The sequence below is a fragment of the Geminocystis sp. genome (assembly GCF_041753295.1).
Lineage (GTDB): Bacteria > Cyanobacteriota > Cyanobacteriia > Cyanobacteriales > Cyanobacteriaceae > Geminocystis.
On the sequence record NZ_JBGSUU010000083.1, the window covers coordinates 1 to 55,690 of the forward strand.

52 protein-coding genes and 1 tRNA gene are annotated in these 55,690 nt (G+C 33.5%); 30 read left to right on the plus strand and 23 right to left on the minus strand.

Translation table 11 applies throughout. The features are described 5' to 3' along the window. Nucleotides 1-122 precede the first annotated feature (122 nt). From ACEW8E_RS08655 to ACEW8E_RS08670, 4 genes are all read left to right on the plus strand, one after another. Nucleotides 123-788: an efflux RND transporter permease subunit gene (locus ACEW8E_RS08655; protein ID WP_373479938.1), complete on the plus strand. Its 666-nt coding sequence runs from the start codon at nucleotides 123-125 to the stop codon at nucleotides 786-788. Between the two features lie 105 nt (nucleotides 789-893). Then, nucleotides 894-1,664 (plus strand): DUF2092 domain-containing protein, encoded by a 771-nt coding sequence (locus tag ACEW8E_RS08660; RefSeq protein WP_373479939.1) that lies wholly within the window; start codon nucleotides 894-896, stop codon nucleotides 1,662-1,664. 93 nt (nucleotides 1,665-1,757) lie between these two features. Then, nucleotides 1,758-2,642, plus strand: a complete 885-nt coding sequence (locus ACEW8E_RS08665) for a DUF6515 family protein (protein WP_373479940.1) — start codon at nucleotides 1,758-1,760, stop codon at nucleotides 2,640-2,642. Between the two features lie 80 nt (nucleotides 2,643-2,722). Then, entirely contained in the window at nucleotides 2,723-3,787 is a 1,065-nt protein-coding gene (locus ACEW8E_RS08670; RefSeq protein ID WP_373479941.1) for an AI-2E family transporter, read from the plus strand. 10 nt (nucleotides 3,788-3,797) lie between these two features. Here the strand turns inward: ACEW8E_RS08670 and ACEW8E_RS08675 are convergent, their stop codons facing one another. From ACEW8E_RS08675 to rplS, 7 genes are all read right to left on the minus strand, one after another. Beyond that, nucleotides 3,798-4,505, minus strand: a complete 708-nt coding sequence (locus tag ACEW8E_RS08675) for an N-acetylmannosamine-6-phosphate 2-epimerase (RefSeq protein ID WP_373479942.1) — start codon at nucleotides 4,503-4,505, stop codon at nucleotides 3,798-3,800. Between the two features lie 95 nt (nucleotides 4,506-4,600). Further along, nucleotides 4,601-5,311, minus strand: coding sequence for a 50S ribosomal protein L1 (rplA, locus tag ACEW8E_RS08680; protein WP_373479943.1), 711 nt, complete (start codon nucleotides 5,309-5,311; stop codon nucleotides 4,601-4,603). Nucleotides 5,312-5,500: 189 nt separating this feature from the next. Next, entirely contained in the window at nucleotides 5,501-5,926 is a 426-nt protein-coding gene (gene rplK, locus ACEW8E_RS08685; RefSeq protein WP_373479944.1) for a 50S ribosomal protein L11, read from the minus strand. 15 nt (nucleotides 5,927-5,941) lie between these two features. Then, a complete protein-coding gene (gene nusG, locus ACEW8E_RS08690) occupies nucleotides 5,942-6,559 on the minus strand; it encodes a transcription termination/antitermination protein NusG (protein WP_373479945.1) in 618 nt (205 codons plus the stop codon). Further along, a complete protein-coding gene (gene secE, locus ACEW8E_RS08695) occupies nucleotides 6,559-6,798 on the minus strand; it encodes a preprotein translocase subunit SecE (RefSeq protein ID WP_373479946.1) in 240 nt (79 codons plus the stop codon). Before secE ends, nusG begins: the two co-directional genes overlap by 1 nt. Before the next feature lie 109 nt (nucleotides 6,799-6,907). Next, nucleotides 6,908-6,980: transfer RNA gene (locus ACEW8E_RS08700), tRNA-Trp, on the minus strand. A 164-nt stretch (nucleotides 6,981-7,144) separates the two neighbouring features. After that, nucleotides 7,145-7,537, minus strand: a complete 393-nt coding sequence (gene rplS, locus ACEW8E_RS08705) for a 50S ribosomal protein L19 (protein ID WP_373479988.1) — start codon at nucleotides 7,535-7,537, stop codon at nucleotides 7,145-7,147. A gap of 302 nt (nucleotides 7,538-7,839) precedes the next feature. Between rplS and ACEW8E_RS08710 the strand changes: the two genes are divergently transcribed. Further along, nucleotides 7,840-9,087 (plus strand): FIST N-terminal domain-containing protein, encoded by a 1,248-nt coding sequence (locus ACEW8E_RS08710; protein WP_373479947.1) that lies wholly within the window; start codon nucleotides 7,840-7,842, stop codon nucleotides 9,085-9,087. Between the two features lie 30 nt (nucleotides 9,088-9,117). On the opposite strand, the gene ACEW8E_RS08715 is transcribed toward ACEW8E_RS08710, so the two are convergent. From ACEW8E_RS08715 to ACEW8E_RS08725, 3 genes are all read right to left on the minus strand, one after another. Then, nucleotides 9,118-9,459 carry a histidine triad nucleotide-binding protein gene (locus ACEW8E_RS08715; protein WP_373479948.1) on the minus strand — a complete coding sequence of 114 codons (342 nt, stop codon included), beginning with the start codon at nucleotides 9,457-9,459 and terminating at the stop codon, nucleotides 9,118-9,120. Between the two features lie 9 nt (nucleotides 9,460-9,468). Continuing rightward, complete coding sequence (locus tag ACEW8E_RS08720; protein WP_373479949.1) at nucleotides 9,469-9,846, minus strand: DUF1823 family protein; 378 nt, start codon at nucleotides 9,844-9,846, stop codon at nucleotides 9,469-9,471. A 118-nt stretch (nucleotides 9,847-9,964) separates the two neighbouring features. Further along, nucleotides 9,965-10,810, minus strand: a complete 846-nt coding sequence (locus ACEW8E_RS08725; protein ID WP_373479950.1) for a prohibitin family protein — start codon at nucleotides 10,808-10,810, stop codon at nucleotides 9,965-9,967. A 206-nt stretch (nucleotides 10,811-11,016) separates the two neighbouring features. Here ACEW8E_RS08725 and pds point away from each other — a divergent pair, with 206 nt between their 5' ends. Both pds and crtB read left to right on the plus strand, forming a co-directional pair. Beyond that, nucleotides 11,017-12,426, plus strand: coding sequence for a 15-cis-phytoene desaturase (gene pds, locus ACEW8E_RS08730; RefSeq protein ID WP_373479951.1), 1,410 nt, complete (start codon nucleotides 11,017-11,019; stop codon nucleotides 12,424-12,426). A gap of 269 nt (nucleotides 12,427-12,695) precedes the next feature. After that, complete coding sequence (gene crtB, locus ACEW8E_RS08735) at nucleotides 12,696-13,625, plus strand: 15-cis-phytoene synthase CrtB (protein WP_373479952.1); 930 nt, start codon at nucleotides 12,696-12,698, stop codon at nucleotides 13,623-13,625. Nucleotides 13,626-13,783: 158 nt separating this feature from the next. Here crtB and lepB read toward each other — a convergent pair whose 3' ends face one another. The 5 genes from lepB to ACEW8E_RS08760 form a co-directional block, all read right to left on the minus strand. After that, nucleotides 13,784-14,356, minus strand: a complete 573-nt coding sequence (gene lepB / locus ACEW8E_RS08740; protein WP_373479953.1) for a signal peptidase I — start codon at nucleotides 14,354-14,356, stop codon at nucleotides 13,784-13,786. Nucleotides 14,357-14,591: 235 nt separating this feature from the next. Next, nucleotides 14,592-15,785 carry a Coenzyme F420 hydrogenase/dehydrogenase, beta subunit C-terminal domain gene (locus tag ACEW8E_RS08745; protein ID WP_373479954.1) on the minus strand — a complete coding sequence of 398 codons (1,194 nt, stop codon included), beginning with the start codon at nucleotides 15,783-15,785 and terminating at the stop codon, nucleotides 14,592-14,594. 80 nt (nucleotides 15,786-15,865) lie between these two features. After that, nucleotides 15,866-17,308 (minus strand): family 10 glycosylhydrolase, encoded by a 1,443-nt coding sequence (locus tag ACEW8E_RS08750; RefSeq protein WP_373479955.1) that lies wholly within the window; start codon nucleotides 17,306-17,308, stop codon nucleotides 15,866-15,868. 56 nt (nucleotides 17,309-17,364) lie between these two features. Further along, nucleotides 17,365-19,038, minus strand: a complete 1,674-nt coding sequence (locus ACEW8E_RS08755) for an ATP-binding protein (protein WP_373479956.1) — start codon at nucleotides 19,036-19,038, stop codon at nucleotides 17,365-17,367. Between the two features lie 96 nt (nucleotides 19,039-19,134). Continuing rightward, the gene (locus tag ACEW8E_RS08760; protein WP_373479957.1) at nucleotides 19,135-19,368 is read right to left on the minus strand and encodes a hypothetical protein; all 234 of its coding nucleotides are present in this window, start codon (nucleotides 19,366-19,368) and stop codon (nucleotides 19,135-19,137) included. A 273-nt stretch (nucleotides 19,369-19,641) separates the two neighbouring features. On the opposite strand from ACEW8E_RS08760, the gene lepA reads away from it, so the two are divergent. Genes lepA through ACEW8E_RS08775 form a run of 3 tightly spaced genes read left to right on the plus strand, consistent with a single transcriptional unit; the run spans nucleotide 19,642 to nucleotide 26,776 of the window. Next, complete coding sequence (gene lepA / locus ACEW8E_RS08765) at nucleotides 19,642-21,456, plus strand: translation elongation factor 4 (RefSeq protein ID WP_373479958.1); 1,815 nt, start codon at nucleotides 19,642-19,644, stop codon at nucleotides 21,454-21,456. A 37-nt stretch (nucleotides 21,457-21,493) separates the two neighbouring features. Further along, nucleotides 21,494-25,603 (plus strand): PAS domain S-box protein, encoded by a 4,110-nt coding sequence (locus ACEW8E_RS08770; protein ID WP_373479959.1) that lies wholly within the window; start codon nucleotides 21,494-21,496, stop codon nucleotides 25,601-25,603. Nucleotides 25,604-25,642: 39 nt separating this feature from the next. After that, complete coding sequence (locus ACEW8E_RS08775; RefSeq protein WP_373479960.1) at nucleotides 25,643-26,776, plus strand: ATP-binding protein; 1,134 nt, start codon at nucleotides 25,643-25,645, stop codon at nucleotides 26,774-26,776. Nucleotides 26,777-26,789: 13 nt separating this feature from the next. On the opposite strand, the gene ACEW8E_RS08780 is transcribed toward ACEW8E_RS08775, so the two are convergent. The 3 genes from ACEW8E_RS08780 to ACEW8E_RS08790 form a co-directional block, all read right to left on the minus strand. Further along, nucleotides 26,790-27,242, minus strand: a complete 453-nt coding sequence (locus ACEW8E_RS08780; protein WP_373479961.1) for a DUF5331 domain-containing protein — start codon at nucleotides 27,240-27,242, stop codon at nucleotides 26,790-26,792. A 67-nt stretch (nucleotides 27,243-27,309) separates the two neighbouring features. Next, complete coding sequence (locus ACEW8E_RS08785) at nucleotides 27,310-28,173, minus strand: ABC transporter permease (RefSeq protein ID WP_373479962.1); 864 nt, start codon at nucleotides 28,171-28,173, stop codon at nucleotides 27,310-27,312. Nucleotides 28,174-28,287: 114 nt separating this feature from the next. Continuing rightward, complete coding sequence (locus ACEW8E_RS08790; RefSeq protein ID WP_373479963.1) at nucleotides 28,288-29,628, minus strand: GTP-binding protein; 1,341 nt, start codon at nucleotides 29,626-29,628, stop codon at nucleotides 28,288-28,290. Between the two features lie 219 nt (nucleotides 29,629-29,847). Between ACEW8E_RS08790 and ACEW8E_RS08795 the strand changes: the two genes are divergently transcribed. The 3 genes from ACEW8E_RS08795 to ACEW8E_RS08805 all read left to right on the plus strand — a co-directional run bounded on the left by ACEW8E_RS08795 (nucleotide 29,848) and on the right by ACEW8E_RS08805 (nucleotide 33,265). Next, nucleotides 29,848-30,075, plus strand: coding sequence for a DNA-directed RNA polymerase subunit omega (locus ACEW8E_RS08795; protein ID WP_373479964.1), 228 nt, complete (start codon nucleotides 29,848-29,850; stop codon nucleotides 30,073-30,075). A 64-nt stretch (nucleotides 30,076-30,139) separates the two neighbouring features. Continuing rightward, nucleotides 30,140-30,745, plus strand: a complete 606-nt coding sequence (locus tag ACEW8E_RS08800) for a hypothetical protein (protein ID WP_373479965.1) — start codon at nucleotides 30,140-30,142, stop codon at nucleotides 30,743-30,745. A gap of 48 nt (nucleotides 30,746-30,793) precedes the next feature. Continuing rightward, nucleotides 30,794-33,265, plus strand: a complete 2,472-nt coding sequence (locus tag ACEW8E_RS08805) for a CHAT domain-containing protein (protein ID WP_373479966.1) — start codon at nucleotides 30,794-30,796, stop codon at nucleotides 33,263-33,265. Between the two features lie 3 nt (nucleotides 33,266-33,268). Here ACEW8E_RS08805 and ACEW8E_RS08810 read toward each other — a convergent pair whose 3' ends face one another. Both ACEW8E_RS08810 and crtA read right to left on the minus strand, forming a co-directional pair. Beyond that, the gene (locus tag ACEW8E_RS08810) at nucleotides 33,269-34,096 is read right to left on the minus strand and encodes an HpsJ family protein (protein ID WP_373479967.1); all 828 of its coding nucleotides are present in this window, start codon (nucleotides 34,094-34,096) and stop codon (nucleotides 33,269-33,271) included. Between the two features lie 136 nt (nucleotides 34,097-34,232). Beyond that, on the minus strand, nucleotides 34,233-35,162 hold the full coding sequence (crtA, locus tag ACEW8E_RS08815; RefSeq protein WP_373479968.1) for a cyanoexosortase A: 930 nt from the start codon (nucleotides 35,160-35,162) through the stop codon (nucleotides 34,233-34,235). A gap of 159 nt (nucleotides 35,163-35,321) precedes the next feature. Between crtA and ACEW8E_RS08820 the strand changes: the two genes are divergently transcribed. The 11 genes from ACEW8E_RS08820 to ACEW8E_RS08870 all read left to right on the plus strand — a co-directional run bounded on the left by ACEW8E_RS08820 (nucleotide 35,322) and on the right by ACEW8E_RS08870 (nucleotide 45,212). Then, entirely contained in the window at nucleotides 35,322-36,191 is an 870-nt protein-coding gene (locus ACEW8E_RS08820) for a Tab2/Atab2 family RNA-binding protein (protein ID WP_373479969.1), read from the plus strand. Between the two features lie 87 nt (nucleotides 36,192-36,278). Beyond that, nucleotides 36,279-36,869 carry a 3-isopropylmalate dehydratase small subunit gene (gene leuD, locus ACEW8E_RS08825; RefSeq protein WP_373479970.1) on the plus strand — a complete coding sequence of 197 codons (591 nt, stop codon included), beginning with the start codon at nucleotides 36,279-36,281 and terminating at the stop codon, nucleotides 36,867-36,869. Between the two features lie 114 nt (nucleotides 36,870-36,983). Then, on the plus strand, nucleotides 36,984-37,580 hold the full coding sequence (locus ACEW8E_RS08830) for a GUN4 domain-containing protein (protein WP_373479971.1): 597 nt from the start codon (nucleotides 36,984-36,986) through the stop codon (nucleotides 37,578-37,580). A 94-nt stretch (nucleotides 37,581-37,674) separates the two neighbouring features. Next, entirely contained in the window at nucleotides 37,675-39,084 is a 1,410-nt protein-coding gene (locus ACEW8E_RS08835) for an efflux RND transporter periplasmic adaptor subunit (protein ID WP_373479972.1), read from the plus strand. Nucleotides 39,085-39,153: 69 nt separating this feature from the next. Beyond that, nucleotides 39,154-39,999 carry a 23S rRNA (guanosine(2251)-2'-O)-methyltransferase RlmB gene (rlmB, locus tag ACEW8E_RS08840; protein ID WP_373479973.1) on the plus strand — a complete coding sequence of 282 codons (846 nt, stop codon included), beginning with the start codon at nucleotides 39,154-39,156 and terminating at the stop codon, nucleotides 39,997-39,999. 166 nt (nucleotides 40,000-40,165) lie between these two features. After that, entirely contained in the window at nucleotides 40,166-40,462 is a 297-nt protein-coding gene (locus ACEW8E_RS08845) for a DUF1816 domain-containing protein (protein ID WP_373479974.1), read from the plus strand. Between the two features lie 184 nt (nucleotides 40,463-40,646). Further along, nucleotides 40,647-41,399, plus strand: coding sequence for a 7-cyano-7-deazaguanine synthase QueC (gene queC / locus ACEW8E_RS08850; protein ID WP_373479975.1), 753 nt, complete (start codon nucleotides 40,647-40,649; stop codon nucleotides 41,397-41,399). 80 nt (nucleotides 41,400-41,479) lie between these two features. Next, nucleotides 41,480-41,929, plus strand: coding sequence for a photosystem II protein PsbQ (gene psbQ / locus ACEW8E_RS08855; protein WP_373479976.1), 450 nt, complete (start codon nucleotides 41,480-41,482; stop codon nucleotides 41,927-41,929). A 71-nt stretch (nucleotides 41,930-42,000) separates the two neighbouring features. Then, the gene (locus ACEW8E_RS08860; protein WP_373479977.1) at nucleotides 42,001-42,993 is read left to right on the plus strand and encodes a diguanylate cyclase domain-containing protein; all 993 of its coding nucleotides are present in this window, start codon (nucleotides 42,001-42,003) and stop codon (nucleotides 42,991-42,993) included. A gap of 47 nt (nucleotides 42,994-43,040) precedes the next feature. Next, nucleotides 43,041-44,378: a MurT ligase domain-containing protein gene (locus ACEW8E_RS08865; protein WP_373479978.1), complete on the plus strand. Its 1,338-nt coding sequence runs from the start codon at nucleotides 43,041-43,043 to the stop codon at nucleotides 44,376-44,378. Between the two features lie 72 nt (nucleotides 44,379-44,450). Next, nucleotides 44,451-45,212, plus strand: coding sequence for an MBL fold metallo-hydrolase (locus tag ACEW8E_RS08870; RefSeq protein WP_373479979.1), 762 nt, complete (start codon nucleotides 44,451-44,453; stop codon nucleotides 45,210-45,212). Between the two features lie 90 nt (nucleotides 45,213-45,302). On the opposite strand, the gene ACEW8E_RS08875 is transcribed toward ACEW8E_RS08870, so the two are convergent. Beyond that, complete coding sequence (locus ACEW8E_RS08875) at nucleotides 45,303-46,298, minus strand: pentapeptide repeat-containing protein (RefSeq protein ID WP_373479980.1); 996 nt, start codon at nucleotides 46,296-46,298, stop codon at nucleotides 45,303-45,305. Between the two features lie 32 nt (nucleotides 46,299-46,330). Then, nucleotides 46,331-47,503 (minus strand): hypothetical protein, encoded by a 1,173-nt coding sequence (locus ACEW8E_RS08880; RefSeq protein ID WP_373479981.1) that lies wholly within the window; start codon nucleotides 47,501-47,503, stop codon nucleotides 46,331-46,333. Between the two features lie 175 nt (nucleotides 47,504-47,678). On the opposite strand from ACEW8E_RS08880, the gene ACEW8E_RS08885 reads away from it, so the two are divergent. The 4 genes from ACEW8E_RS08885 (at nucleotide 47,679) to ACEW8E_RS08900 (ending at nucleotide 52,330) form a co-directional block, all read left to right on the plus strand. After that, nucleotides 47,679-48,764 (plus strand): glycosyltransferase family 4 protein, encoded by a 1,086-nt coding sequence (locus ACEW8E_RS08885; protein ID WP_373479982.1) that lies wholly within the window; start codon nucleotides 47,679-47,681, stop codon nucleotides 48,762-48,764. A gap of 71 nt (nucleotides 48,765-48,835) precedes the next feature. Next, the gene (sir, locus tag ACEW8E_RS08890) at nucleotides 48,836-50,767 is read left to right on the plus strand and encodes a sulfite reductase, ferredoxin dependent (RefSeq protein WP_373479989.1); all 1,932 of its coding nucleotides are present in this window, start codon (nucleotides 48,836-48,838) and stop codon (nucleotides 50,765-50,767) included. Nucleotides 50,768-50,857: 90 nt separating this feature from the next. Continuing rightward, on the plus strand, nucleotides 50,858-51,256 hold the full coding sequence (locus ACEW8E_RS08895; protein ID WP_373479983.1) for an acyl-CoA thioesterase: 399 nt from the start codon (nucleotides 50,858-50,860) through the stop codon (nucleotides 51,254-51,256). Nucleotides 51,257-51,334: 78 nt separating this feature from the next. Beyond that, entirely contained in the window at nucleotides 51,335-52,330 is a 996-nt protein-coding gene (locus tag ACEW8E_RS08900) for an L-lactate dehydrogenase (RefSeq protein WP_373479984.1), read from the plus strand. 39 nt (nucleotides 52,331-52,369) lie between these two features. Here the strand turns inward: ACEW8E_RS08900 and ACEW8E_RS08905 are convergent, their stop codons facing one another. Next, nucleotides 52,370-53,533 (minus strand): GuaB3 family IMP dehydrogenase-related protein, encoded by a 1,164-nt coding sequence (locus ACEW8E_RS08905; protein WP_373479985.1) that lies wholly within the window; start codon nucleotides 53,531-53,533, stop codon nucleotides 52,370-52,372. A 155-nt stretch (nucleotides 53,534-53,688) separates the two neighbouring features. Between ACEW8E_RS08905 and ACEW8E_RS08910 the strand changes: the two genes are divergently transcribed. Beyond that, nucleotides 53,689-54,075, plus strand: coding sequence for a hypothetical protein (locus ACEW8E_RS08910; protein ID WP_373479986.1), 387 nt, complete (start codon nucleotides 53,689-53,691; stop codon nucleotides 54,073-54,075). Nucleotides 54,076-54,240: 165 nt separating this feature from the next. Next, entirely contained in the window at nucleotides 54,241-55,539 is a 1,299-nt protein-coding gene (locus ACEW8E_RS08915) for a YifB family Mg chelatase-like AAA ATPase (RefSeq protein ID WP_373479987.1), read from the plus strand. Nucleotides 55,540-55,690 lie beyond the last annotated feature (151 nt).

A 55,690-nucleotide genomic window follows, 5' to 3' on the forward strand; every position in this document is an offset into this window, starting at 1 on the left:
ACTGGATCTATTTTTTGACACCAGCGATTAAAACATGGTGGCATTGATGAAGATGTTGTTTCTTTCATTTTGACCTAAAAACGTTATAATACAAAAATTATAACCTAATTTCTTTTATCGTTTTGTTTAAGTACCGTTATAGTTCAGGTCAAGCTATCAAAGTAATGGAAGAAGTGGCAAAAGAAACTTTACCTAATGGTTTCGGTTATGAGTGGACAGGTAGCGCTTTAGAAGAATTATCCGCAGGAGGTGCAACGGCGATCATTTTCGGCTTAGGTTTTGTGTTGGTATTCCTTGTTTTAGCGGCTCAATATGAAAGCTACATCGATCCTACCATTATCATGCTTACCGTGCCTTTGTCCACTTTAGGCGCATTATTAGCCATCTGGTTAAGGGCGAATCTTTTACAAGAGGGGGGATTTTGGCCTGTTATCAGTAACGACATTTACGCTCAAGTGGGGTTATTGATGTTAATTGGTATGGCATCGAAAAACGCTATTCTGATTGTGGAAAGTGCTAACGAATTTGTAGAGCAAGGTTTGGAATTTACCCAAGCTGCCATCGCAGCGTCTAAATCTCGTTTTCGCCCCATCATGATGACTTCTCTGTCTGGTATTGTAGGATATATACCCTTAATGACGGCAAGTGGTGCAGGGGCGTTGAGTCGTTGGTCGATCGGTACTGTAAGTTTTGGCGGTTATCTAGTGGCTACGATGTTAAGTCTAGCGATCGCACCTATTTTATATATTGTCATTAAAACCTTTGAAAAGAAAGTTTTAGATAGCTAAGCTGTTACTTATCTAATGATAGTTGCTCTGATTTAAAAAATTTGAAAAATAATTACTTTTCCAGATCTTTACCCATAAATAATTTTATTAACTACATATAAACCTATGAATTATTCTCGCCTTTTATTAACTGTTACTCTCTGTGTAACTTTTGGTTTAGATTTAGCACCGAAAATACAGGCTCAAAATATCCCAGTTACAGCTACGGAAACACCCCCCATGACGACAAAAGAATTACTAACTCAAGTCTGTGATTTTCTCAAAAGTCAAAAATCTTTGAGTGTGGAAATGGATATTACTTATGATAACGTCTTGGAAAAAGGGGCAAAAGTCCAATATAGCGGTTATAAACAAGTGTCTGTACAAAAGCCTAATATGCTCAGATCTGATACGGTGGGAGATCAAGGTAATAGAAGTTTTTATTATGATGGTAAAACTATTACCTTATTTTCTCCTAATCTCAATGTTTTTGCCACCAATGAAGCACCTGTTAATATTGATGAAATGCTGAACACTATTGAGGAAAAATTAGGTTTTACTATTCCCATGTCTAACTTATTTACCAGTAACCCTTGTACTATCCTAGATAATATAGCAGAAGAACCTTTATACATCGGTAGTAATTTAGTTAATCGAATTGAAACAGATCAATTACTGATTGTCACCGATGATTGGGATGGGCAACTATGGATAAGTCAAGATGAGCCTCCTTTAATTAAAAAAGCCATCGTCACCTATAAAAATTTACCCCATGCACCCCAATATACGGTGTTATTTTCTAATTGGAACTTTAAACCCTCATTTTCTGCCGACACTTTTACTTTTACCCCCTCTAAGGATGATTTCAAAGTGAAAATATTACCATCCTCACCTTAAAGATAACAGAAGTAAGACAGACCTTTTGCCTGTTTAAAAAATAACAACAAACTCAAAACCTAAATCAAATAATTAAATTTACAGAAGTTAATCATGAAAAACTTAGCAAAAAAACCCTTTATTTTTACCTTCGCTGTCTTATTCACTCTCCTAACTGTTTTATCCGATGTGGCATACGCTGGGCGTGGAGGCGGTGGCCGAGGTGGTGGGGGTGCTAGAACTAGCAGTGTACAAAGATCAAGCGGTTCGAGAAGTTCAGGTTCAAGAAATAATGCTTCAAGAGGTGGTGGTGCATCTCCACGAGTAGGTAGTAGTACCAGTTTACAAAATCGTGGTAATTTTAGTAATTCCCCCCAAAGTCGTCAAGGTAGTCGTCAAGGTAGTCGTCAAGCTAGTCAGGGCGATCGGCAAGGTACTCGAAGCGAAAATCAAGGTACTCGTCAAGCTAATCAAGGCGATCGTCAAAATAATCGTAGTGATGCTCAAGGTAATCGTCAAGATAACCGCAGTCAAAATCAAGGAAACCGTCAAGACAATGTTGGGAATCGTCAAGATAACCGTCAAAACAATGCCGGAAATCGTCAAGATAACCGCCAAGATTTTGTTAACAATAATTGGAATGGTGGCGGATGGTATGGCGGAGGCTACTATGCTCCTCCTGGATGGGGTGCTTGGGCTGGATTAGCAGGATTAACGGCTGGATTGGCCATCGGTGCAAGTGTAAACACTCCTCCCCCGTACTATGATACTGTTTATGTTGGCTCAACTTCCTATATCTATTCTGATGGAGTTTATATGCAACCCAGTGGCAGTAGCTATGTTATTACCTCTCCTCCTGTGGGTGTTGTCGTTAACTATCTCCCTGATGGATGTAACTTAATTCAAGATGGTGACTATCAGTATTATGACTGTGCTGGTATTTATTATGAAACTGTTTATCAAAATGGTGCAACGGTTTACAAAGTCATACAATATTAATTTTTACTCAGATCTTGGAAGGTAGGGGAAAGGGCAACGGGATTCAAATTGACTTAAACTATACTAAAATTGATTTTTCCATGGACAATAATTCTAAACTTATTAATACTATCATTCGATTTTTTGTCATCGGCTTCTTATTGGCTTGGTGCTTTATTCTCATTCGTCCGTTTATCATTATCATCCTTTGGGCAGTAGTCTTGGCGATCGCCCTGTTTCCTGTATTTGAGTGGCTAAAAAACCGTTTAGGAGGACGTAGAAAGTTATCCGCCATAATCCTTGCTTTAGTGGGTATTGGAATTATTTTAGGCCCTGTTAGTATAATTGCAACGGTTCTGTTTCATAATGCTCAAACCATTGTTGACGGCATTGAAGCTGGTACCTTAGTTATACCGCCTCCATCCCCAGAAATTGCGGATTTACCCGTCATTGGCAAACCTTTAAATGATATTTGGCAATTAGCATCGGTAAATTTGAAAGGATTAATTAGTCAATTCCACACACCAATCGTCAAGTTTTCTAAAACCCTTTTATTACAGGCAACCAATGTGGGTTTAATCTTACTGAAATTTATTATATCTATAATTATTGCAGTGATATTAACTCTGAAAGCCCAAAGTCTAAATCAAGAGGTAAAATTATTTATATTAAGGTTAGCACCAGTCAGAGGGGAAGAGTTTATGCAACTCGCAACCATTACTATTCGTAGTGTCACTCGTGGAGTAATCGGGGTTGCGGTTATCCAAACTCTTTTAGTCGCTTTTGGATTGATTTTAGCCAACATTCCTGCCGCAGGAATACTAACTTTACTGTGTTTATTCCTGAGTATTATTCAAATTGGTCCGGGGTTGATTGTTTTACCTGCGATTATATTTGCTTGGTCAACCATGAATCCTTTAGTGGCTTTACTTTTCACTATCTGGATGATTCCGGCTATGTTGATTGATAATTTACTTAAACCAATTTTAATGGGACAAGGACTACCCGTTCCGATCGTGATCATTTTACTAGGGGTAATTGGTGGAACACTTGCTCACGGCATTCTCGGTTTATTTGTAGGTCCTGTAATCTTAATTGTCGGTTATGAATTAGTAGTAGCGTGGATAAACGAAGATTCTGAAAAAAATATTAATGTCGTCGGATAAAATACTGATTTTAAAAAGTTTCCCATGATGTTTCATGAAGTATTACTTCTTGTGTTATTTTAATGAATTTTTGAGCCAATAAATCAATACCTGTAATTGCCGTACCTACTACCACAGAAAAACATCCTAAATCAAGGGCTTTTCTTGCTTCTTCAGGGGTTTTAATTCCTCCTTCACAAATAATTGGTTTATCGATAGTTTTCACTAATTTCTCGATAAATTCAAAGCTAGGGGGTATCAAATCTTGTGTTATTTCTGTATAACCATAAAGAGTTGTGCCAATAAAATCAGCACCAGCATCAGAAGCGGCCATGGCATTTTCGAGAGTATCAATATCAGCCATTACCAACTTCCCTAGTTTTTCCTTAATTTGAGTAATAATTTCTGCTAACGTCTCCCCATCAGGACGACTTCTTTGAGTGGCATCAATGGCGATAATATCCGCTCCTGCTTCACTTACTGCTAGGGCATCGATAAAACGAGGAGTAATATATACAGAAGAATTAAGTCCCATTTGTTTCCATAAACCGATAACGGGAATATCTGGTAATAATTGCTTAACTGCTCTAATATGACTAGGACTATCAATCCTTAAACCCTTCGCCCCTTGATTAACACAGGCTTTGGCTATGGCTGAAATAATATCTGGATTATGTAACGGTGAATCACTAGGTGCTTGACAGGAAATAATGATACTCGATTGTAAGGTTTCGATCATAAAATTATGAACTTTTGAGCTTTATAAATTAGCCCCTAAATCCCCTATACTGGGGACTTTTTTATCCCCCAAAGTTGGGGGCAAGGGGACAAAAATTAATCGTTTAATTTAAGATCTCTTAAAGAATTAATATCAACTTCAATGGAAGGTCCCATAGAAGAAGAAACATATACACTACGCCAGTAACGACCTTTAGCACCCGAAGGACGCTGACGATCAACGGTTTCTTGTATTGCTTTTAAGTTAGATAATAAATCCTCAGTAGAGAAAGAAGATTTCCCAAAAAGTACATGGACAATACCAGTACGATCTGCACGAAATTCTAATTTACCAGCTTTAAACTCATTAATAGCCCCAGCCAAATCAGTAGTAACAGTACCACCTTTAGGAGAAGGCATTAAACCTTTAGGACCTAAAACACGACCTAATTTAGCGATTTTAGGCATCATATCGGGAGTAGCGATTAAAACATCAAAATCCATCATTCCTTTTTGAATTTCGTCGATTAAATCTTCTTCCCCAACAATATCAGCACCAGCTAACTCAGCTAATTTTACTTGCTCACCTCTAGTAATTACGGCTACTCGGACAGTTTGCCCTGTACCTTTAGGTAAACTAACAGTAGTTCTCAATTGTTGATCCGTGTATTTAGGATCAATCCCTAAGCGAATATGAACTTCCGTAGTTTCGTCAAACTTAGCAGTAGCAATTTCTTTTAATAATTGTAATGCTTCTAAAGGCTGATAGGCTTTGGCTTCCACCTTAGAAGCGGCCTCTTTATATCTACGACTTACTTTTTTACTCATTTACGTTATGTATCTCCTTGGGTAAAATAACGAAGTTATACTTTTAGCGGTCAGTTATCAGCGTTACAGAGATTCTGTAGCTTCAAAATATGACCTTTGTGGTTGTATAATACCTCTCCCCAGAATAAAATTTCTTTTATATTCAACTATATGTTAGTTGGGTTCGTGGGTATAAAATTGTTGTTTTTTTTAATCAACTACGGTAACACCCATATTACGGGCTGTACCAGCGATAATTTTCATAGCTGCTTCAATGTCATTAGCATTCAAGTCTGGCATTTTGGTTTGAGCAATTTCTCGTAACTGATCCCGAGTAATTTTTGCTACTTTAATGCGATTAGGTTCTTTTGAACCAGTTTCAACACCTACCGCTTTTTTGATTAACACAGAAGCAGGAGGAGTTTTAAGAATGAAAGTAAAACTACGATCTTCAAAAACAGAAATTTCGACAGGAATAATCATCCCAACCTGATTTGCTGTTTTGGCGTTATATTCTTTACAGAATGCCATAATATTCACACCATGTTGACCTAATGCAGGACCAACCGGAGGTGCTGGGTTTGCCTTACCTGCGGGTAAAGCTAATTTGATCAATGCAACGACTTTTTTTGCCATTGTTAAAGTATCCTTTTATCCTTGTTTTTCTACTTGATTAAATTCCAATTCTACGGGAGTATCTCGCCCAAAGATTGATAATAGTGCTTTCAGTTTACTTCTTTCTGTACTAACTTCAATTACTTCTCCTGCAAAATCTTTAAATGGGCCAGATAATACAACAATCTTATCTCCTACCTGCATATCAATTTTGACTACAGGTTCGGCATCATCCATTTGTTTGAAAATGCGGTCAACTTCTGAGTGGGATAATGGCATTGGTTTTACATGACCTCTACCTCTACCTACAGCTCGTCGTTGTTCTGCTCCTACAAAGTTAATTACATTAGAAGTATTTTTTACCATTTGCCAAGCATCATCATCTAAGATCATTTGCACTAGCACATAACCGGGTAACACTTTCTCTTCTCCGTGATAGCGACTGCCATCTTTTCGGACTTTTACAGTGGGACTTTGAGGTATCCGTATATCTAAAACACGATCACCGAGGTTAAAGCTATTTACTCTTTGTTCGATGTCGGTTTTAACTTTTTTTTCGCAACCCGCTGCTACTTGTACAACATACCAACGGGGTTTTCCCACGGCTACTTTTTTCGGAGTTGATTCAGGTTCATTTTCAGGAGTAAAACTCATTAAAACACCTTCCCTGCAGCCCAGCCAAATATTTTATCTACGAGATAAATCAAACTAGCTACCAGAGCAACCATTAAAATTACCGCAAGAGACTCACTAAGTAGTTGTTGACGGGAAGGCCAAACAACCTTAGCCAATTCTTGCTTAGTTTCCTCTACAAAATTAGCTTGAGTCAAACTATTATTTTGAGAGTCAGACGGAGTAATGTTTTTCTCCTTGACAGTTTCCTTATTTGCCACGATAATTCCCTCATTAATAGACGTTTCTTTGTGATTATGACCAGCAAAACCACTATTTAGTCTCTATTATAGAGTCATTTCACTACATAATTATCTTTTATTAGACCAACACGCCCTAGAGGACTCGAACCTCTGACATTCGGTTTTGGAGACCGACGTTCTACCAACTGAACTAAAGGCGTATATCTAAATAATATAACTTTTTTGATTAAATTTTGTCAAGTATTAGAAAATATTAACCTGTTTATAGTTAGTTGGAACTAAACTTCAAGATAGTAGTTATAACAGTTATACTTTTTGTTTCACTTATAGTGTTGTACGAAAGTATATAAATATAATAGAGAAACTATTTTGCTTTAACCTTACTCCCTTCAATGGGGCGATCAAAACGTTGTTTAATACGGGTAGCTTTACCGACTCTATCTCTGAGGTAGTACAATTTTGCTCTTCTGACTTTACCACGACGAATTACGAGAATGTTAGCGACGACGGGAGAATTAATCATAAAGACTCTTTCTACGCCAACACCTTGAAAAACTCGTCTCACGGTAATTGTTTCGTTGATACCGCCATTACGCATGGCAATAATTGTTCCCTCAAAGGGTTGTATTCTTTCTTTACCACCCTCTTGAATGCGTACACCTATTTTTACGGTGTCGCCGATATTGATCGATGGTAATGTGCCTTTGTCTTTCAGATAACCAGCTTCAATGGACTCGATTATCGCTTTTGCATTTATAGACATGGAGATTTATTACTCAAAAACTCACAATTGTCCATAATAACTTTTAAGTGGATCTCTTGTCAATATCTATTTTTTGACTATTTTAACCTGAGTGAACCATAAAATTTTCGGGGGGCAAAGGGTAAGGGAAAAGGGTAAGGGTAAGGGTAATGAAATTAAAATTGACTCAAACTATTTAATTTTCAAAATTTATTTATTATTCACAAATGATTTAAAGATTGCTATAGATAATTTATGATAGGAAAACTATTTATTCCGATAACATCAATATTTTTCTTGAAGGTGAATATCTTATTATGTCAAATCAAATTCAGTGGATAAATGCTTTGTCAAAAAATGCGTCTTTAGAAAAAGCCATTGATGAAGTAGTGACTAAAATACAGGCAAAATTAACCACAACGCCTCATCTGGGGATTATATTTATTTCTTCAGTTTTTGCTAGTGATTATCCTCGACTGATGCCCATTTTATTAGATAAATTATCATTACCTTGTGTTATTGGTTGCGGAGGAGGTGCAATTGTGGGCATGAAAAATGATAATCAACCTCAAGAAATTGAAGGAAGTCCAGCTTTAAGTTTAACAGTAGCGACTCTTCCTGATGTTCAAATCACTCCTTTTTATGTCACGGCACAGGATTTACCTGATTTAGATAGCTCTCCCACTCAATGGTGTAAGATGATTGGTGTAGCCACAGAAAAACAACCTCATTTTATTCTTTTATCGGATGCTTTTTCCGCTAAAATCAATGAGCTATTAGAAGGTTTAGATTTTGCTTATCCAGGGGCAACTAAAGTCGGTGGTTTAGCAAGTGCCAGTACTATGGGCGTGGGTAGTGGTTTATTTTATTTTAATGGAGATCATGAGCAAAAATCTTTTTTCACACAAGGTACTGTAGGAGTAGCTCTTAGCGGTAATATTAAGATTCAATCCATCGTCGCCCAAGGTTGTCGCCCCATAGGTAATATTTATCAAGTTACTAAGGCTGAAAAAAATATTATTCTCGAAATGACTGACAATGTTGGTAAAACCGATAATCCTCTAACTTTATTACGGCAGTTAATTGCTAATCTTAGCAAAGAAGATCAAGATTTAGCTCAATATTCTTTATTTATGGGCATTGCGAGAGATGAGTTTAAATTACAGCTAAAAGCAGGGGATTTTTTAATCCGTAACCTTGTCGGTGTTGATCCTAAATACGGTGCGATCGCCGTAGGTGACAAAATTCGGGCAGGGCAAAGGATTCGTTTTCACTTAAGGGATGCAAAGGCTTCTGCTGATGATTTAGAAACTTTATTGACTAATTATCATAACGAAAATTCCGATAATGTTTCATCTATTGGTGCATTAATCTTTTCTTGTTTAGGTAGAGGAGAGGGATTGTATGGAAAACCTAATTTTGACTCTGAATTATTTTCTGATTATGTGAGGGATATTCCTCTATCAGGCTTTTTTTGTAACGGTGAAATTGGTCCTGTAGCAGGTAATACTTTTCTACATGGTTATACTTCCGTTTTTGGTATTTTTTCTCAATTACATCAATAAAAGTTACCTACTACTATCCCTCATTAAATATCAACCCGGTGGCCATTGCATTTTGCGATCGCCTAAAATATGTAAATGAAGATGATCAACGGTTTGTCCTCCATCGTTACCATTATTAATTACAATACGATAACCATTAGAAAGATTAGCATTGGCGGCCACTTTTTTAACGGTTAATAGTAAATGTCCTAATAATGTTTGATCATCATCTAGGGCGGTGTCAATACACTTAATAAATTGTTTAGGAATAACGAGAATATGAGTAGGTGCTTGAGGATTAATATCAGTAAAAGCTAAACATAAATCATCTTCATAAACAATATTTGCAGGAATTTCTCGACGAATAATTTTACTAAAAATAGTTTCACTCATAGGTTTAATTTAACATTCTAAATTATGGATTTTTCTATAGCCTAATAACCAATTTGCGATGGTAGCTCGACGGGTTTGAGGAGGTCCAAATTCACCTATTTTATAACCCTTAAAACCTAATTCTTCTTTTAATAGTTGTTTATTTTCAGGAAGAATTGAGCGAGTTAACTTGACATTGGGAGGACGATTAGCTATAAAATCTGGAGGACTAGGATACTCTTGTTTCCAAGATTCTTCTAATTGAGAAATATCCCATGTTTGATTAACTGAATCGTAACGATAACCTAAATAATACCAGACTAATTTATTAACAAGATCGTTGTCTAATTTTTCGTCAATGATTTGCCAAATAGTATCATTATTAAGAGGGGGTAAATTCTCTAACATCTTGTTTTATTTTCTCCTAAAAAGGGAAGATTTTTTTATCTAATTAATGGTAGATTATTCCCTTGATAAAAATAACTTTAACTAATTTAATTATCAATTATTAAAAGTCAATTGTCAATTATTTTTCGACGTCGCTAAGATTAAAAATAAACGGCACATTTCCGCCACTTCCACTACCATTAGTTACTAATACTTTTGGCATTTGAGCGCCACCAAAACGCCATGCTTCAATGGCTTCTTTTTGCAATACTAAATTACCCCCTTGATTATTTAATGTTTCAGCGAGTAATCTTTGGGCTTCTGCTTTACCTTTAGCTCTATTAATGTCGGCTTGGGCTTGTTGTTCGGCTTCTTGAGCGATATAAACTGCTCGTTGTGCCCGTTGTTCGGCAATTTGTTTTTCTTCTACAGCCCTAGCAAATTCAGGGGAAAAAGTCAAGTCAACAACACTGGTATCTAAAACAATAATACCGTATTTTTCTAAACGACCATTAAGGGCTTGATCAAAATCATCTTTTAATTCCGTACGTTTAGTAATAGCCTCTTCTACGGTACGTTTAGCGGCTGCTACTTTAAAAGATTCTTGGGTTTGAGGTGCAATAATTTTAGAAACAATATTCTGTAATGTACCTTGTGTTCTTCTTATGTTTACTACTTTTAAAGGATCAAGACGAAAATTAATGGCAAAACTAGCGGTTAAATTTTGTAAGTCTTTTGTGGAACTTTGAGCTGGAACTTCAAATTTTTGCACTGTTACGTCATAAATATCTACCGTTGAAATAACAGGAGGCTTGAAGTGGATTCCTTCTAATAAAGCACCATCTTGAGCTTTTCCGAGAATACTTAATACTCCTGTTTGTCCTGGGTTAATGATAATAAATGAATTAAAGCCTACAAAAACTAATAAAGCGGCTAAAATTCCTCCAATTAAGTTAGATATACTGGCGGTTACTTGACGACTCAATTTTTTAGACTCCTAATTTATAACAATTGATACAATTTACCTTATTGTAACGGAGATTTTACTTCTATTCTGAAATTTAACGGGTGATTCCATGGAGGGGATAGCTGAAAAATAAAGAAAAAGAAAAAAATCTTAAAAAAATGTTACGAAATGTGAAGAATTACTACTAAAATGATAAAGAGAAATAGTATAAAAGAAAAAAATAGATGCGAATAGCCATAGCAGGTGCAGGATTAGCAGGACTTTCTTGTGCAAAATACTTAGCAGATGCAGGATATACACCCATTGTCCTTGAAAGAAGAGACGTTTTAGGCGGTAAGATTGCCGCATGGAAAGATGAAGATGGAGATTGGTATGAAACAGGACTTCATATTTTCTTTGGAGCTTATCCTAATATGTTGCAATTATTCCATGAATTAGGAATAGAAGACCGTTTGCAGTGGAAAGAACATAGTATGATTTTCAATCAACCTGAAAAACCGGGTACTTATTCAAGGTTTGATTTTCCTGATCTTCCAGCTCCCATCAATGGTTTAGTAGCCATTTTAGGGAATAATGATATGTTAACTTGGGGGGAAAAAATAAAATTCGGTTTAGGCTTATTACCAGCGATTATTAAAGGTCAAGATTATGTAGAGGAGATGGATAAATATTCATGGTCAGAATGGATGGCAAAACAGAATATTCCTCCTCGTATCGAAAAAGAAGTTTTTATCGCTATGTCAAAAGCATTAAACTTTATTGATCCTAATGAGATTTCAGCTACTATTTTATTAACGGCTTTAAATCGCTTTTTACAAGAGAAAAATGGTTCTAAAATGGCGTTTTTAGATGGTTCACCCACAGAAAGATTATGTGAGCCTTTAGTAGAATATATCACCGCAAGAGGAGGTGAAGTGCGTTTAAATGCCCCTTTAAAAGAGATTTTGTTAGAAGAGGACGGAAGCGTTAAAGGCTTTTTATTAAGAGGTTTAAACGGTAGTGAAGATGAGATTTTTACCGCCGATGCTTATGTTTCTGCGATGCCTGTCGATCCTTTGAAAGTGATGTTACCTCAACCTTGGAAAGAAAATCTCTTTTTCCAAAAATTAGAAGGTTTAGAAGGAGTACCTGTTATTAATTTACATTTATGGTTTGATCGTAAACTTACCGATATTGATCATTTATTGTTTTCTCGCTCTCCCCTTTTAAGTGTTTATGCGGATATGAGCAACACTTGTAAAGAATATAGTAACCCTGATAAATCAATGTTAGAGTTAGTTTTAGCTCCTGCTCATGATTGGATCACAAAATCTGATGAAGAAATTATCGCTGTCACCATCGAGGAATTAAAAAAACTTTTTCCTCAACACTTTAACGGTGATAACCCCACAAAACTCTTAAAATCTCATGTGGTAAAAACCCCAAGATCAGTATATAAAGCGACACCAGGCAGACAAGCCTATCGCCCATCTCAAAAAACTCCCATTTCTAATTTTTATTTAGCAGGAGATTTCACCATGCAAGAATATTTAGGAAGTATGGAAGGTGCTGTATTATCAGGAAAAAGAACTGCTCAAGTAGTTATTAAAGATTACCCTGTTAATAGTACAACGAAACAACCAGCGTTAGTGTAGATTAATTACAGATAAATATAACCATGACATAATATTTCTTGCCTTGACGAATAATTCTCTCAAATACTGAGAAAATTTATGATTCTTGGATTACCTACCATAAACTATTAAATTATTGCTGAAGGTAGGCAATGCCTACCCTACGTTTATCTTATTTCGTCTTTCCATAATTAGTGATGAAAATTGCTCAGAAAGTGAGACAATACTGTAGAATCGTCATTATTCTTATTTTTATATATAATCTTAGCTAACTATTTCAGCAGGGATGAATGCTGCAACTGCATAAAAAATTACAACCGAAACAACCCCTAGCCTCTCCAGAGGAATCCTATGAATACTGTCGTCAGGTGACTGCTAAGTATTCTAAAACATTTTATTTAGGTACTTTATTAATGCCTAAAGAAAAAAGAAGTGCCATTTGGGCTATATATGTCTGGTGTCGGCGTACCGATGAATTAGTGGATGGCCCTCAAGCCCAGTTAACGACTCCTGAAACCCTTGATTTATGGGAGAAACAGCTAGAATCAGTATTTGCAGGGCAACCTATCGATGATCCTGATGTGGCTTTAGTGGATACCCTCGCACGTTTCCCTATGGATATTCAACCCTTTCGGGATATGATTGCTGGGCAAAGAATGGATTTATACCGTAATCGTTATGAAACTTTCGAGGATTTAAAACTCTATTGTTATCGTGTTGCTGGTACTGTAGGCTTAATGTCTTCTTCTGTACTAGGAATTGATAATAATTATCTCAATGCTCCTTGGTATAATAACTCAGTATATATCCCCGAAGAAGAAGCCATTGCCCTTGGTATTGCTAATCAATTAACAAATATTCTCCGAGATGTGGGAGAAGATAGAGGCAGAAATCGAATTTATTTACCTTTGGAAGATTTAGCTAAATTTAATTACACCGAAGAAGAGTTATTTAAAGGAGTAATAGATGATCGTTGGTGTAACTTAATGCAATTCCAAATTGATCGAGCAAAGGAATATTATGAATCCGCAGAAAGAGGTATTAAGGCGTTAAATTCTGATGGACGTTGGCCTGTTTGGTCTGCTTTAATGTTATATCAAGGGATATTAGATATTATTGCCAAAAATAACTATGACGTTTTTAATCGTCGTGCTTTTGTGCCTACTCCCAATAAAATGCTTTATTTACCCGTCGCATGGTTAAGGGCACAGGTTTTATGAAGTAATAATCTGAGTTAATCATAAATTTTTTATCAAGGTAAAAGGAGAAAGTAGCGGCTTAATATATTAAGCCCGTACAATTGACTAAACACTTTGATTTATAAGTATTTAACCTGATACCTGATACCTACCTTCACCAAAATACCATGAGGCAAACCCTAATTAATTTTACCAAAATGTTTGAGAGGCCAAAATGTAAAAATGGCCTTACCGATAATATTTTCTTGAGGTAAAAAACCCCAAATATGAGAGTCATTAGAATTATTACGATTATCTCCCATCACAAAAACATACCCTTTGGGAATTTCTATGGTGTCTAAACTATACTCAGGATTTTCAAAAATATATTCTTCTTTTGTCGCTATTCCGTTGACATAAACTATTCCTTCTTTTACCGCTACGGTTTCTTTTTCTTTGGCAATAATTCTTTTGATAAATGCTTGACTTGCGTCATATCCTAATACCTGTAACTGTGGCGGAGGAGTAAATACTACTATATCTTGATCTTTAGGTTTTGTAAAACGATAAGAAACTTTTTCCACTACTAAGCGATCGCCAATATCAAGAGTGGGATACATAGACTCAGAAGGAATAAAACGAGGTTCGGCGATAAAAATTCGGATCAAAACCGCTAAAATTAATCCTATAATGACAATACCAAAATTTTCTTTAATTTGAGTCCAAAGAGGAATTTTTTGAGAGGAGATAGAAGTTTCGGTTGGTTTCGTCATAGAAATTCAAACTATAATTTGCTGAAAAAAGGTTTTCCTGAAGACTAAGTTTTACTCTTATTCAGCTCTTGAAATTAAGATATTAACTTTATTTTTGGGGAGTGCAAACGAGGATAATAGATTTACCTTTTATCTACGTCTGCACGGATAATTAACAATTAGCAATTAACAATCAAGAAGTAATAATATCTTAATTAATGTTTTCCTGTCAACTTTCTCCCCTCATAAAACTATTTTATTCTGGTAATTTATATTGAGATACAATTTTTTGAGCATAATTAGGCACATGATCTGCTAGTTTTTCGGGGTAATTACGCTTAACATAGAGATAATTGCGAGTAAAATGAGAATCAATGGAAAAACGAGCATATTCTAACCCTTGAGGGCCAATTTTCTCGATGACTACTCCCATAAGTTGTGCCGCCCACATAGGCAATGTTACGCCTTTATCATAAGCTGGAATACTATTTTGTACTGCTTGTTTGCGATCGCCTTTAGACATTACTGGTTGAGTATCAAGTTGATCATGAACTAAATTTAACATTTCTTGACCCGTTTCATTACGCACTACAATCCATTGCCAACCAAAAGGTGCACCCATATAACCCACGACTAAATCGGCCAAAGAGTTGACATAATCAAAACAAGTCATACAAGAAGGGGCAAAAACATCTTTTAATTTATTGGTTTTTAAGCCAAAGAAAGGTACTTTTTCCTCGCTACCATCTTCGTGTTTAAAATGTACTCGAAAATCCTGCATAAATTCATAGGCGATAACAGTATCAGGGGATTTGCTGGTAGTTTCTAAAAATTTCTGTAAACCAGCACGGGTGACATTATCAACACAAGGAGTGCCTAAAATATAAAGTTTTTCTAAACCTAATTTTTTTTCCACCGCGCGTAAGGCTTGAATTTGACAACCAACACCGATAACTAATAAGCGTTTCATCCCTGATTGCTCAATTTGTTCTAATACTGATAAATTGGGGGATAAAGTAGGCTTATTTACCCTTGCCCTTAAAATTTCGTCAGTGGTAGTGGCAATAATGGGTTTAGGTTGAAAACGATCATTTTCGCTACTTTGAACACATACAACCCCTTCTACTAGCCCTTGAGTTAACATTTCACAGGCGATGGTACTAACAATACCAGTCCATTGAGCCCCTTCGATGGGTTGTTTTTTCTTTGCCGACATCATCTGTTGATGGACTCCGAAATAAACGTCATACTCATTGTTTAAATCTCGACTACGACCATGGGCATCGGCTTCTAATTCAGCGATTTGTTGATTAATAAAAGCACAGGCTTCTTTAACATAATGAATATAATAAGTATCACACAAGCCACATTCACTACATAAATCTTTGGCAGGGCGGCGACTACCTGATTTTAAGGCTTTAGCTTTTTGATGAGAAGTAATTCGAGTCATTTTTATAATTCTTTTAGAGGTAATCAATAATTAAATTTCGCTTCTTTGGAAAATTTTACAATAAACTAGAGTTAAAAAAATTAAAGACTACAACTTTGTCGTTGACGTGTATGTTCTGGATAAAGCCAAGAATAAGCAAAATGACTAATTGATTGTACTGGTTTTGCGGAAGTTCTCATGGCTTCCATTTGAGATTCTAAAGAAGGACGTTTTCCGTCATCTCTACCCCAAAATCCTGCTAAAACGGGCATAACATTACTTCCTTGAGAGGATGCGCTTAAAACCCTTTTTACTTGATCAACAATACAATTAGGATTACCACATAACGCATAAGACATACTATGCCATTCCATATTTTGAGAAAAACTATCCCAAGGTTGTAAACGAGAATCAAAACCAACGTCTCCTACTACTTGATTCCCATCGGGGAAAAATACTGCACCCGTAGTTATTCCTCTTTGTTTGACTTGATTAGAAGCAAAATCGAGAAAATCAATGACTCCTTGAGCCGCATGAGCTACGGTAAAATACCAAATATCTATTTGTAAAGCTGATAAGGTGTTTGGTGCAGAGGCACTTCTACCTTGCCAAAGGGGGGTTTTTTCATCGGGATATAAATTTTTCATTTGTGCTATATCATTAGCATTAATAAAACCTTGATTAACATATCTTTCTAATAGCCATCTACCTTGTTGATTTTGAGCTCTTCTGAAAAGAGTTTGTTTAGAAGCATCCCCATAAATCCATAAATCTTTGACTTTACTAACCACTGATTGTTGTCCACTACCACGGGGATAACGAATATAATCGAATAAAACACCATCGGGACGACGCTGTATAACTGCCTGTAATAACTGTGTATAGTCTTGACGAGCTTGGGAATTATAAGGATCAATAAAGGCTTGAGATTGATCATGCACAACATCAATACTACTTTGTCCTTTGCCGTTACGAGCTAAAGCAGGTTGGCGATCGGGTTTTTGAGAGTATAAATAGCCAAAATTCATGGAAAATAACCAAGCATAAACTTTTAAACCTCTTTCTCTTCCTTTTTGTAGAGTTTCTGCGTATAAATCTCGATTTTCTTGTCCTGATACATCTATAACACTAGGCCAAGGTGTGTAATTACCATTTTTTGGTAAAAGTACTTGACTATCGAAAAAAACTTCTAAATAAACGGCGTTATAACCTTGATTAACTATGGTATCTAATACTTTATCAATTGATCCTGCCTGAACATCACAAGGATATAATCTAACCCAGATAGCTTGTTCTTTTAACCAATTATTTTGACGACAATTTCTTAATAAATTTCCATGTTGTTGCAACATTTGTTTATATTCCTGTTGTGCGGCGGTATTTCCAGCTATGGCTTTTTGACGGAGATTTTCTTTTGTGGTGATAGTATTTTGATCTAATTGACAGTAAGAATTAGTAACGGCAGAAACGGGTAATTTAAAAAAAGTTTGACTGACAATAGTAATTAAAGTGAGAGTAAATTTAGTCCAAGAATTTTTCAACATTATGATGCTTTTAATCCAAACATTTCAGCTATGATAACGAATCAGGAAAGTTGTTTTTATTTTTCGGTTTTTAAAATAGGTAATTGAGAAAGAGGTACAGTTAATGTTACCGTTGAACCTAAACTTTCGCCCATACTATAAAAAGAAATTTTACCGCCCATAGCTTCAATAAGGCGTTTAGAGATAGCCAAACCTAAACCAGTACCACCATAAGCCTTTGTTCTCGAACCATCAACTTGATAGAATGTTTCAAATAGCTTTTCTTGTTTATCTAAAGAAACCCCGATACCTGTATCCGCTACATTAATTTTTACCATGCCTGGTACACTTATATCTAACACTGAGAATTTTTTGAAGATAATTTCTGCGGTAATTTCAATTCCTCCCTCATGGGTAAATTTAATGGAGTTTCCCACTAGATTTAACATTACTTGTAATAATCTTTGATAATCCGCTTGAAGTAATATTTCATCATAAGTTGAAGGTAAATTAATTTTAAAGTAAATATTTTTTTTCTGTGCTTGATTATGAGCAAATTTATAAATTTCTTCACAGATGGAGTTTAAAGAGATGGAATCTAAGTTAAATTCTAATTTTCCTGCTTCTATTTTGGCAATATCTAAAATATCATTGATTAAGTTTAATAAATGTAAAGCGGAATGATAGGCTTGATCAATAAACTCTCTTTCTTCTTTTATATCATCAGCCATATCGTCTAAAACTAATTTTAAAAACCCTAAAATTCCGTTTAATGGTGTTCTTAATTCATGACTTGTACTAGCCAAAAATTCGCTTTTTAATCTTGATGCTTCTTTTGCTTCGGCGTTTGCCTGTTCTAGTTTTTGATAAATTGTACCTTGAGCAATGGCTGTACCAACTTGATCTCCCAATTCTTGGACTAATTCTAATTCTGATTCATTCCATTGTCTTTGGTGATCGCATTGATGAAGACAAATAATACTGTTAAATTCTTGTTGATAAAAAGTAGGTACTAATAACACTGACAAAGCCTGAGAAGAAGTGCCGCCATCTAAATTAATAGTAGTAGGTTGGCGAAATAAGATCGCTTTTTTTACTTCTTCATAGTCATGAAAATTGAACCTAAATCCTAACAAAGAGTTGTAACGAGGGTCGCAATATTCAGCTTTAATTTCTAAAAAATCTGTATCATAACTTGGGACAATAATCAAACAACGATTAACTTTTAAACCTAATCCTATACTATCAACGGTTTGTTGCCAAATAGTTTCTAAATCAAGAGTACGGCGAATTTTTCGAGAGATATTAATAAGTAATTTTTGGTAACTTTCTGGATAATTATTACTTAAACCATCGGGAATTAAAGAAATTTCTTCTTTTTTGACAGAATTTCCCATTACCAAGACTAATTTTGCTTCACCATTGGAAAGGATAATCGGGCTAATGATTAAGTTAAAAGGAAATGAGTAATTTTCATCAGAAAAAATATAATGACACTGCTTAGGAATTTTACGAGTTAAAACCCTCTCGATACACTCAAGATAAGTTTGTTTTTGAATGGGGAATAATTTTATTTTAGTTAAATCATCTATAGACAATGGAGGCGAATCACCGTCTTGGGATGGCATCGAATCCCTTGATGATCGCCAGTAAAAAGAATGATAATGACCTAAAATATCTTGAGTAAAAACCAATTCAGCTCCTAAACTCGATAGATTTTGAGCATTATGTTCGAGAGGATTTAATGTCATTGATTTTCGAGAAAAGAATACAGAAATCGACGAAAATATAAAAAGAAAAAACCAAGAAAATTTTTAGTTTAACTGTTAATTGTTTATTGATAATGATTAATCGTTCCATTCTCCTCTGGGAGGTACGGGAGGATTACGGTGTAAATGACGAGTTAAATCATCATCTTGTTGTCTTTCACCTTTTAACCATTCTTTGAGAGCAGATTCAATAACTCGACTAGGATCGTTAGTTAAATGTTTGATTTTTTCTACTAATTCAGAATCAAGATGAATGGAAATTTCAACTTTATCTGTACCACGACCTTCAAACAAAATGTTATTTTTTATCATAATATTTAATTTTCCTTTTAAGTATAAATTTTACAAAATTATTCTATTTCTATTGTCCTAGATTTTTCGCTATTTTCCTAGATCGTTGTGAAGATAAGTTAAGAAATCTTAATTTTCAGTAAAAAAAAGAAATATTTTGATATTAACCATAATTCACTAAAAAAAGAAATAAATAAGTTAATCTTAAGCGAATTTCCTATACACATATTAAAATAAATTAAGAAACGTTAATTCTTTATCTTCAAGATTTATCCATTATCAAAAATAAAATTTATGACTGACGCTCCCGTTAAACGACTGCGCAACTTTTCGATTATTGCTCATATTGATCACGGTAAATCTACTTTAGCAGACCGTTTGTTGCAGGTAACTGGTACTGTGGGAGAGCGAGATATGAAAGCTCAATTCCTCGATAATATGGATTTAGAGCGAGAAAGAGGTATAACAATCAAACTTCAAGCCGCTAGAATGGAATATAAAGCTAGAGATGGAGAAGATTATGTTTTAAATTTAATTGATACTCCCGGACACGTGGACTTTTCCTATGAGGTTTCTCGCTCTCTTGCTGCCTGTGAAGGTGCTTTATTGGTAGTTGATTCTTCTCAAGGGGTTGAAGCCCAAACTCTGGCTAATGTTTATCTTGCTCTGGATAATAACTTAGAAATTATCCCTGTTTTAAATAAAATTGATTTACCTAGTGCTGAACCTGAACGAGTTATCAAAGAAATTGAAGATGTTGTCGGTTTAGATTGTACTAATATTATTCATGCTTCTGCAAAGTCTGGTATTGGTATTGAGGATATTTTAGAGTCTATTATTGCCCAAGTACCTCCTCCTGAAGATACCACAGAAAAACCTTTACGCGCTTTAATTTTTGATAGTTATTACGATGCTTATCGTGGGGTTATTGTTTATTTCCGAGTTATGGATGGACGCATAAAAAAAGGCGATCGCATCTTGTTAATGGCATCAGGAAAACAATACGAATTAGATGAAGTGGGAGTATTATCGCCGACTCAAGTGCAAGTAGATGAATTACACGCAGGAGAAGTGGGGTATTTAGCGGCGGCTATTAAAGCAGTGGGAGATGCAAGGGTAGGAGATACAATTACGTTAGTAAATCAACCAGCCAAGGAGGCTTTACCCGGTTATACAGAAGCGAAACCGATGGTATTTTGTGGGTTATTTCCCATCGATGCGGATCAATATGCGGACTTAAAAGACGCTTTAGAGAAGCTAAAATTAAACGATGCAGCGTTATCTTTTGAGCCTGAAACATCAAGCGCTATGGGTTTTGGTTTTCGTTGTGGTTTCTTGGGTTTATTACACATGGAAATTGTCCAAGAACGTCTGGAAAGGGAATATAATTTAGATCTGATCACTACTGCACCTTCGGTAATTTATCGAGTTACTAACATTGATGGAGAAGTGATCGAAATTGATAATCCAAGCGCACTACCAGATCCACAAAAACGAACAAAAATAGAAGAGCCTTATATTAAAGTTGATATTATTACTCCTGAAACCTATGTCGGAACTTTGATGGATTTATGTCAAACTCGACGGGGCATATTTATAGATATGAAGTACTTTACCATTAATCGTACTAATTTAATTTATGAAATACCTTTGGCAGAAGTTGTAACAGACTTTTTTGATCAACTGAAATCTCGTTCTCGTGGTTATGCTAGTATGGAATATCAATTAATTGGCTTCCGAGAAAATCCTTTAATTCGCTTAGATATTCTGGTAAATAAAGATCCAGTGGACGCTTTAGCCATGATTGTTCATCGAGATAAAGCCTATAATGTTGGACGTGCTTTGACGGAAAAACTGAAAGAATTGATTCCTCGTCATCAATTTAAAGTACCTATTCAAGCGGCAATTGGTGCAAAAGTTATCGCTAGTGAGCATATTCCAGCCCTAAGAAAAGATGTTTTAGCGAAATGTTACGGTGGTGATATTAGTCGTAAGAAAAAGCTATTGCAGAAACAAGCTAAAGGTAAAAAACGGATGAAATCTATTGGTACTGTGGACGTACCTCAATCAGCTTTTATGGCAGTATTAAAATTAGATAGTAATAGTTAATTGTAATTTTTTTATGGTAATCAATGAAGAATTAAAGATGACAATTATTGATTATCATCCCATACTAATTTTACCTGATACGTCTTTTTTAGATGTCATCAAAAAGTTAGTTATGGGTCATAATTATTTAATAGTTGTAGATAATTTAATCCCATTGGGTTTTATTTCTGAGAGGATTATTCTTAAAATAATTGATTCTAACATTAATATTTATTCTTTACGAGCTAAAAATTTTTGTGAGAGTTTTCCTTCTGAAAAAGAAGATAATTTACCTGATTTATTTACCCTTGCTCAAAATATTTATACAGAAAAATATCAAGTTTACGGTTGTTTAAATAATCAAAATAATTTAATAGGAATAATCACAGCTAAAAGTCTTTGTAATTATATTCAAAAAGAAGTATTTTACCAACAAGTTTCGATTTTAGAAGTAACTAAACCAAATTTAATGGTGGTTTCTTCTAATTATTCTCTGTTAACAACTATAAAAAAACTAAGTCTAAATCATAATCTTGAAGGTTTTGTCTGTGAAGTAAATTCAGAGTTTAAAGTATTTAGTTTTCAGGCAATTATTAAAAAATTAATAGAATCAAATTGGAAAAATAAAACTCTTAATGAATTAGATAACGAAAATTTGCCCATCGTCATAGATCAAGAGAAAATTTCCATCGTTAATACTTATTTAGAAAATCATAGTGGAGTATTAATTAAAAATGATTCCGTACCAATTATTAATAATCATATTCTTGTAAATTCGTCACTTAATGTATCAAATAATAATAAACAAAATCATACTTTAAAAGTTACTAATCAAATTAATTTAGTGACTTCTAAATATTTAATTAAAGTTTTAACTCCTTTATGGCAAAGTAAATATTTAAAACATCAACAACAAGAAATTCAAAGGATAAAAACTGCTTTTAAATTTGAAAAAAAACAAGTTGAACAAGAAAAGTTATTATCAGGGTTAAGCTCTCGTATTCGCAAATCATTAAATCTAAATGAAATCTTAAACAATACAGTAAATGAGGTACGAGACTTTTTAGATTGTGATCGAGTTATTGTTTATCAGTTATATCCTGATGGTGATGGGGTAATTATTGCCGAATCAGTAACCCAAGGGGTAATGTCAATATTAGGTAGAGTAGTACAAGATCACTGTTTTGCAAAAGATTTTATTAAACCCTATTTGAATGGAAGAATTCAAGCAGTGGATAATGTTTTTACCGCTAATTTATCCCCTTGTCATCTAAATTTATTATTAGGGATACAAATTCAAGCTAATTTAGTTGTACCAATTATTTTTCATGATCAATTATGGGGTTTATTAGCTACACAAAATTGTCTTCAACCTCGTCACTGGCATGAAGATGAGTTAGATTTACTGCAAGAATTAGGTACACAAGTTGCCATCGCTATTCAACAATCAGAATACGCACAACGGGCGTTAGAAGTGGCAAAATATCAAACCGCCATCGCTAAATTAGGCAATACTGCTTTAATTAGTCATAATTTAGATACTTTAATGAATACGACAGTAAAAATTGTTAGTAAAACTTTAAATGTCAAATTTTGTGATATATTACAATTAAACTTAAATAAGGCTTCTTTTATCCTAAAATCAGGTATCGGCTGGGATGCTGATTGGATTGGATTGGCTCAAATTGGCTCATCTCCTCGTTGGATGCCGGGTTATACTTTTAGCACATTGCATCCTGTTGTCACAGAAGATTTATTCATTGAAACTCGTTTTAGTCCTCCTCCTTTCTTACACAATACAGGCATTGTCAGTGGTGCGATGGTGAATATTGGAGGTAAAGATAACTGTTTCGGCGTTATGGGTATTTATAGTAAAACTCCTCGCAAATTCACCTCTGAAGAAATTAATTTTTTACAAACTGTTGCCAATGTTTTAGCTACTGCTATTGATCGTACTAATTCTCAAAGACAACTAGATTACTTTTTTAATCTTTCTTTGGATATGTTTTGTATTGCGGGGGTTGATGGCTCATTTAAAAGGGTTAATTCGAGCTTTTTGAGTACTTTGGGTTATACTTCAGAAGAGATGGTAAATCAAAATATGCTTTCTTTTGTGCATCCTGATGATGTAGAAATTACTAAAGATGAGTTACAAAAATTGAGTAATGGCTTTTTTAGTCTTAGTTTTGAAAATCGCTGGTTAACTAATGATGGGCAATATCGTTGGTTAGCATGGAAAAGTTTACCTTATGAAGAAGGAATTATTTATGCAGTGGCTAGAGATATAACTTTAGCGAAACAAGCAGAATCTCAATTACGCAGTTTGAATGAAGAATTAGAAAGTAGAGTTAAAGATCGTACGGAAGAATTAGAACAGACTACGACTCAATTAAGAACTTTTGTGCAAACTGTTGGTACTGTTTTAGTGGTACTTAATCAAGAATATCGTATTGTGGAATGGAATGAGGAAGCGGAAAAAGTTTTTGGTTGGAGTCGAGATTCTGTGTTAGGTGAAGATTATTTTTTACTCTTTATTGCCCCTAATGAGCGAGAATCTTTAAAAGAAAACCTAGATATGAGTTTATCTTACGGTAAAGTGCAACGTAATTTAGAGAGTAAAGTTTTAGTGGCTGATGGTAGTGAAAGAACATTACTTTGGAATGTCAATCGTTTTACTGATAATCATGGGGTTGGTATTGGTATTATTGCTTGTGGGCAAGATATTGAAGAAGTCCGTTTGGCACAATTAAGATTAAAATTAAGTGAGCAACGTTTTCGCAGTATTTTTAATCAAGCCGCCGTAGGTATTGTACAAGTTAGTTTACCGGGTAAGTTAGTTTTAGTTAATGATAAGTTTATCCAATTAGGAGGTTACACTCGTGATCAATTGGTAGATATAGATTTTCATTCTCTGATTCATCCTGATGATGTGTCGGCAACTTTGACGGATTTATCTGATTTATTGTCGGGAAGTAATCCTACTTTTGAGAGAGAAATTCGCATTAAATGTGCTGATGATCACTTTTTGTGGATTAATTTAACTATGTCTGTAGTTTGGGTTACTATTGATCCTTCCTACTTTATTGCTGTTATTAATGATATAAGCGATCGCAAACAAGCGGAAGAATCTTTACAACAAAGTGAAGGGCGATTGAATAGTGTGTTAAGTTCACTACAGGATGTAGTATGGTCAATGTCTTTACCAGATTTAACTTTACGTTATATTAACCCTGCTTGTCAAATACTTTATGGATATTCTCCAGCAGATATATTAGCAAATCGAGGAGTTTTATTGGAGATGGTAGTACCAGAATATCGTAAGGTAGTAGAAAATACTTGGGAAAATATTATCGAAGGTTACTCTTTAGGGAATTTACAAAACGAGGAAGGAAAAAATTGGGAGTTAGAATATAAAATTCAGCTATCGACACAAGAAACTCGTTGGATTCGAGAAAGATCCCATATCGTTTATGATCAGTATAATAGAGCTATAAGTATTGATGGTATTTCTACGGATGTTACGGAAAGACATTTAGCGGAAGAAAAATTGTTTAAGTCTCTACAAGAAAAAGAAATCTTACTCAAAGAAGTACATCATCGAGTTAAAAATAATTTATATGTAATTTCAGGTTTACTTAATTTACAATCAAGTTATATAGAAGATGAAAATGTCAAAAATTTATTTCAAGATAGTCAAAATCGCATTCAAACCATGGCGGTTATTCATGAGCAATTATATCAATCTGATGACCTTTCTCAAATTAATTTTGCTGACTACATTAAGAAGCTAGTATCAAATCTTTTTCTTTCTTATAATCATGATAAAAAAGGTATCAAACCTGTTACTAATTTAGATGAATGTTATTTAAGTATTGAAATTGCTATTCCCGCAGGATTATTAATCAATGAATTAATTACTAATGCTTTTAAACACGCTTTTCCTAAAGGTGAAGGAGAAGTCATGATAAATTTGACTTTAGGAGAAAAAAAACAGGTAATATTAGAAGTTAAAGATAATGGTATCGGATTACCTCCAGATTTAGATTGGAATAGAACTAATTCATTGGGATTACGTTTAGTAAGATTATTAACTCAACAATTAGATGCACAAATATCTGTGACAACTAATAATTTTGGTACTTGTTTTTCTATCAGTTTTAGTACTTAATATAATCAACAGCATTTTTTATTCCATCATTGTTAATTAATGACAAGTATTGATGATATGAAAGTAAAAATATTACAAATATTAATCGTGGAAGATGAATTGATTGCCGCTGAGAGTCTTGCCTTAGATTTAGAAAAACTCGGTTATCAAGTTTGCGCTATGGTTAACACAGGGAAAAAAGCCATTGATAAATGTCAGGAGTTAAATCCTGATTTGGTGTTAATGGATATTATGCTGAAAGGAGAAATGGATGGAATTACTGCCGCTGAAATTATTTATAGTCAATCAAAAACTCCCATTATATATCTTAGTGCCTATGCTGATGAAAATACCCTCAAACGGGCAAAATCAACTTGTGTTTATGGTTATTTAGTCAAGCCTTATAAAATTGCTGATGTTAATACCACTATTACTATAGCTTTGGCAAAACATCAAGAAGATTTACAAAGAGAAATAGACTTATCCGCAGAAAAAAAACTTAACAAAATCAAAACTCAAGCCTTAGCTACCGCTTCCCATGATTTACGCAATCCTCTCACGAGTATTCTTGGTTATACCGAATTAATTCGAGATTATGGCGATCTCCTTTCACCTGAAAAGAAACAAAGATATTTCAATTTTATTAAATCTGCGGTAGGGAAGATGAATGATTCCTTAGAAGATTTATTGTTAATTAGTAAAGCAGAAGAAGGAAAAATAACTCTTTATCCACAACATTTTAACTTAGTAGAATATTTAAACATAGTAATAGATGAACATAATAATATTTCTGAAAAACATAATATAATTTTTGAACGGAATACAGATAATTATCAAGCATATCTTGACCAAAAAATCTTAAATCATATCTTAAATAACTTAATATCTAATGCCATAAAATATTCTCCAGAAGGGGGTAATATTATTTTAAGATTAAATGCCGATGAGAGAGAGGTAATCATAGAAATAGAAGATGAAGGTATTGGAATACCAGAAGATTATCAAGCAAAATTATTTACTTTATTTGAAAGAGGAAGTAATGTCGGAAATATAAAAGGAAACGGTTTAGGATTATCTATTGTTAAAAAAGCAGTGGAATTATGTGAGGGCAATATTAAAGTTAATAGTAAGGAGAATAAAGGCACAAAATTTAGTATCATTATTCCCCAAAATGAAGATGAATCTTGTAGATAACTTAAGTTATAATTTACTTGTCATTAGTACTAGATAAATAATGATTATCGGCTAAATTTTTTACATCTAAAATTACCTCAGATTCCATAACTAATTGTTGACTTTCCCATTTTTTTTGTTCAATTTTTTTTAACTCTAATTCAGAATCAAAATTTAAACCTAAAGCGACGATTATTTTTTCTTTATTAGCATATAAATCCATAAAAGCACCAAGCCAATATTGTGCTAAAAAAGGTTCTAAAGCAGTAATAACACCTATAATTAATTCACTAGGGGGATGTACTTCTGCAAAGCGTTTATCATCTAAACTACGTTCTCCTGTTCCCCATGTTTCACCTTCAAAAGATCCTTGTACAGATACAAAACAATTCTCTTGACAATACTTATTAATCCACTGTCGATTATGTTTATAATAATGTAACCATTTTTTTTTCAATCTAGCCTTTATTTCTTCAAAATTTTCCATAGGAGAACCATAATAAATTTATTATATTTATATAAATAGTTTTAGCAAAAATTATTTGTTACCAAAGCTATTTATTATTAGGGTTGAAAAACTCACTTAATCCCTCACCTAATAAAGATAAACCAGTTACCATTGTAGTCATCGCTAATCCTGGGAATAAAGCAGTCCACCAAATACCAGTAGGTAAAGCATCTAAAGCTAATTTTAAATCATAACCCCATTCGGGTACATCTTCAGGTAATCCTAAGCCTAAAAATCCTAAACCTCCTAAAATGAGAATGGCATCGGCAGCATTGAGAGTAAATAAAACAGGGATATTTTGAATTACATTAAAAAATAAATATTTCGATAAAATTCTGATGGGTGATGCGCCCATTGCCTTAGCGGCTTCTATGTATAATTCTGTTTTAACGCTAGTAGTCTGATTTCTCACTACTCGATAATACTGAGGAATATAAGAAATTGATAAAGCGATGGCGGCATTAATAACCCCTCTACCTACCACAAAAGCTAAAGTTACCGATAATAATAAACCGGGTAAGGTGTAAATTGTATCCATTAAAAATAGTAAAATTTTATCGGTTTTACCACCAAAATAACCACTAATTAATCCTAAAGGTACACCGATAATTAAACTAAAAGATGTGGCTAATAATACCACTTTTAAAGCCGCTTGTGAGCCAAAAATTGTCCGAGAAAAAACATCATAACCCTGACTACTTGTACCGAAAAAATATTGAGCATTTGGAGGTTGATGAATAGGATTTTTTAATGATTCTAAAGGATTTTGAATTAAACCAATATTTTGTAATAAAGGTGCGCAAAAAGCTAGAAAAATAAAAATTATTGTGATAATCAATCCTACTAACATTAAAATATTAGAAAGAGATTTAAACTTATTTTTTTTTAGATATATTTTATTTGCAATCATAAATTAATGAGTAATTAGTAATTTTACAATTAGGATTTTTAACTTTATTTATTTTTAATTTATTTAATAGTTTTACTTCTAAATTTTACTGTTAAAAAACAGTATAAAATAGTTTTAAACAAGACGAGAAATAATAGAATCTGGAGGCATTTGAGAGATAATTTCTGCGATAATTGTATCTACTCCAGAATTGCCCCATGTACATCCATTTTCTAAATAAACTTGTGCAGTTTTTCCCACTAAATATGAGCCATAACCAGCAATTGAGCCTTGTGCTAAGGCTGTAGTAGCTAAAGTGGTAAAACTGGCGGGATTTTCCCATAAACTATTGATAGCGGATGTTGTTTTTGCCCATCCTAACATCATCATTGTAGTTATTTCTGCTAAGAATAATCCTCCTAAACTTTTAATAATAGTTTGCCATAAATTTCCTGCTTCATAGCTTGTAATGGGTAAACCGTATAATCTTGCTAAAGCCCGAATCATGGTTAAATCCGTGATTAATCCTCCTATTAAATCAAGAAAAATAATAGGATTTATTGCTACAATTAGAGCTTTATATTTAGCATATTTCCAGATAATATCTTCTGCTTCTTTTTTTCTATATTCGATAGTTTTACGGGCAATATTTTTTTGAGCAATTTTTGCTTGAGTAAGAGAATTTAAGGCTAATAATGCTTTTCCTTCTTTATTGAGAATTGTTAATATTTTCTCTTGTAAAGATTCAATATTTGGAGAAGGATATTCCCATTCTTTTTCAATAGTGCCGTCAGGTAATTCTATTCTTAAAGATATAGGTTGAGGTTGTGCCGCAATCATAACAATTTCATCAGGATTTAACAGAGGTTTTTTTGTTTCATTACTCAATTGTTGCAGTTGTTGATAAATACTTTTTAAATCAGTTTCGGGATATAAATCAATTTTATTAAACACTAAAATTAAAGGTTTTTGACTTTGACGTAATTCTAATAAAGCAAGATATTCTGTGCGAGTTATATCTCCAGCTATGACAAATAAAATTAAATCTGATTGTTGACTAATTTCTTTAGCCATATTTGCCCTTGTTTCTCCGTCAATTTCATCTAAACCGGGAGTATCTATTAACTCTATTTGGATTTTGCTTGTAGGAAGATTCCAAGGAATAGATTTCGGCCATTTTGTAACACCATTAATTGCTCCAGTCGTTAAAATTTTCTGCCCTAACAAAGCATTAATTACAGAAGATTTCCCTCGACTAACTAAGCCAAAAGCCGCTATTTTAATAACTTGTTGCTCTAATTTTACTCCTGCAGCTTTTAAAATTCGTAAATCATCTCTTACTGCTACTTGTAACTCTACATTGGGTGGATAATTCCAATGACGACGTTTATTACTAGAGTACCATGCTATGGATTGTTGTAAGCTATTACGGGCTAAAGAATATAGTGAAGAAGAGACGGAAGATTTAGAATTCATCTTAATTATTAAAATATGTTATACATTAGAAAGATTTAAGGAAAATTTAATTTTTTTTCTCAATTTTACGATGATATTTGACAATATTAGTAGATATTTGTTTCGATTTTCATCTAAGTTTTTTAATACGATATTCTATTTGTCTTATTTTTGGGAATTTTGCGTTGAGAGTCAACATTAAGTTATAATTAAACATCGAAACCTGATAGAAAAACGATAATGCTCAAAAAAAGTGGCTTTGACACCAGTCAAATAATGTTTCGGAGTGATGAATTAATGAATGCGGCATCTAATCGTTATAAAATTACTGTAGCCGTGGCAAAAAGGGCGAAACAAAGAAGAAAAGAAGACTGGGAAAATATAGAAGAAGTGATGAAACCAGTTCTTAGAGCTATTATAGAGATGTCTGATGAACTTACTCAACCAGAAATTATTAGTGATGATTAATCATTAAGATGCATAATCAAAAGATAACACATTTATTGATTCATCAGACTAAAATAGGTAAATTATGACAGGGAAAAAATTAAAATACTGGTTTTTGTTACTAACTACCCTTCTTGTTAGTTATTGGAGTCAACATCTTAATATTTTTCCTTGGCAATTATTCGAGGATAAATCTTCTTCCGTTGTTTTCGCCCAAAATATCACTATTCCTCCTGAAAAAGTCGCTGATGTCGTTTATCAGCAATTGTCTTATTTACCCAAAGAGAATAGTTATCTCAGTAAAGAAACTAACAATATTGCTATCGACAATACTTTAATTAGTCGTCTTGTTCGTTATCATCAATATACCAAAAGTCGAGCTACTATCTATCGTTTAGACTGGAAGTTAACTTTAGCTGATTATCTCGGTAAAAATGAAGTTATTAATACTCAACGTTATCCGGGTTATAGTACTTTAACTCAAAATCCTTTAGATAGCGATCGCAAAATCATTGAAAATCTAACCATGAAACAGAGAAATGAGTTAGTCAATTTGTTAGTAAGTATTTATAATCCTAATACAGAAGAGATAAAGCCAACCCAGAAACCTTCACAAAATCCTCAAAATACTAATTCTCCTCCTGTTTTTGTGTTACCCACTCCGGGGGGTGCGGATTTATTATTACCCTAAAAGAGGAGACGAGGAGTAAAATTAACTATAAACTATTAAGTATCAAACATGGGTAAGTTAATTCTTTTTAAACTAGAATCGGGTAGTTTTATTCGTGGTTTTGATGTTACTTTACAAATTTGTGACGATAATCCTGATGGCATTACTCATCCATTTACAACCGTAACAGGTACATTACCTCCCTGTCAACCCATTACAAATGATTATCAAACATGGCAGGAAAGTTATCGTAGTTTGCATCAACAAGTAAGATTAGGTTCACCTAAACAACAGATTACTCACATTACGGATAATTGTCAAGAATCAGCTCAACAACTTAAACAAACTTTATCTAATTGGTATCATTGTCAAGTAGAATCTTTTGCAAGGATAAGAGAAAAATTATTAAGATTAGACACTCAAGAATTTATTAGACTTTTGATTCAAACGGATATAAAAGAATTACGTTTATTACCTTGGCATCTATTTTTTGACTCTTTTCTTAATCAATATATCAAAGCAGAATTAGCTATATCTCCTGTACAATATAACACTTTAAATTTAACTGAAAAAAGAAGTAGAAATATTAGAGTTTTAGCTATTTTTGGTAATAGTGAAGGAGTAAATTTACAACCAGATAGAGAAGTTTTAACTAACTTACAAGAAGCGGAAATAATTACTTTAATTCAACCTAGTCTAAAAGAATTATTTTATCATCTTTATGAACAAGAATGGGACTTATTTTTTTTTGCTGGGCATAGTGGTAAAAATGAAGAAACAGGGGAAGGTAAATTATATCTAAATGAAGAAGATATTATTACTATTGAAGAATTTAAAAACGCCTTAAGACAGGCTATTCAAAAAGGCTTAAAATTAGCAGTTTTTAACTCCTGTGAGGGTTTAGGATTAGCGCAAGATTTAGTCGCTTTACATTTATCACAAATTGTCGTCATGACAGAAATGATACCTGATAAAGTTGCCCATGTTTTTATTCGAGAATTTTTAACCAGTTTTGCTGCTAATAATCCTCTTTACTTAGCCGTCAGACAAGCTAGAGAAAAACTTCAACCTCTTGAAAACCAGTTTCCTTGCGCCACATGGTTGCCAATTATTTGTCAAAATCCAGCAAGTTTACCCTTAACTTGGCAAAGTTTACAACCTTTAGAAATTAAGCCGATTCTCTCCTCCCAAAGAATCCTGAGAAATCCTGAAAATTTAGCTAATTTAATCTTAGAAACAAGAATAAATAATACTCAATTAACCCTTGAATATAATTCTTTAATTAATCCTAATGTTGAGGTTTTAGTTAACTATACTGACACGGATTTATCCATGAGTGAAGATATTGCGAGAATGTTGTTAACAAACGGAGGTGAAAGTATTATTAGAGAGTTAAGGCAACAGAAAGTTAGACAATTAGGACAAATCTTAACGACTAATGCTGGTACTCTAAGAGTAGAATCAATTTTTCACTGTGTTATTTATGATTATCAACAGCCAGAATTAACTGATTTTAACTTAGTTAAAACTATCATTAATCGTTGTTTACATTTCGCTGATAGTAATGGTTTTTCTTCCTTAGCTTTTCCAGTGTTTCTTCCCCATAATTCTACTTTATCCATAGAACAAATTACCATAGCTTTTGCCCAAGAAATTACTAATTATTTGGAAGGAGAAACTCATTTACAACAGGTAAAAGTTATTTTACAAAATACCTCAAATTTATCAAAAAATATTATAGATGAGGGTTTATATAGATTTTATGGACAATTTAAAGAATTTTTAGAGTTAACTGTTGACATCAAAACTCGTTGTTTATTATTAGAAGAATTAAGCAACATTTATCAGCAAAGACAAATGAGAAATTCTGTACAAATACTGACTTTGTATCAACAGTATTTAAAGCAATTTAAAGAGGATTGGATTAATAATAATAGTCAACAAAATCATGAGGAGTTTATTGTAAATTATCATGAATCTTTAGAAGATATAAGTCAAAAAATTAGTCATAATCAGGAGGATAAAATTGATAATATTGTTACCTCTGTGCATCAAAATTACCATGAAGAAGCAGCTCAAATTTGGCAGGAATTAGTTACCCTTGAAGATGACAATGAAATTATCTCTTTATTAGACAAATTAGGTACAGATATTGATGGTTTTGCGTGGATAAATGATCAATATGAGTTAAGTATAACTAGCACTAATGCTAAAAAACAACGAGTTAATGAAATGTTACAAAATCAAGTAAAAGAATTAGAAAAAGGGCAACAATTATTACAACAAAAATTATTGAATTTATATAATCAAGGAATCTTAAATAAAACAACCATCGGGGAAGAAAGAAGTTTAATATTTAGGGAGTATCCTAAGATTAATATAACAGTTAACCCTGAAGAATTACCCCTAGAATATCGAGTAGAAAGAATAACTTATACTCCAAATAAAAGAGCATTAAAACAAGCTAATAATCAAGGAATCGACATTAGTAGCATGGCTGAAATAGATCCTAATTTAAAACCACAATTTAGGTTTAGATAGTAGTTAATTATTAATTTTATCTTTAACTCTTGCCCATTTTGTCATTTGCCAAATCATAATAAATAAAACACCAGAAATTAGTGAACCTGTGTTATATTTTACGGAACGTTTTAATAATGCTTTTCTTCCTTGTTTTCTAACTATTTCCGCTTGTTTATTAGTTTGTACTCGTGAATTATCAATAAATTCCTTGAATTTCGTTTTAACTTCTCCTAACTGTTGACTGTTTTCAATTATAGGAGCATTTCCAGCATTTATTTCACCTATTAATGTTTGCATATCTTTTGAATTTTGTACATCTCTTAATCTAATTTCTACTTTTTGTAAGACTTCAAGTCTTTGAGTGGTTTCTTTCTCAATTTGTTGATTGGTTAATGCGTCAATTCGGATAGTATTAACTATCCCTAAAGGCACAAATAAAAGAAATAAAATTCCTGAAAATAAACTAATCCAAGATAAACTCATTAAGGTGATAAATTCCCAACCTTTACGCAAATAATTACCTCCAGAGAAGATTAATAATAAAGCAATAAAAGGTATCGCAATTCTTTCTACTAAAGCGCTTAATACTTGAAATTCCCATTGCGGATTGAGAAATTGAGGGGGGATAAGAATTTCAGCTAAATCTAAAAAAAATAAAAGAAGAAACACATAACCAACAGATCTCCAAATACCAATTGACCTTAACATATTAAGGCTAAAATTACCAATTTTATCTACTTTTTGGTTAAGTTTATTTTGAATATCAAGGTTGTCAAAATTATCAATATTATTGAAATTATCCACGTTATTAGGATTAGAATTTAAACTGTCTTGATTAGGCTGAATCATAGTTTTTTTGAATGAAGATACTTAATTAAATTTTATTAGCTATACCTTATGGATGATTATTTTTTAAATCAGTTAAGATGTTTTTATCCGTAATAATACTGAAAATAATATTATCGCAAAAAGTAGATTATAAAAATTAAAATTGATCACTATTGAAAAAGTCATTTTCTTGATAGGAAGAAACTGTAGCTACTTTTTGTGTTTTATTCATCAATAACCAATAAAATAGACCAAAAATTATAACTGCAATCATACCAAAAATTAATGATCCTTCACCTTCATGCCAATATAAAAAGGCTTCTTTTTCTCCCCTTCCCACTAAAATTGCCATCAACACAACTCGAAAAGCATTAACCATAAATCCTGTCACAATAGCCACTAATGGTACTATATATTGATCTTTCTTTTTAATGGGAAACATGACTAAACAAATAACCGATAAACCTAATACATAAGTGACAGATTCAATACCTGAACAACCTTCGTAAACTTTAACGCTACCTTTTTCTAAATGAATAAAAATTCCATCTAATACTAAATTAAATCCTAAATAATGGAGAAAAAAAGCAGATACTTTAGCCGTTAAAGGAGAAAGATCCAATAATGATTGTAGAATAACTCTAGGTACACCTAAAAAAAATATAATTAGTAATTCCCATCTAAATTGTTTTAAACCATAAAAACCAGCAGCAATAAAACTTAAACCCACAGAAAAGACAAAAGGCGCAACACTGAGAAGATTATTTTCTTTTTCCGTAGGAATAGATTTACTTACAAATAAAGTCCAACCAATTAATAAAATACCTAAAATAGTTGGTAACATTTGAGATTGAAATTTTAACTCTTGTTTTCTATCCCATAATAAAGAATAAATTGCCATCCAAAATAAACCACTCATTCCTGCATGAGCAATATTATCCATTTTATAGAATATGGTTAAATTTATAGCTACTAATGCAGACAAAATAATTGCCATCCAAAAACCATAATTTTTAAGTAATTCTGTGGGATTTAACTTTCTAGCATCCATATTACTAATCTCTTTTTTTTTATTGGTGTTAATCATAAGATAATCTTAACTTTAAAAATCAATCTTCTTTAAACAATTAGCTTATTTGTGAGAATTAATTGTCGTAACTTAAAAACATCTTTTTTTCCTCTATACCTGAAAATGCTATGATACCCAAAGCTAAAAAATGTTAGGTAAAGTCACAAAAAGTTAACAATGGGAAAAATTTGGGAATTAGATTTTTATTCACGGCCAATTTTAGACGACAATAACAAGAAACTATGGGAAATTTTAATCTGTGAAAGTCCTACTTCCATCGATACCAATCTTAACTCTTTATTCCGTTATTCCCAATTTTGTTCTAATAATGAAGTTAATTCTTTAACCTTAAAAGATGCCATCGCTACTGCCATCGAAAAATCAGGAGAAACCCCGAATAAAATTCGTTTTTTCCGTCGTCAAATGAATAATATGATTATCAAAGGATGTGAAGAAGCAGGAATAGCGGTATTTTCTTCCCGTCATACTTACGCCTTAAATCAGTGGTTAGAAGAAAGAATGGAAAACTTTTATCCACTACAAAAAGGCTATGACGAAAAATCCCGACAATCGAAAACAGTACAATATCCTCAAAGTAATGCTGTTAATCTTCCTGATGCAGTGAAAGGAGACAAACAAGACAAATGGGCGTTAGTAAGTCTTTCCTCCGATGACTTTGCTGACATGAAAGAATGGGATATTGGTTTTTCTGAAGCCTTCCCTCTCACCATGGCAAATATCGGAAAAAATACTACCATACCCGGGTTAATAATCTTTTCTCAAAGGGCTTTACCTTTAGCAGGATGGATGTCTGGACTAGAATTAGGTTATTTAAGGCTAGAAAAGAGTCAATACTCTAAAATATGCCTAGAAACGGGAGTTAGTGATAGTTGGATTGTAGCTAATCTCACAGATAAAGCAACCCTAGCTGAAGGAGAAAACTTTGAAAAAGCAAAAAAACAAGCCAACGGAGTTCACTTTTTAGCAGTACAATCTTCCCCAGAATCTGAGTCTTTCGCTGCTTTTTGGTTACTTTTAGATAATTGACAATTAACAATCAATCATTAACAATAAAAAAATAATCTAAAGACTAGAAAAACAGCGCAAAATTTATCTATAAAATTAATTATTTATATGAGTCAAAAAACTATTATTACAGGCACAGGAATCCCCCTTACAGGTAACGATATTGATACAGATAGAATTATCCCCGCTCGTTTCTTAAGAAATATCACCTTTGATGGCTTAGGAGAACAAGTGTTTGCTGATGATCGTACTGCCTTAAAAGGAAAACATTCCTTTGATTTACCTCAATATCAAAACGCTAATATTTTAGTAGTAAATGCAAACTTCGGATGTGGTTCAAGTAGAGAACATGCTCCTCAATCTTTATCTAGGTGGGGAATCTCCGCTATTATTGGGGAGAGTTTTGCGGAGATATTTCTCGGTAACTGTTTAACAATGGGTATTCCTTGCGTTACTACTTCATCTGGTAACATTAAAAGTATTCAAAATTTATTAGAAGTTAATCCTAGTATTGTCATGACTTTAGATTTAGAAACCATGAAAGTACAATGTGGACATTATAGTAGTACTGTAAAAATGGATTCGGGTGCTAGAAATATGTTAACTACGGGAAAATGGGATACTTGCGGTTTACTGACTCAAAATAATGAGCAAATTAAAGCTACGGCATTAAAATTGCCTTATTTAGCTTGGAATTAAACTAAAATAATCAGATGGGAAGCTAAATCATCAAGAAAATATCATATTTTTAAGTAAAAATTAACTATTCCCCATTACAAGTATTATCAATAAAAAGTAATTAATTTTATCAATATGAAGATTAAATCATTTGTGTTAGCACTTATTCTGACTATTTTTCCTCATAGTTTTTATCAAACTCAAGCCCAAACTTTACCTTCTTCTCAAAATACTAATTCCATTTCTGCGGATAATGACATTGATTTTACTACCCTTGAAAAATATTTAGTCGAGCAAAATTGGCGTAAAGCTAATGACGAAACTAGAAATATCATCCTACAAGGTAGCGGTAGAAAATCTATCGGTTGGATTCCTCCTTCAGATTTAAAAAATCTCTCCTGCGATAATTTAAAAACCATTGATACATTATGGAAAGAAAATTCTAACGGTAGATTTGGTTTTAGTATTCAATTTCCTATTTATATTGAAACAGGTAATCGCCCGGGTAGAATGGTTAGTGATGACGCTTTTAATCGTTTTGGCGATCGCATTGGTTGGCGTAAAGATAATGATTGGATTATTTTTTATGAAAATCTAAATTTTACCAATACAGCACCCATAGGGCATTTTCCCAATCCTAGGGCGGAGTATTCCATCACAGGAGGGCGACTTTTGTATTCCGTGTTAGCGGAAAAAATGGTTCAATGCAATATAGTAAATTACAAGAAATAAAAAATAAGATTGAGAAAGATACAAAACGTAAAATTTTAACCCTAAAACTATTCGTTACAATCTCATTAATTAGATCAATTATTCAGGTAACACGATGATTTATAAAAAATTTACTCCTAAGAATTTACTGACAACTATCTCAATTATTGCCATAGCCATATCAGGATGTAGTCAAGAAAAAACAGAAACTAGAGCTCCCCAACCAATTCCAGTAAGTTTAACCACCCTTGAAAGAGGAAACCTCATCGATAGTACAGAATATGTTGGTACATTAGAAGCTATTAGTAGAGTAAGTCTTGCCCCTGAAATAAACGGTAGAATTATGAGAATAGTGGTGCAAGAAGGAGATTTCGTCACGCAAGGGCAACTAATAGCAGAATTAGAGCCTACTCAACAACAAGAAGACGTATTTGCCGCCGCCGCAAATGTTCAAAGTCAAATTGCCGCCTATAATCAAGCACAATCAGAATTTAAACAGCGAGAAGGAGAAAGAGATAGTACTTCTTCTCAAGTAGCAGGATTGAAAGCTGATGTAAGCAGATCTGAAGCCAACTTAAAATCAACTTTAGCGGATTTACAAAGAGCTACTGCTGATTTAGAATTAGCACAAGTGAATTATGATCGCTCTAAATTTCTTGTTAATTCAGGAGTGTTACCTACCCAAGATCTTGATGATAAAACCAGAGATTTAAGTTCAGCAAAAGCCACTCTTACCGCCAGAAAAGAAGCCTCCCAAGCCGCACGGGCAGTGGTTCAAACTACCAAAGAATCTCTCAATTCCGCCGTGAGTAACTTAACCGTTGCACAAGAAAGAATACAAGGAGCAAAATCTAATATGGATAGGGCAAAAGCTAATATTGATCAATCAAGAGGAAATAAAGGTAGTATTGAACAAAACTTAATTTTTAACCGTATTGTTGCCCCCGTCAGTGGCATTGTAGGTGATTTTAATGAAAAAAAAGTTGGTGATTATGTCAACGTGGGACAAACTTTTACTACTATTACCAATAATGATAAATTCCTGCTCAATATTAATGTACCCGTCGAAAATTTATCTCGTCTCAAAATGGGGCTTCCTGTGGAAATTATCGGGGAAGATCAAAAATCGATTATTTCAGGTAATATTAGTTTTATTTCACCTTTAACCGAACAAAGTAATCAATCTGTTACCGTTAAAATTAGCTTTGTTAATGATGGTAGTTTTAAAGATGAAAAATATGTCCGCGCTCGTCTTATTTGGGATACCAAACCCGGAATTTTAATCCCCACTAATGTTGTTAGTAGTTTAGGAGGGCAAAAATTTGTCTTTGTTGCTAAACCTTCGGAAACTGATTCTAAACTTACCGCTAAACAAATTCCTATTACTATTGGTGGTATTCAAGGGCAAGAATATCAAGTAACTTCTGGTGTTATGCCGGGCGATCGCATCGTAACTTCTCGTATTTTAGATTTAAGAGATAACACTCCCATTACAGAAGCAGAATTAACCTCCACAAATAATTAGAGCTTAATTTCTCCTAACTATCTATTTCAGGTAAACCCTAAATAATGATCTATTATTAATTTCACCTTTATGACATCTAACTCTTTTCAAAAACCTTTACGAAAAAAAGAAAACTCTGTGCATCATCAAAAAAACAATCAAGAAAAAGAAGATATAAATACAGACAGTGATTTACCAGATTTGATTTATGGTTGTTATCCTGTTTTAGCGGCATTAGAAAATAATCACCAATTAAACCGTCTTTATATTATCGGTAAATTGCTTCATGATCCCCGTTTTGAGTCGTTATTATCCCAAGCAAAAGCTAATGGTACAGTTATTGATGTAGTTGATAATAATCGTCTTAGTCAGATTACTAACTTTGCGAATCATCAAGGAGTTGCGGCTACTGTCGCCCCTTATGAATATTTAGAGTTACCAGAATTAATTAGTCAAGCAAAAAATAATAGTGATAATCCAGTAATCATAATAGCAGACGGAATCAATGATCCCCATAATTTAGGTGCAATAATTCGCACAGCAGAGGCTTTAGGAATGCAAGGATTAATTATCCCTCAAAGAAGAGCCGTAGGTGTTACTTCTACCGTCAAAAAGGTTGCGGCTGGGGCATTAGAATATTTTTCCGTTGCAAGGGTAGTCAATTTACAAAATGCCATCGTTGAATTAAAAGAAGCGGGTTTTTGGATTTATGGCACAATTGCAGATAGTGGTAATGTTTTACACAAAACAAAACTAGAAGGAGCGATAGGGTTAGTAGTAGGCTCTGAAGAAAAAGGTATTAGTCAATCCACAGCTAAATCTTGTGATTTTTTGGTATCTATTCCCATGATGGGAAAAACTCCTAGTCTTAATGCCTCCGTTGCCACTGCAATTTGTCTTTATGAAGTGCGTCGTCAGCAACTTTTAAGTCAATAAAAATGGGTAAATCTCCTCCTTGTCAATATATTGGAGTAAAAACTAAAGTAAAAGTAAACTTCACCGAGTAAAAATATTTCATCGTTAAGATAAACTTAGTCAATTAATCAAATCATCGACTATCATTCAAAAAAAACTCGAAATAATCGAATCAGAGGAAAATTACATGAAAGAATTGTTAATTAGGATATTAGACTTATTTGGACTTGCTTGTTGGTTAGAAATTAGTACAGAAATCCCTAGATGTATTTACTATTTTGGCCCTTTTTTAACTCTAAAAGAAGCTAAATCCACACAGGATGGATATATTGAAGATTTAACTGAAGAAGGTGCTAAAAATATAGTAGTTACGGTTAAACGTTGTAAGCCTAAAGAGTTGACTATTTTTGATGACTTGGGGGAGTCGAAAAATTTTTCGGCAATTTTACCTTCAAAAAATGAAATTCAAACCGCTTCATTTTAAGAATTATTAAAATTGAAAGATTAAGCCAAAAGGGAGAAAAAAGGAAGAAAAGATAAATCAAGTAATGTGTTTTTATTCTTTCAGATAAAATTCATAATTGACGAGGAAAACTTTACTCAGATCTTGTATTAAAATAAAAATACTTATTAAATAAACGACTTCCTCTCTCCTTCATCAACTTATCATGTCTGACAAAAAAGCCATTGTTTTATTATCGGGAGGTTTAGATTCCGCCACCAGTGCCGCTATTGCCATTCAAGCAGGATACAATACCATTGCTTTATCATTTCGTTATGGGCAAAAACATGCAAAAGAGTTAGAAATTGCCCAAAAATTAGCTCCAAAATTAGGTATTAAACAGCATTATATTATTGATGTTAATTTATCATTATGGGGTGGATCTTCTTTAACGGATCAAAAAATGGAGATTCCTGAAGATGGTGTTAAACCCCATGAAATTCCCTCTACTTATGTACCCGGACGAAATACGGTTTTTATTGCCATTGCCCTTTCTTTAGCAGAAGCTAAGGAAGCCGAAGCAATTTATCTTGGTATTAATGCGGTAGATTATTCAGGGTATCCTGATTGTCGTCCAGAATATTTAAAAACCTTTCAAGAATTAGCCAATTTATCATCAAAAGTTGGTGTTGAAGGCAAACCACCTCAATTAATTGCGCCTTTAATCGAATTATCAAAACAAGACATTGTCAAAAAAGCCCTAAGTTTAGGCGTACCTATACAAGAAACATGGTCATGTTATCAAGGAGGAGAAAAACCTTGCGGTGTGTGTGATTCTTGTCGTATTCGCAACGATGCTTTAATCAAGGCAGGTTGTACTAATTTAATCGACATTCCTAAAAATTCGGGGAAAAATCTCAAATTTTACGAGGCAACAACGGTTTTAGCCACCGAAAATTTAATTTGTGAAGATGTTTAATGCAGTTTAATTGACAAGGGATAATGGACAATGGACAATGGATTATAAACCATTTAAAAATAACATAAAAGTATAAAAATATGAGATTATTACGTCCGATTCTCTCCTTAGTTTTGGTTTTAGTAACCACCTTGTTAGTTAGTTGTAGCGGCCCTAGTCAAGCTAAAATTCCCACAGTTTATAGCCCAGAAAAAATAGTACAATTACAATCTTATCGTGAGCCTATTGCCTCCGCACGAGAAAGTATGGAAACTCTTAAAGGCTTTATCCAAGAACAAAATTGGACAGATACAAGAACTTTCATTCATGGCCCATTTGGTGCATTACGTCAAGATATGTCCATTGCGTCCAAAAAACTATTACAAAAAGATCAAAAACCAGCACAAGATTTAGCCAAAGAATTATTTGGACATTTTGAAAAAATTGATGCTGCGGCAAAAGCTCGTAATTCTCTTTTAGCTCAAGAACAGTACATAGAAGCTATTAAAGATTTTGATAGTTATTTGAATTTAATTCCTACTAATAACTAATTATTTATAATCAATTAACAATTAACAGTTAATCATGTAATTATTCATTATAATAAATAAATTAGGCTCTTATGAATGTTACTGAAACTTTGTTTTTATCAGTTAATTATGAAGTATTTTGCCCACAAATATTGACTATTATAAGAGAATATTTACACTGTGAACAAGTTTTTATTTCTAAATTAAATCAGAAAGAAGAGCAAGAATTTATTATCGATTTTCAAGGAAATAATTATCATAATTTATCTAAAAATAGTCAAGAAAGTTATCAACTTGATCCTCGAATAATACCTTATCTTCAGAGAGAATCTGTAGATTATTATACCCATAAAGATCAATTTAGTCTTGAGGATGATACTAACCCCATAAAAAGAGCAGAATTAGCTATTCCTATTATTATTAAAACTCCTGAAATAAGAGAAATAAGTAATCAAAAATTATGGGGAATTTTGTTTATTTATGATTATAATTATTTACGAGAATGGTTATTAGAAGAAATTAAATTTATTGAGGATATTATTAATCAATTAGTAATAGCCCTAGAAAGAAGTATTTTATATGAAAAATTACAATTTTCTCAAGCCGAATTAGTCAATTCTCAAGTTATCGATGAAGTCACAGGATTAGCAAAATATTCTTCTTTTATGGATTGTTTAGACTATGAATGGTGTAGATTAACCCGTGAAAAACAACCTCTTTCATTGATTTTAATAGAAATAAATTATTCAGGGAATTTGATTAATAATTTGTTAATGGAAATTGGTAATATTATTCAAAAAGAAATGAAACGCCCTACCGATTTAGGCGCTCATTATAAGGCGAATCAGTTAATAATTATGTTACCAAATACAGATAATGTTGGAGCTTTATGGGTTAATGAAAACATCATCAATAAAATTTCTGTTCAACTAAAATCACGTTACGATTATGATTATAAATCTAGTATTATCACTAATATTCCAACGAGAAATATTAATTTTAATAGCATACTTAAAATAGTTGAAAAATCATTAATAAATAATCAAAATTTAACAGAAAAAATTTATAATCAGAATTTAGTTTAATCTCTCCATTAATATAATAAAAAATAAATATAAGGAATAAATTTAAGATGAATATAATTGATAATTTTCGTTTAGGTTTAGCAGTGGCTACCGCCAAAATAGTTACAGGTTTTGTTAAAACATTAAAATTAGGCGCTGCGAGTGTTTTACCCGGAGAAATAGCCAGTCGTTTACATCCTCAATTATTAAATCTTTTATCCCAACAATTAACAAAAGGATTGATTTTAGTTGTCGGTACAAATGGTAAAACTACTACTTCTTTATTATTAAAAGATATATTAGTTAATAATGGCTATAAAATTATTCATAATTCTACTGGTGCAAATTTAATTAATGGCTTAATTACTTGTTTGATAATGAATAGTAATTTATGGGGCAAATTAACCGCAGATTATGCCATTTTAGAAGTAGATGAAAACATTTTACCTTTAGCATTAAAACAGTGTAATCCTACCCATATTTTAGCTTTAAATTTGTTTAGAGATCAATTAGATCGTTATGGAGAAGTTGATACCATTAGTTATCGTTGGCAAAATGCCATTAAACCTTTAAGTAACGACACATTTATTATTGTTAATGGAGATGATCCCACATTATGTTATTTAGGTCAAAATTTATCGCAAAAAGTATCATTTTTTGGTTTAAATGAGCCTGAATTATACTTAGAAGAAATCCCTCACGCAGTGGATTCTATTTATTGTCCAAAATGTGGTGCTTCTCTTGATTATGAAGGAGTTTATTTATCTCATTTAGGTGATTATGATTGTCCAAAATGTGACTTTACTAAAAGTAAATTATCCGTTAATAGTGAAGAATGGCAACAAATTTTAATCGGCGTTTATAATAAATATAATACTCTAGCGGCAGGATTAGTAGCGGAAACTATTGGCATAAAAAGAGAGATTATTAATGATACTATTACTAACTTTAAAGCTGCTTTTGGTAGAGCGGAAGAATTGACAATTAATGATAAAAAAATTCGTATTTTACTCTCTAAAAATCCTGTGGGTATGAATGAGACAATTAGGGCGGTAAATGACATTAAAAAAATTAATTTATCGAGTACTATTTTAATGATATTAAATGATCGTATTCCTGATGGTACTGATGTTTCTTGGATTTGGGACGTGGATACAGAAAAATTGGTAGAAATGGGCGGTAATATAGTAGTTAGTGGAGATCGAGTTTATGATATGGCTTTAAGATTAAAATATAGTATTAATACTCTGAATTCTGAAATGAATTTAGTAGTCGAAGAAAATCTTAAAATTGCTGTAAATCAAGCCTTAGAATTAACTCCTGATAATGAAACCTTGTATATTATTCCCACTTATTCAGCTATGTTAGAAGTGCGAAAATTATTATTAGGTAGAGAGATTTTATAATAAATTATTTATCTTTTATTTTTTTAGTTAAGATAGGAACATAAAAGTTATTTTATTCTGGTATTATAGTTTATGCAGTTAACTTGGTTAGATAGTAATTCATGGTTAATAAACATTGCAGGATTGAGAATTTTACTTGATCCTTGGTTAGTTGATTCTCTTGTTTTTGGTAATTTACCTTGGCTATTTGAAGGAAAAAAACGCACTTTACATCAAATACCTGAAAATATCGATTTTATCCTATTATCTCAAGGTTTAGAAGATCATGCTCATCCTCCCACTTTAAAGATTTTAGATCATAATTTACCTGTAATTGCTTCAGAAAATGGTGCTAAAATTTGTCAAGATTTAGGTTATGCCCAGATAAAAACTTTAAAACATGGCGAAAGTTATATTTTTGAAAACAAAATTGAAATTATGGCGATCGCAGGTTCACCAGTAGGTCCAAATTTGGTAGAAAATGGTTATATTATCAGAGATTTAAGTAGCGATGAATCTCTTTATTATGAACCTCACGGCTTCCATTGTGCCAATTTACAGAGAGAAAATCCAGTAAAAGTAATTATTACCCCATTAACCAACATAAAAATACCATTGATTGGGCCAGTAATTAAAGGACAAGAAAACGCCGTAGAAGTTTGTCGATGGCTAAAGCCCCAATATATCCTATCCACTGCCGCCGCAGGAGATTTAGAATATAAAGGATTACTAACAAAGATACTTAAAGAAGAAGGTACTATCGACAATTTTCGCACCTTACTGACACAAGCTCATTTAAACACAAAAGTAATTGAACCTCAACCTTGGGCAACAGTAACAATAGATAAGGAGTAGGCAAGGGGCAAAGGGGATTAAACCTAAAACCTACTACCTCATACCTGATACCTATTAAGATTTAGCAGATCAATGAGTGCATAATGTCAGTTATTTATGATAGACTTGACCGTCAGGCATAATCGAACCATTAAAATTAACACCCGTAATATTAGCACTACTTAAATCCGCTCCAATGAGGTTAGAATCACTTAAATCAGCAGAAGTTAAATTAGTACGAGCAAAAAAGACATCCATCAACGAGGCATTACGCATTATCGCACCATATAAATTAGCCCGACTCAAATCCACACGATTAAGACGAGCAAAATTGAGGTTAGCTTGAATTAAATTAGTACGCACTAACTTAGCATCAGGCATGGTAGCACTTTCTAAATTAGCCATAGTTAAATCAGCATCCGTCAAATTACCTCTTTCCATTTTGACATTAGAGAGATTCGCACCAATTAATTTTGCACCCTCTAATTTTATATCCGTTAAAGAAGCACCCTTTAAATTAGCTTGAGTTAAATCTGCCCCCGTTAAATTAGCATTTCTTAAATTAACATCCGCAAGATTTGCCCCTACTAAACTTGCCCTTGTTAAATCTGCACCCTGAAGATCGACATTTTTTAAATCCGCTTTATCTAAATTAGCACCTTTAAGATTGGTTGGTTTGCCACGTTTTTCTTGTCTCATATTTGAACCTCTTAAACAAGCACCTTTTAAATTTGCATTACTTAAGTCAGCAGAGCGAAAGTCAACTTCCATCAAATTAGCATCTAATAAATTAGCTAAACTCATTTGTACACTTCTCATGTCTGCTTTTTGTAAAATTGCCCCATGAAATTCACTGCGATGAAGATTTGCACCATCTAAACTAGCTTGATTAAGATTCGCACCACTAAAATTACTTTCCATGAGATTTGCCCGACTTAAATTCGCCCGACTTAAATAAGCAAAAGTAAAATTCGCCCGACTTAAATTAGAATCTTGAAGAATAATACCAATTAAATCCGCCCCTACAAGATCAACTCCAGCTAACATTACACCGCTAAAGTCATTTTCTCCTGATGTATAACGTTGAATAAACTCATTGACTTCCATAGATTTTATGTTAAATTTAGATTATTAATTAGTTAGCATTTTCGATAAAAGTGTTTGATAGATTCCAAAATCGCCGTTACGGTTTGAGCATTATCATCTGGTTCTAATCCTTCTATACCTGAATTAGCAACGTACATTAACTCTTTTTCAATGGTTTTAATATCTTTACCGTGATTTTGAAACATCTTAATTAAAAGATCATCTAAGCTACAAGTTCTTACAATTGACCAATGTTGCTCTGAGGGATGAATTTGATAGATAGCATAAAATAAAAGAATTTTTCCTCGTAGTGGATTTGTATATTGCATAATCTCTTGTTTCAAATCAAAAAGATTATCTAGTTTCAACCAAGGAAGAATTTGCCCTTCAGGAACTCCACTAGGTACTGTGTCAGTACTCATTTTTACTACTAAACTATCTTCTTCCGATTCTGAAGCTGTAACAGTATCAACTTCAGATTCTTGAATGGTTACAGCTTCTTGTAATTCGTGGGAAGTGTCTTGACTTTTCGCTTTGATTAATTTTGTCTCTTCTTCCGAAGCGTTATCATCTGTAATGGCTTCTGTGGTGTCATGTTTATAAAGATAATTTAACTCTCCCACAATGGTGTCAGCAATGAAAGAATAAAAATTTTGACGATTAATTGTCGCCACAATACTATCAAGGGCTTTGCGTAATCTTTTGGCGTTAGGATAAAGTTGATATAGTTCTAAGATGATCTCGTTTAAATCATACATCTCGATGACATTAATATCATTTTCCCAATATTGCTTACAAGCAGCAAAGACTAATTTTTTGATTCTCGGAGATTCATCGTGATATTGGATATTTTCCACAATTCGAGCCACTAATTCTGATTCAAATTCATTCCCCTGAGGAGGATTTTGACTCATGGAATCTTCATCTACATTATTATATATTTCCGCCATCCGTTGAAAAACATATTTCGCAATTTTGTTATAAACTTCTTTACGATTTAATGTATTTACCGCTTGGAATAATAACGCTTTTAAATCATCAAGGGTAGGATTATTTTCATAAAGATTCTGTAGTAAAGACTCAAAAGAATAACCATCAATAATCGAAAAGTCTGATTCCCAATATCTCTGACTTACATAAAAAATTAATTTCTTAGCTCTTTTTGCTTCTTTGGAATGACTTAACTCTTGGGCAATACTAGGGATTATATCTGACGATACCATCATAGAATTTCGTCGGGGATAATTTATTTAACATATTCAAATTATAACCAATATTAATTTAATAAAATAAAAGTTCCTAGTCAAGTTAACCATTAAAAAATAATCTACAATAACCATATCAAGTTAATATTACTTAACAGAGCTTTTATTCCTAAATCCCTCTAAAAAATAGTTAGTCATGATTGGAGAATTATCCCAAGCCAACGAAATTTATCATCTTATTGCCTTCCTTGTCGCCATGAACGTAGTTTTATGGAGTACTCCTGTCGTAAAAAATATAGGACTAAAAAGTGGCCATGTTGATAAACCAGATCCTCGAAAAGTACATCAGAAACCTATTGTACGCATTGGTGGAGTAGCAATTTTTGCCGGAACCACAGCAGGTTTATTGATAGTATGGTGGCTAGGGGGTTTTGGAATATTATCTCCAGATAAAGATGCAGAAATTTGGGGAGTAACCATCGGTGCAATTTTCTTTTTCTTCATTGGTTTAGCGGATGATTTATTCAATTTATCCCCTTCTTCCCGTTTAATAATGCAATCCATCGTATCAGGTTTTGCTTGGTCAAAAGGTGTCAGAATTGACTTTTTTACTCTTCCTTTTGGGGATTTAATTCATATTGATATGTGGTGGATAAGTCTTCCTATTACCATTATTTGGTTAGTGGGTATGGTAAATGCTATTAATTGGATTGACGGTTTAGACGGATTAGCGGCAGGAGTTTGTGGTATTGGTGCGGTGGTTATGTTAATTGTGAGTTTATTTATGAATCAACCGGCGGCAGCTTTATTGGCGGCAGCTTTAGCTGGTGGTGCATTAGGTTTTTTAAAATATAATTTTAATCCTGCTGAAATTTTTATGGGGGATGGTGGCGCTTATTTTATGGGTTTTATGTTAGCTGGTGTTGGTGTCATCGGTTTAGCCAAAACTGCTGCGGTAACTGCTGTAATTTTACCTTATATAATTCTTGCTGTGCCAATTCTTGATATGTCTTGGGTAATTATTTCCCGTGTTATTCAAGGAAAATCACCCTTTTTAGCTGATAAACGTCACTTACACCATCGTCTTTTAGATGCTGGTATTTCTCAGCGTTTAACGGTGTTATTTATTTATTCTTTAACTTTATGGGTAGGTAGTTTCGCTTTAGTTTTTTCTGGTTTTCCTAGCGGTGGTGTTTATGCTTTAGGTGCTACTATGCTCTTGATTTATACTACTTGGCAAGTATGGCGTAATCGTAAAATCAATACCAATACTCGTGATTAATTTTTTCTATTTCGTGACAGAAAGTCTGCGATCGCATAAAATAGAAAAAAGAATCAAATTTATCAAGTAAAATAATGACAGAAGGTTCAACAATCCAGAAAAAAAGCTCTAAAGTAGAAGGGATGAAAGAGCGTAGTAATTTTTTAAGAGAGCCTATAGCTACAGAATTACAACAAGATACAACCCATTTTAGTGAAGACGGCATCCAAATTCTCAAATTTCATGGCTCATATCAACAAGATAACCGAGATAATCGAGTAAAAGGACAAGAAAAAGACTATCAATTCATGTTGCGCACTCGTAACCCTGGTGGTTTTATTCCTCATCAACTATACCTTGCCCTGGAAAATTTATCTGAAGAATACGGTAACAATACATTGCGAGTCACCACAAGACAAGGTTATCAAATCCATGGTATTCTCAAAAAGAATCTTAAATCAGTAATCAGTACTATTGTTAATAGTATGGGTTCAACATTAGGTGCTTGTGGTGATTTAAACCGTAACGTTATGGCACCTCCTGCACCCTATAAAAACCGTGCTGACTATCAATATGCGTGGGAATATGCCGATAAAATTGCTGACTTACTCACTCCTCAAACAGGCGCTTATTATGAAATTTGGTTAGATGGAGAAAAAGCCATCACCGCCGAAGAAGCACCAGAAGTCAAAGCCTATCGTCAAAAAAACTTCAATGGTAGTAATTTTAGCAATTCTGAAGAGCCTATTTATGGCACTTATTATCTGCCTCGTAAGTTCAAATGTTCTGTTACCGTACCGGGGGATAATTCCATTGATGTCTATACCCATGATCTCAGTTTAGTGGTAATTACTGACAAAAAAGGCAATTTACAGGGTTTTAATATTCTCGCAGGAGGCGGTTTAGGGCGCACTCATCGTAAAGATGAAACCTTCGCTCGTAGTGCTGACGAAATTGGTTATGTCCACAAAGATGATGTTTTTGATTTAGTCAAAGCCATTGTTGCTACTCAACGGGATTATGGCGATCGCACAGACAGAAGACAGGCACGGATGAAATACTTAATCAATGATTGGGGGGTAGAGAAATTTACTGCCAAATTAGAAGAGTTTTTCGGTAAAAAATTAGAGGCTTTTAAACCATTACCAGAATGGAAATATGAAGACTATTTAGGATGGCATGAACAAGGAGATGGTAAACTTTTTATTGGTATATCAGTAGAAAATGGAAGAGTAAAAAATGAAGGGAAATTTCAATTAAAAGAAGCCCTTAAAAAAGTCATTGAAAAATATGAATTACCTACCCGTTTAACAGCTAATCATAATATTATTCTCTACGAAATTGAGCCACAATGGCAAGAAGATATAAGCCAAATTTTTGTTAATCACGGTATCGAAATTAACCCTGAAAATGTTAATCATCTTACCCGTTATTCTATGGCTTGTCCAGCTTTACCGACTTGCGGATTAGCTACCACAGAATCAGAGCGTATTTTACCTAGTATTCTCGAAAGAATTGACGCATTATTGAGCAAATTAAACATAGCCCAAGAAAATATCGTTATTCGGATGACAGGATGCCCAAACGGGTGCGCTAGGCCTTATATGGCAGAATTAGGCTTTGTGGGTGATTCTCCTAATGTTTATCAAATGTGGCTTGGCGGTTGCCCAAATCAAACCCGTTTAGCACGAGTTTATGTAGATAAATTAAATATAGCTAACCTAGAGAAATTTTTAGAACCTTTATTAGTCTTTTTCCGTGATAATAAAAAAAATAGCGAAACTTTTGGGGATTTTTGTCATCGTGTTGGTTTTGATGCTTTAGAAAAATTTGCTAATAAATATAAATTCAGTGAGAAAAAAGCAGTTAAAAAAGGTGAAAAATTACCTCGTAAAAAACGAAATGAGCATCGTGTTAGCATCAATGAAGAATGGTATCAAAAATTAAAAATTACTTCAACTCAACAGGAAAAACCTATGAATCAAATAGTAATAGAAGCCTTAGAATCTTACTTTTCTAAATAGGATTTACTCTCATTGATTTTAGTTTTTTAGTTAAAAAAAGAGATAATTTTAACAATTAATAATTAACAATTATTCTACCCTAATTTGTAAATGAATAAATTTAGCTATCAAAGAAAAATACATTTTGCAGATACCGATGGGGCGGGAGTAGTTTATTTTTCTAATTTATTGTCTATTTGTCATGAAAGTTATGAAGAATATTTAAGTTATTTAACTATTAATTTACAGGAATTTTTTACTAATAAATTAATAGCAATTCCCATTATTCACGCTCAAATAGACTTCTTTAAACCCCTTTTTTGTGGTGATATTATTATTATTACCCTAGAAGGTAAATCAATTAATAATAAAGTCTTTGAAATTAGTTACGAAATTTATAAAGATAATGTTTTAATTGCCAAGGCTTTAACTAGACATATTTGTATTAATCCCCACACGAGAAAAACCCAAGAAATTCCTCTTATTATCAAAAAAGAATTAGAAATTTAACCTAAAATTAACCCCATAATTATAGTTTTTCTGCTTATACTGAAATGGTTAAAACTTAGATAATTTTTATTTTTAAATATGTTTGAAAATATTGTAATTCCGAATCCTTGTGCTGAAAAACCTTCATTTATTCGCCCTCGAAAAGGAGTTATCATCGGTTTAGGGCAGGTTGGTTTAGCTTGTGCTTATTCCATGATAATTCAAAACTGTTTTGATGAATTAATTTTACAAGACATAGCCATAGATAAATTAGAAGGAGAGGTGATGGATTTATCTCACGGGATGCCTTTTTTAGCCCCAACGGATTTAAAATCAGGTACAGTTGCAGATGTAGGACAAAATGCAGACATAATAATTATTACCGCAGGAGTTGCCCAAAAAGACGGGGAAAGTCGTTTAAGTTTAGTTGAGCGTAATATTGCAGTTTATAAACACATTCTTGAAGATGTGGTTAAATATTGTCCTAATGCAATTATTTTAGTAGTTAGTAACCCCGTTGATATTTTGACTTATGTTACATTAAAAATTACTGGTTTTCCTAGCTCAAGAGTCATCGGTTCTGGTACTGTATTAGATAGCGCTCGTTTTCGTGCATTATTAGCTAAAGAAATGGGTATTGATGCTCGTAGCGTTCACGCTTATATTATAGGTGAACATGGAGATAGTGAAGTAGCGGTATGGAGTACTGCGAATATTGGTGGTGTAAAAATTGTACCCGATGGATGGTCAAATTTAGACAAAGAGGAAGAAAATAAGTTATCAGAAATCTATTTCAATGTCAAAAACGCCGCTTATGAGATTATCAGGAAAAAAGGTTATACATCCTATGCCATCGGTTTAGCCACTACGGATATTGTCAAAGCTATATTATATTCTCAAGAGCGCATTTTAACTGTCAGTGGGTTGATGACGGGATTATATGGCATTGAAGATATATGTTTAAGTATTCCTAGAGTTGTTAACGAAAAAGGTATCTTAAAAACCGTAAATCTAACCCTTGATAAAGAAGAAGAAAGATTATTGCAAGATTCAGCAAAAGTCTTACATGGTATATTTGAACAAATTAAATTTTAACACACAACAGAGTAGGGAATTATCCCTACCCATTAATGATTATTTACCCATACCTAATTGTTGGGCTTTTTGATATACTTTACCTTCGGTTAATAAAGAAGGTGCGATTACCACTTCAACTTGTTGCATTTCCTTAATATCTTTTGCCCCTAATGTACCCATACTGGTTTTTAAAGCACCTAAAAGATTATGAGTACCATCATCTAGTTTAGCAGGTCCGCGCAAAATCTCCGAAATTGTACCCGTTGTACCCACATTAATTCTAGTGCCACGAGGTAAAACAGGGCTAGGAGTCGCCATACCCCAATGATAACCTCTACCCGGTGCTTCTGCACTACGAGCAATAGGTGAGCCAATCATAACAGCATCTGCACCACAAGCGATACATTTACAAATATCACCACCAGTGATAATACCGCCATCGGCAATAATGGGAATATATTTACCTGTATCTTTATGGAAATCATCCCTCGCCGCCGCACAATCGGCAACAGCCGTAGCTTGAGGTACTCCAACCCCTAAAACACCCCTAGAAGTACAAGCAGCACCCGGTCCAATACCGACTAAAATTCCTGCCGCTCCAGCTTTAAGTAATTGTAAAGTTACATCATAAGTAACACAGTTACCGAGAATTACTGGCATGGGCATTTCAGAGCAAAAAGCTGCTAAGTCAAGAGGAGTGATGGTTTCAGGAGATAAATGAGCAGTAGAGACAACGGTAGCTTGAATAAAGACTAAATCGGCACCAGCTTCAGCGACAACTTTACCATATTGGTTAGCCCCAAAAGGAGTTAAACTAACCGCAGCAATACCTCCTTGTTGCTTAATATCTTTGATTCTTTGAGTAATTAATTCAGGTTTAACAGGTACGCTGTATAATTCTTGCATTAAACCCACAAACTCTGATTTCCCAACGGATGCAATACGGTCTAAAATAGGGTTAGGATCTTCATAACGAGTTTGGATACCTTCAAGATTTAATACTCCTAATGAGCCTAATTCTGAGAGTAAAACTGCCATTTTTACATCCACAACGCCATCCATAGCACTAGCAAGAATCGGAATTTCTCTTTCAATACCACCAATAGTAACACGAGTATCTGCTAAAACAGGATCTAATGTACAGTTGCCCGGCACTAAAGCGATTTCATCTATACCGTAAGCTCTTCGGGCTTGTTTTTTACCACCAATTATAATACTCACTTTATTCTTTCTACTATAAGTTATTTGCTATTATTATCAAATTTTCATCGATCATGGCAAATAGAGCAATATTTTCAGGGTTTTTTTTTCTTCAGGATAAAATTGATTAAGATTAAGATAAAACTATTTCCCTTTAATTTTAGGAAGAATAATTTATGTTAGGTAAATTTCAAAAAAGTGAATTGAGAATTGAGGTTAAAGCCACAGAAACAACTTTTCGTGATTATTTATTAGACATTAATAAGTTAAAATGCTGGTTTTTCCCTCTAAAATTTCCTAAAAAATCCCCTCAAAAATTGTCATTAAATGATTCATTTAGTTTTTATTTAGGCTTAATTGAAGTTAAAAATAAAGTTGATTTTATTGATAGTAATTGTATTCGTTTTATATTAAGTGGAGGTATTGATGGCTATCAAGAATGGACTTGGGGTGATGGTTGGATTCAATCTCGTTTAGAAGGAATTTCTGTTTTACCTCTTAATTTAGGACAAACTTTTAATTTATTACGCCTCAAATCTTCCATTAAACCTAATATCATTTAATGTAAAAAATTTAAGTATAATTAATGTTTAAATAGATTAAACTTACTCACCAATCATAAACCTAGAATGGGCAATACTCACAAATTATAAAAATAGTGGTACAAAATAATGTCAAATTATTAATTTAGTAGTATAGTTAATTGTTAGTTGCTAATTTTATTGCCTATGTTAGCTAGAGTTTGGAGTGCTACTATTGTCGGTGTTGATGCGGTAAAAGTTGGGGTTGAAGTTGACGTATCGGGAGGCTTACCTAAAATTACTGTTGTAGGATTACCTGATACGGCTGTGCAAGAATCTAGGGAAAGAGTAAAAGCAGCTATCAAAAATTCTGGTTTTGCATTTCCAGTGCGCAAAATTACCGTTAACTTGACACCAGCAGACTTACGCAAAGAAGGGCCAAGTTTTGATTTACCCATTAGTATAGGTATCTTAACCGCATCAGAGCAAGTTGATCCTCAATTATTAAGAGATTATTTATTTCTGGGGGAAATGTCCTTAGATGGCAGTTTACGCCCCATAGCTGGGGTTTTACCGATGGCGGCTACGGCGGTAAAATTAGGCTTTAAAGGGATGATTGTGCCAAAAGATAACGCCCAAGAAGCTGCTGTGGTAGAAGGTATAGAAGTTTATGGGTTAAATAACTTAGACGAAGTTGCTCAATTTTTACAACAACCTGAAAGGTTTATCCCGACAAAATTTAACCCTACTACAGAATTTGAACCATTGTTCAACAATATCAATAATTTAAAAGACGTAAAAGGGCAAAATCACGCCCGTAGGGCTTTAGAAATTGCCGCTTCAGGAGGCCATAATCTCATCTTTGTAGGGCCACTGGGTGCTGGTAAAACCATGTTAGCAAGGCGTTTACCCTCTATTTTACCTCCTTTAGATTTTAATGAAGCCTTAGAAGTATCGCAAATTTACTCAGTGGGAGGATTACTTAAAAATAACGGCTCATTAATACGAGAGCGTCCATTTCGTAGTCCTCATCATTCTGCTTCTGGTGTTGCTCTTGTAGGTGGTGGATCATTCCCTAAACCCGGAGAAATTTCTTTATCTCATAAAGGCATCCTTTTTCTGGATGAATTAACTGAGTTTAAACGTACTGTCTTAGAGTTTCTTCGTCAACCCTTAGAAGATGGTTTCGTTACTATATCACGAGCTAGGCAATCTGTCGCTTTTCCTTCTCAATTTACTCTGATCGCCAGTACTAATCCGTGTCCTTGCGGATACTACGGGGACACTATTCAACCTTGTACTTGCTCCCCACGACAAAGAGAACAATATTGGGCAAAACTATCAGGACCTTTACTTGATCGCATTGACTTACAAGTGGTAGTAACTAGATTAAAACCTGAAGAAATGACGAGACAAAAAACTGGGGAAACTTCGGAAATAGTTAGAGAAAGAGTTTTAAAAGCTAGAGAAAAAGCACAAAATAGGTTTAAAAACGGGAGTTGCTGAATTAAAGTATGATTTTTAGATAAGGTGATGCCGAAGGCACGCTACGCGCACGTATCTTTATTACTCTCTTAAATTATCACAGAGGCGTGCTGTGTACCAGAGCCGACGAGCGATCGCTCGTAACTTGTGTAAGGGATGGGAATATCTTGGA

Coding starts and splice junctions, on each gene's coding strand:
- ACEW8E_RS08720 (WP_373479949.1), bottom strand. CDS start 9,846: ATGTTAGAGAATTTACCCCCTCTTAATAATGATACTATTTGGCAAATC.
- ACEW8E_RS08750 (WP_373479955.1), bottom strand. CDS start 17,308: ATGTTGAAAAATTCTTGGACTAAATTTACTCTCACTTTAATTACTATT.
- ACEW8E_RS08915 (WP_373479987.1), top strand. CDS start 54,241: ATGTTAGCTAGAGTTTGGAGTGCTACTATTGTCGGTGTTGATGCGGTA.
- ACEW8E_RS08800 (WP_373479965.1), top strand. CDS start 30,140: ATGACAGGGAAAAAATTAAAATACTGGTTTTTGTTACTAACTACCCTT.
- ACEW8E_RS08830 (WP_373479971.1), top strand. CDS start 36,984: ATGAAGATTAAATCATTTGTGTTAGCACTTATTCTGACTATTTTTCCT.
- psbQ (WP_373479976.1), top strand. CDS start 41,480: ATGAGATTATTACGTCCGATTCTCTCCTTAGTTTTGGTTTTAGTAACC.
- lepA (WP_373479958.1), top strand. CDS start 19,642: ATGACTGACGCTCCCGTTAAACGACTGCGCAACTTTTCGATTATTGCT.
- ACEW8E_RS08770 (WP_373479959.1), top strand. CDS start 21,494: ATGACAATTATTGATTATCATCCCATACTAATTTTACCTGATACGTCT.
- ACEW8E_RS08885 (WP_373479982.1), top strand. CDS start 47,679: ATGATTGGAGAATTATCCCAAGCCAACGAAATTTATCATCTTATTGCC.
- ACEW8E_RS08880 (WP_373479981.1), bottom strand. CDS start 47,503: ATGATGGTATCGTCAGATATAATCCCTAGTATTGCCCAAGAGTTAAGT.
- ACEW8E_RS08875 (WP_373479980.1), bottom strand. CDS start 46,298: ATGGAAGTCAATGAGTTTATTCAACGTTATACATCAGGAGAAAATGAC.
- ACEW8E_RS08715 (WP_373479948.1), bottom strand. CDS start 9,459: ATGAGTGAAACTATTTTTAGTAAAATTATTCGTCGAGAAATTCCTGCA.
- ACEW8E_RS08660 (WP_373479939.1), top strand. CDS start 894: ATGAATTATTCTCGCCTTTTATTAACTGTTACTCTCTGTGTAACTTTT.
- ACEW8E_RS08910 (WP_373479986.1), top strand. CDS start 53,689: ATGTTAGGTAAATTTCAAAAAAGTGAATTGAGAATTGAGGTTAAAGCC.
- ACEW8E_RS08820 (WP_373479969.1), top strand. CDS start 35,322: ATGGGAAAAATTTGGGAATTAGATTTTTATTCACGGCCAATTTTAGAC.
- ACEW8E_RS08775 (WP_373479960.1), top strand. CDS start 25,643: ATGACAAGTATTGATGATATGAAAGTAAAAATATTACAAATATTAATC.
- ACEW8E_RS08745 (WP_373479954.1), bottom strand. CDS start 15,785: ATGACTCGAATTACTTCTCATCAAAAAGCTAAAGCCTTAAAATCAGGT.
- rplK (WP_373479944.1), bottom strand. CDS start 5,926: ATGGCAAAAAAAGTCGTTGCATTGATCAAATTAGCTTTACCCGCAGGT.
- ACEW8E_RS08860 (WP_373479977.1), top strand. CDS start 42,001: ATGAATGTTACTGAAACTTTGTTTTTATCAGTTAATTATGAAGTATTT.
- ACEW8E_RS08795 (WP_373479964.1), top strand. CDS start 29,848: ATGCTCAAAAAAAGTGGCTTTGACACCAGTCAAATAATGTTTCGGAGT.
- rlmB (WP_373479973.1), top strand. CDS start 39,154: ATGACATCTAACTCTTTTCAAAAACCTTTACGAAAAAAAGAAAACTCT.
- ACEW8E_RS08900 (WP_373479984.1), top strand. CDS start 51,335: ATGTTTGAAAATATTGTAATTCCGAATCCTTGTGCTGAAAAACCTTCA.
- crtA (WP_373479968.1), bottom strand. CDS start 35,162: ATGATTAACACCAATAAAAAAAAAGAGATTAGTAATATGGATGCTAGA.
- ACEW8E_RS08810 (WP_373479967.1), bottom strand. CDS start 34,096: ATGATTCAGCCTAATCAAGACAGTTTAAATTCTAATCCTAATAACGTG.
- ACEW8E_RS08675 (WP_373479942.1), bottom strand. CDS start 4,505: ATGATCGAAACCTTACAATCGAGTATCATTATTTCCTGTCAAGCACCT.
- crtB (WP_373479952.1), top strand. CDS start 12,696: ATGCTGCAACTGCATAAAAAATTACAACCGAAACAACCCCTAGCCTCT.
- ACEW8E_RS08835 (WP_373479972.1), top strand. CDS start 37,675: ATGATTTATAAAAAATTTACTCCTAAGAATTTACTGACAACTATCTCA.
- rplA (WP_373479943.1), bottom strand. CDS start 5,311: ATGAGTAAAAAAGTAAGTCGTAGATATAAAGAGGCCGCTTCTAAGGTG.
- nusG (WP_373479945.1), bottom strand. CDS start 6,559: ATGAGTTTTACTCCTGAAAATGAACCTGAATCAACTCCGAAAAAAGTA.
- ACEW8E_RS08870 (WP_373479979.1), top strand. CDS start 44,451: ATGCAGTTAACTTGGTTAGATAGTAATTCATGGTTAATAAACATTGCA.
- ACEW8E_RS08760 (WP_373479957.1), bottom strand. CDS start 19,368: ATGATAAAAAATAACATTTTGTTTGAAGGTCGTGGTACAGATAAAGTT.
- ACEW8E_RS08790 (WP_373479963.1), bottom strand. CDS start 29,628: ATGAATTCTAAATCTTCCGTCTCTTCTTCACTATATTCTTTAGCCCGT.
- ACEW8E_RS08785 (WP_373479962.1), bottom strand. CDS start 28,173: ATGATTGCAAATAAAATATATCTAAAAAAAAATAAGTTTAAATCTCTT.
- ACEW8E_RS08805 (WP_373479966.1), top strand. CDS start 30,794: ATGGGTAAGTTAATTCTTTTTAAACTAGAATCGGGTAGTTTTATTCGT.
- ACEW8E_RS08670 (WP_373479941.1), top strand. CDS start 2,723: ATGGACAATAATTCTAAACTTATTAATACTATCATTCGATTTTTTGTC.
- leuD (WP_373479970.1), top strand. CDS start 36,279: ATGAGTCAAAAAACTATTATTACAGGCACAGGAATCCCCCTTACAGGT.
- ACEW8E_RS08865 (WP_373479978.1), top strand. CDS start 43,041: ATGAATATAATTGATAATTTTCGTTTAGGTTTAGCAGTGGCTACCGCC.
- ACEW8E_RS08780 (WP_373479961.1), bottom strand. CDS start 27,242: ATGGAAAATTTTGAAGAAATAAAGGCTAGATTGAAAAAAAAATGGTTA.
- ACEW8E_RS08895 (WP_373479983.1), top strand. CDS start 50,858: ATGAATAAATTTAGCTATCAAAGAAAAATACATTTTGCAGATACCGAT.
- ACEW8E_RS08845 (WP_373479974.1), top strand. CDS start 40,166: ATGAAAGAATTGTTAATTAGGATATTAGACTTATTTGGACTTGCTTGT.
- queC (WP_373479975.1), top strand. CDS start 40,647: ATGTCTGACAAAAAAGCCATTGTTTTATTATCGGGAGGTTTAGATTCC.
- ACEW8E_RS08755 (WP_373479956.1), bottom strand. CDS start 19,038: ATGACATTAAATCCTCTCGAACATAATGCTCAAAATCTATCGAGTTTA.
- pds (WP_373479951.1), top strand. CDS start 11,017: ATGCGAATAGCCATAGCAGGTGCAGGATTAGCAGGACTTTCTTGTGCA.
- lepB (WP_373479953.1), bottom strand. CDS start 14,356: ATGACGAAACCAACCGAAACTTCTATCTCCTCTCAAAAAATTCCTCTT.
- ACEW8E_RS08665 (WP_373479940.1), top strand. CDS start 1,758: ATGAAAAACTTAGCAAAAAAACCCTTTATTTTTACCTTCGCTGTCTTA.
- ACEW8E_RS08710 (WP_373479947.1), top strand. CDS start 7,840: ATGTCAAATCAAATTCAGTGGATAAATGCTTTGTCAAAAAATGCGTCT.